At 66.5% G+C, this 56,280-nt stretch carries 60 protein-coding genes (2 of these 60 cut by a window edge); 37 read left to right on the plus strand and 23 right to left on the minus strand.

What is annotated here, in order from left to right; genetic code table 11:
- The 4 genes from G6N26_RS18110 to G6N26_RS18125 form a co-directional block, all read right to left on the minus strand.
- On the minus strand, positions 1-824 hold the 5' portion of the coding sequence (locus G6N26_RS18110; protein ID WP_083015700.1) for an ABC transporter substrate-binding protein/permease. The gene continues 994 nt to the left of window position 1, outside the view; the window shows 824 of its 1,818 coding nt (coding positions 1-824); its start codon is at positions 822-824; its stop codon lies off the left edge, out of view.
- Between the two features lie 50 nt (positions 825-874).
- Entirely contained in the window at positions 875-1,615 is a 741-nt protein-coding gene (locus G6N26_RS18115; RefSeq protein WP_083015696.1) for a GntR family transcriptional regulator, read from the minus strand.
- Between the two features lie 108 nt (positions 1,616-1,723).
- A complete protein-coding gene (locus G6N26_RS18120; RefSeq protein ID WP_083015693.1) occupies positions 1,724-2,506 on the minus strand; it encodes an LLM class F420-dependent oxidoreductase in 783 nt (260 codons plus the stop codon).
- A gap of 21 nt (positions 2,507-2,527) precedes the next feature.
- The gene (locus G6N26_RS18125; protein ID WP_083015690.1) at positions 2,528-3,718 is read right to left on the minus strand and encodes an NADH:flavin oxidoreductase; all 1,191 of its coding nucleotides are present in this window, start codon (positions 3,716-3,718) and stop codon (positions 2,528-2,530) included.
- A 50-nt stretch (positions 3,719-3,768) separates the two neighbouring features.
- On the opposite strand from G6N26_RS18125, the gene G6N26_RS18130 reads away from it, so the two are divergent.
- Positions 3,769-4,782, plus strand: coding sequence for an NAD-dependent epimerase/dehydratase family protein (locus tag G6N26_RS18130; RefSeq protein WP_083015687.1), 1,014 nt, complete (start codon positions 3,769-3,771; stop codon positions 4,780-4,782).
- On the opposite strand, the gene G6N26_RS18135 is transcribed toward G6N26_RS18130, so the two are convergent.
- From G6N26_RS18135 to G6N26_RS18175, 9 genes are all read right to left on the minus strand, one after another.
- Positions 4,723-5,328, minus strand: coding sequence for a helix-turn-helix domain-containing protein (locus G6N26_RS18135; protein WP_083015685.1), 606 nt, complete (start codon positions 5,326-5,328; stop codon positions 4,723-4,725). The two genes, G6N26_RS18130 and G6N26_RS18135, sit on opposite strands and share 60 nt — an antisense overlap.
- A gap of 6 nt (positions 5,329-5,334) precedes the next feature.
- Complete coding sequence (locus tag G6N26_RS18140) at positions 5,335-6,288, minus strand: alpha/beta fold hydrolase (RefSeq protein ID WP_139799094.1); 954 nt, start codon at positions 6,286-6,288, stop codon at positions 5,335-5,337.
- Positions 6,278-7,486: a DUF1214 domain-containing protein gene (locus G6N26_RS18145; RefSeq protein ID WP_083015677.1), complete on the minus strand. Its 1,209-nt coding sequence runs from the start codon at positions 7,484-7,486 to the stop codon at positions 6,278-6,280. Before G6N26_RS18145 ends, G6N26_RS18140 begins: the two co-directional genes overlap by 11 nt.
- A 2-nt stretch (positions 7,487-7,488) precedes the next feature.
- Complete coding sequence (locus tag G6N26_RS18150) at positions 7,489-8,289, minus strand: sugar phosphate isomerase/epimerase family protein (RefSeq protein ID WP_083015673.1); 801 nt, start codon at positions 8,287-8,289, stop codon at positions 7,489-7,491.
- 4 nt (positions 8,290-8,293) lie between these two features.
- Positions 8,294-9,463, minus strand: coding sequence for a sulfotransferase family protein (locus tag G6N26_RS18155; RefSeq protein ID WP_083015669.1), 1,170 nt, complete (start codon positions 9,461-9,463; stop codon positions 8,294-8,296).
- Positions 9,460-10,587: an LLM class flavin-dependent oxidoreductase gene (locus tag G6N26_RS18160; protein WP_083015666.1), complete on the minus strand. Its 1,128-nt coding sequence runs from the start codon at positions 10,585-10,587 to the stop codon at positions 9,460-9,462. The genes G6N26_RS18155 and G6N26_RS18160 overlap by 4 nt, the downstream gene beginning before the upstream one ends.
- Positions 10,588-10,726: 139 nt before the next feature.
- On the minus strand, positions 10,727-11,824 hold the full coding sequence (locus tag G6N26_RS18165; RefSeq protein WP_067170731.1) for an inositol-3-phosphate synthase: 1,098 nt from the start codon (positions 11,822-11,824) through the stop codon (positions 10,727-10,729).
- Between the two features lie 55 nt (positions 11,825-11,879).
- Entirely contained in the window at positions 11,880-12,422 is a 543-nt protein-coding gene (locus G6N26_RS18170) for a PadR family transcriptional regulator (RefSeq protein WP_003874738.1), read from the minus strand.
- A gap of 145 nt (positions 12,423-12,567) precedes the next feature.
- Positions 12,568-13,446, minus strand: a complete 879-nt coding sequence (locus G6N26_RS18175) for a DUF1707 SHOCT-like domain-containing protein (RefSeq protein WP_083015963.1) — start codon at positions 13,444-13,446, stop codon at positions 12,568-12,570.
- A 121-nt stretch (positions 13,447-13,567) separates the two neighbouring features.
- On the opposite strand from G6N26_RS18175, the gene G6N26_RS18180 reads away from it, so the two are divergent.
- From G6N26_RS18180 to dnaB, 9 genes are all read left to right on the plus strand, one after another.
- Complete coding sequence (locus G6N26_RS18180; protein WP_067170985.1) at positions 13,568-14,002, plus strand: DUF5318 family protein; 435 nt, start codon at positions 13,568-13,570, stop codon at positions 14,000-14,002.
- Entirely contained in the window at positions 13,999-16,626 is a 2,628-nt protein-coding gene (locus G6N26_RS18185) for a transglycosylase domain-containing protein (protein ID WP_083015661.1), read from the plus strand. Before G6N26_RS18180 ends, G6N26_RS18185 begins: the two co-directional genes overlap by 4 nt.
- On the plus strand, positions 16,623-18,284 hold the full coding sequence (locus G6N26_RS18190; RefSeq protein ID WP_067170740.1) for a glycosyltransferase family 87 protein: 1,662 nt from the start codon (positions 16,623-16,625) through the stop codon (positions 18,282-18,284). Before G6N26_RS18185 ends, G6N26_RS18190 begins: the two co-directional genes overlap by 4 nt.
- A 4-nt stretch (positions 18,285-18,288) precedes the next feature.
- Positions 18,289-18,930 (plus strand): DJ-1/PfpI family protein, encoded by a 642-nt coding sequence (locus tag G6N26_RS18195; RefSeq protein WP_083015657.1) that lies wholly within the window; start codon positions 18,289-18,291, stop codon positions 18,928-18,930.
- Between the two features lie 134 nt (positions 18,931-19,064).
- Positions 19,065-19,355, plus strand: a complete 291-nt coding sequence (gene rpsF, locus G6N26_RS18200) for a 30S ribosomal protein S6 (RefSeq protein ID WP_007771721.1) — start codon at positions 19,065-19,067, stop codon at positions 19,353-19,355.
- Between the two features lie 117 nt (positions 19,356-19,472).
- A complete protein-coding gene (locus tag G6N26_RS18205; protein ID WP_067170743.1) occupies positions 19,473-19,994 on the plus strand; it encodes a single-stranded DNA-binding protein in 522 nt (173 codons plus the stop codon).
- A 38-nt stretch (positions 19,995-20,032) separates the two neighbouring features.
- On the plus strand, positions 20,033-20,287 hold the full coding sequence (rpsR, locus tag G6N26_RS18210) for a 30S ribosomal protein S18 (protein WP_003874730.1): 255 nt from the start codon (positions 20,033-20,035) through the stop codon (positions 20,285-20,287).
- 31 nt (positions 20,288-20,318) lie between these two features.
- Positions 20,319-20,777 carry a 50S ribosomal protein L9 gene (gene rplI / locus G6N26_RS18215; RefSeq protein WP_067170745.1) on the plus strand — a complete coding sequence of 153 codons (459 nt, stop codon included), beginning with the start codon at positions 20,319-20,321 and terminating at the stop codon, positions 20,775-20,777.
- Positions 20,778-21,307: 530 nt separating this feature from the next.
- A complete protein-coding gene (gene dnaB / locus G6N26_RS18220) occupies positions 21,308-23,935 on the plus strand; it encodes a replicative DNA helicase (protein ID WP_067170748.1) in 2,628 nt (875 codons plus the stop codon).
- Positions 23,936-23,968: 33 nt separating this feature from the next.
- Here dnaB and G6N26_RS18225 read toward each other — a convergent pair whose 3' ends face one another.
- A complete protein-coding gene (locus tag G6N26_RS18225; protein ID WP_067170751.1) occupies positions 23,969-25,000 on the minus strand; it encodes a fused (3R)-hydroxyacyl-ACP dehydratase subunits HadA/HadB in 1,032 nt (343 codons plus the stop codon).
- A gap of 534 nt (positions 25,001-25,534) precedes the next feature.
- Between G6N26_RS18225 and G6N26_RS18230 the strand changes: the two genes are divergently transcribed.
- Positions 25,535-25,957 (plus strand): Hsp20/alpha crystallin family protein, encoded by a 423-nt coding sequence (locus G6N26_RS18230; RefSeq protein ID WP_067170991.1) that lies wholly within the window; start codon positions 25,535-25,537, stop codon positions 25,955-25,957.
- Between the two features lie 596 nt (positions 25,958-26,553).
- Positions 26,554-26,751, plus strand: a complete 198-nt coding sequence (locus G6N26_RS18235; protein ID WP_067170754.1) for a hypothetical protein — start codon at positions 26,554-26,556, stop codon at positions 26,749-26,751.
- Between the two features lie 61 nt (positions 26,752-26,812).
- Here G6N26_RS18235 and G6N26_RS18240 read toward each other — a convergent pair whose 3' ends face one another.
- Positions 26,813-27,184: a hypothetical protein gene (locus G6N26_RS18240; protein WP_131813326.1), complete on the minus strand. Its 372-nt coding sequence runs from the start codon at positions 27,182-27,184 to the stop codon at positions 26,813-26,815.
- A gap of 104 nt (positions 27,185-27,288) precedes the next feature.
- On the opposite strand from G6N26_RS18240, the gene G6N26_RS18245 reads away from it, so the two are divergent.
- From G6N26_RS18245 to G6N26_RS18260, 4 genes are all read left to right on the plus strand, one after another.
- Entirely contained in the window at positions 27,289-27,564 is a 276-nt protein-coding gene (locus G6N26_RS18245; RefSeq protein ID WP_083015653.1) for a hypothetical protein, read from the plus strand.
- Positions 27,565-27,618: 54 nt separating this feature from the next.
- On the plus strand, positions 27,619-28,359 hold the full coding sequence (locus tag G6N26_RS18250) for an SDR family NAD(P)-dependent oxidoreductase (protein ID WP_083015649.1): 741 nt from the start codon (positions 27,619-27,621) through the stop codon (positions 28,357-28,359).
- 99 nt (positions 28,360-28,458) lie between these two features.
- A complete protein-coding gene (locus tag G6N26_RS18255) occupies positions 28,459-29,892 on the plus strand; it encodes an FAD-binding oxidoreductase (RefSeq protein WP_083015646.1) in 1,434 nt (477 codons plus the stop codon).
- A 393-nt stretch (positions 29,893-30,285) separates the two neighbouring features.
- The gene (locus G6N26_RS18260) at positions 30,286-30,963 is read left to right on the plus strand and encodes a Crp/Fnr family transcriptional regulator (protein ID WP_067170766.1); all 678 of its coding nucleotides are present in this window, start codon (positions 30,286-30,288) and stop codon (positions 30,961-30,963) included.
- On the opposite strand, the gene G6N26_RS18265 is transcribed toward G6N26_RS18260, so the two are convergent.
- The gene (locus tag G6N26_RS18265) at positions 30,960-31,835 is read right to left on the minus strand and encodes an alpha/beta fold hydrolase (protein WP_179960229.1); all 876 of its coding nucleotides are present in this window, start codon (positions 31,833-31,835) and stop codon (positions 30,960-30,962) included. The genes G6N26_RS18260 and G6N26_RS18265 overlap by 4 nt on opposite strands.
- A gap of 383 nt (positions 31,836-32,218) precedes the next feature.
- Here G6N26_RS18265 and G6N26_RS18270 point away from each other — a divergent pair, with 383 nt between their 5' ends.
- Genes G6N26_RS18270 through G6N26_RS18285 form a run of 4 tightly spaced genes read left to right on the plus strand, consistent with a single transcriptional unit; the run spans position 32,219 to position 35,637 of the window.
- A complete protein-coding gene (locus G6N26_RS18270; protein WP_083015643.1) occupies positions 32,219-33,610 on the plus strand; it encodes an FAD-dependent oxidoreductase in 1,392 nt (463 codons plus the stop codon).
- Complete coding sequence (locus tag G6N26_RS18275) at positions 33,607-34,038, plus strand: SgcJ/EcaC family oxidoreductase (RefSeq protein ID WP_067170775.1); 432 nt, start codon at positions 33,607-33,609, stop codon at positions 34,036-34,038. Before G6N26_RS18270 ends, G6N26_RS18275 begins: the two co-directional genes overlap by 4 nt.
- 55 nt (positions 34,039-34,093) lie before the next feature.
- Positions 34,094-34,648 (plus strand): arsinothricin resistance N-acetyltransferase ArsN1 family B, encoded by a 555-nt coding sequence (locus G6N26_RS18280; protein WP_067170779.1) that lies wholly within the window; start codon positions 34,094-34,096, stop codon positions 34,646-34,648.
- A 32-nt stretch (positions 34,649-34,680) separates the two neighbouring features.
- Positions 34,681-35,637: a dipeptidase gene (locus G6N26_RS18285; protein ID WP_083015639.1), complete on the plus strand. Its 957-nt coding sequence runs from the start codon at positions 34,681-34,683 to the stop codon at positions 35,635-35,637.
- A gap of 21 nt (positions 35,638-35,658) precedes the next feature.
- On the opposite strand, the gene G6N26_RS18290 is transcribed toward G6N26_RS18285, so the two are convergent.
- Together G6N26_RS18290 and G6N26_RS18295 are read right to left on the minus strand one after the other, a co-directional pair.
- Entirely contained in the window at positions 35,659-36,366 is a 708-nt protein-coding gene (locus tag G6N26_RS18290; protein WP_179960230.1) for an Mce protein, read from the minus strand.
- Positions 36,366-36,977, minus strand: coding sequence for a hypothetical protein (locus G6N26_RS18295; RefSeq protein ID WP_083015636.1), 612 nt, complete (start codon positions 36,975-36,977; stop codon positions 36,366-36,368). The genes G6N26_RS18290 and G6N26_RS18295 overlap by 1 nt, the downstream gene beginning before the upstream one ends.
- 334 nt (positions 36,978-37,311) lie before the next feature.
- On the opposite strand from G6N26_RS18295, the gene G6N26_RS18300 reads away from it, so the two are divergent.
- From G6N26_RS18300 to G6N26_RS18360, 13 genes are all read left to right on the plus strand, one after another.
- Positions 37,312-38,181 carry an MlaE family ABC transporter permease gene (locus G6N26_RS18300; protein ID WP_067170793.1) on the plus strand — a complete coding sequence of 290 codons (870 nt, stop codon included), beginning with the start codon at positions 37,312-37,314 and terminating at the stop codon, positions 38,179-38,181.
- Position 38,182: 1 nt separating this feature from the next.
- Positions 38,183-39,040 carry an ABC transporter permease gene (locus tag G6N26_RS18305; protein WP_083015632.1) on the plus strand — a complete coding sequence of 286 codons (858 nt, stop codon included), beginning with the start codon at positions 38,183-38,185 and terminating at the stop codon, positions 39,038-39,040.
- The gene (locus G6N26_RS18310; RefSeq protein ID WP_067170799.1) at positions 39,041-40,609 is read left to right on the plus strand and encodes an MlaD family protein; all 1,569 of its coding nucleotides are present in this window, start codon (positions 39,041-39,043) and stop codon (positions 40,607-40,609) included.
- Positions 40,606-41,685 (plus strand): MCE family protein, encoded by a 1,080-nt coding sequence (locus G6N26_RS18315; protein WP_067170802.1) that lies wholly within the window; start codon positions 40,606-40,608, stop codon positions 41,683-41,685. Before G6N26_RS18310 ends, G6N26_RS18315 begins: the two co-directional genes overlap by 4 nt.
- Positions 41,678-42,724 carry an MCE family protein gene (locus G6N26_RS18320; RefSeq protein WP_083015629.1) on the plus strand — a complete coding sequence of 349 codons (1,047 nt, stop codon included), beginning with the start codon at positions 41,678-41,680 and terminating at the stop codon, positions 42,722-42,724. The genes G6N26_RS18315 and G6N26_RS18320 overlap by 8 nt, the downstream gene beginning before the upstream one ends.
- Positions 42,721-43,836, plus strand: a complete 1,116-nt coding sequence (locus tag G6N26_RS18325) for an MCE family protein (RefSeq protein WP_067170808.1) — start codon at positions 42,721-42,723, stop codon at positions 43,834-43,836. Before G6N26_RS18320 ends, G6N26_RS18325 begins: the two co-directional genes overlap by 4 nt.
- A 2-nt stretch (positions 43,837-43,838) precedes the next feature.
- Positions 43,839-45,071 carry an MlaD family protein gene (locus G6N26_RS18330; RefSeq protein ID WP_067170810.1) on the plus strand — a complete coding sequence of 411 codons (1,233 nt, stop codon included), beginning with the start codon at positions 43,839-43,841 and terminating at the stop codon, positions 45,069-45,071.
- Entirely contained in the window at positions 45,068-46,318 is a 1,251-nt protein-coding gene (locus tag G6N26_RS18335) for an MlaD family protein (RefSeq protein ID WP_083015960.1), read from the plus strand. The genes G6N26_RS18330 and G6N26_RS18335 overlap by 4 nt, the downstream gene beginning before the upstream one ends.
- A 33-nt stretch (positions 46,319-46,351) precedes the next feature.
- Positions 46,352-46,948 (plus strand): Mce protein, encoded by a 597-nt coding sequence (locus tag G6N26_RS18340; protein WP_083015625.1) that lies wholly within the window; start codon positions 46,352-46,354, stop codon positions 46,946-46,948.
- A 12-nt stretch (positions 46,949-46,960) separates the two neighbouring features.
- Complete coding sequence (locus G6N26_RS18345; RefSeq protein ID WP_083015621.1) at positions 46,961-47,746, plus strand: mannan-binding protein; 786 nt, start codon at positions 46,961-46,963, stop codon at positions 47,744-47,746.
- A 128-nt stretch (positions 47,747-47,874) separates the two neighbouring features.
- Positions 47,875-49,134, plus strand: a complete 1,260-nt coding sequence (locus G6N26_RS18350; RefSeq protein WP_067170818.1) for a TetR/AcrR family transcriptional regulator — start codon at positions 47,875-47,877, stop codon at positions 49,132-49,134.
- Between the two features lie 273 nt (positions 49,135-49,407).
- Positions 49,408-49,632, plus strand: a complete 225-nt coding sequence (locus tag G6N26_RS18355; RefSeq protein ID WP_067170996.1) for a hypothetical protein — start codon at positions 49,408-49,410, stop codon at positions 49,630-49,632.
- A gap of 13 nt (positions 49,633-49,645) precedes the next feature.
- Entirely contained in the window at positions 49,646-49,993 is a 348-nt protein-coding gene (locus G6N26_RS18360; protein ID WP_067170821.1) for a hypothetical protein, read from the plus strand.
- Between the two features lie 43 nt (positions 49,994-50,036).
- Here G6N26_RS18360 and G6N26_RS25840 read toward each other — a convergent pair whose 3' ends face one another.
- The 3 genes from G6N26_RS25840 to G6N26_RS18370 form a co-directional block, all read right to left on the minus strand.
- Positions 50,037-50,204, minus strand: coding sequence for a hypothetical protein (locus G6N26_RS25840; RefSeq protein ID WP_165605069.1), 168 nt, complete (start codon positions 50,202-50,204; stop codon positions 50,037-50,039).
- Between the two features lie 67 nt (positions 50,205-50,271).
- Entirely contained in the window at positions 50,272-51,057 is a 786-nt protein-coding gene (locus G6N26_RS18365; protein WP_067170824.1) for a hypothetical protein, read from the minus strand.
- A complete protein-coding gene (locus tag G6N26_RS18370) occupies positions 51,054-51,479 on the minus strand; it encodes a molybdopterin-binding protein (protein ID WP_067170825.1) in 426 nt (141 codons plus the stop codon). Before G6N26_RS18370 ends, G6N26_RS18365 begins: the two co-directional genes overlap by 4 nt.
- A 71-nt stretch (positions 51,480-51,550) precedes the next feature.
- Here G6N26_RS18370 and G6N26_RS18375 point away from each other — a divergent pair, with 71 nt between their 5' ends.
- The 3 genes from G6N26_RS18375 to G6N26_RS18385 are packed head-to-tail and all read left to right on the plus strand — an operon-like array spanning position 51,551 to position 54,200.
- Positions 51,551-52,132 (plus strand): hypothetical protein, encoded by a 582-nt coding sequence (locus G6N26_RS18375; protein ID WP_083015618.1) that lies wholly within the window; start codon positions 51,551-51,553, stop codon positions 52,130-52,132.
- Complete coding sequence (locus G6N26_RS18380; RefSeq protein WP_067170999.1) at positions 52,129-52,437, plus strand: PE family protein; 309 nt, start codon at positions 52,129-52,131, stop codon at positions 52,435-52,437. The genes G6N26_RS18375 and G6N26_RS18380 overlap by 4 nt, the downstream gene beginning before the upstream one ends.
- Positions 52,438-52,439: 2 nt before the next feature.
- On the plus strand, positions 52,440-54,200 hold the full coding sequence (locus tag G6N26_RS18385; RefSeq protein ID WP_232067486.1) for a PPE family protein: 1,761 nt from the start codon (positions 52,440-52,442) through the stop codon (positions 54,198-54,200).
- Between the two features lie 9 nt (positions 54,201-54,209).
- Here the strand turns inward: G6N26_RS18385 and G6N26_RS18390 are convergent, their stop codons facing one another.
- Both G6N26_RS18390 and G6N26_RS18395 read right to left on the minus strand, forming a co-directional pair.
- Positions 54,210-54,896 carry a class I SAM-dependent methyltransferase gene (locus G6N26_RS18390; protein ID WP_067170831.1) on the minus strand — a complete coding sequence of 229 codons (687 nt, stop codon included), beginning with the start codon at positions 54,894-54,896 and terminating at the stop codon, positions 54,210-54,212.
- An 82-nt stretch (positions 54,897-54,978) separates the two neighbouring features.
- Complete coding sequence (locus tag G6N26_RS18395) at positions 54,979-55,878, minus strand: class I SAM-dependent methyltransferase (protein ID WP_083020304.1); 900 nt, start codon at positions 55,876-55,878, stop codon at positions 54,979-54,981.
- A gap of 105 nt (positions 55,879-55,983) precedes the next feature.
- Between G6N26_RS18395 and G6N26_RS18400 the strand changes: the two genes are divergently transcribed.
- Positions 55,984-56,280 carry the 5' portion of a nitroreductase family deazaflavin-dependent oxidoreductase gene (locus G6N26_RS18400; protein WP_067170838.1) on the plus strand. 126 nt of this gene lie beyond the right edge of the window, so 297 of the gene's 423 nt are visible here — the first part of the coding sequence; its start codon is at positions 55,984-55,986; the stop codon falls past the right edge of the window.

Consider the following 56,280-nt stretch of genomic DNA (forward strand, 5'->3'; position numbering starts at 1 on the left):
GCCACGAATCCCTCGTTGCTGAAGGTGTGCGCCACGATCACCGCCGGATCGCCCCGCTGGATCGTGCTCGCGGCCTCCCCGGCCGGTGCCACCCACGCGTCGATCTGGCGCGTCTTGAGGCTGGCATACACCGTGGCGAAGTCGGGGTACTTCACCGGCTGCAAATGCAGGTTGTCGACGACGTAGGACTCTTCGACGGTGCCCTGCACCACCCCGATGCGCTGCCCCGGGGCCAGATCGCCGAAGTCCTTGATCGCGGAGCCTGGGGGCACCACCAACGAGTAATAGCCGAAGTCATAGCCGTTGGTGAACGCGACGGTTCGGCGGCGTTCGTCGGTGGCTTTGATCGACGAGGACCCCACGTCGAAGCGGTGCGTCGCCACCTGGGCGAGCAGACCGGCGAAATCCGTGCCGACGAAGCGGACTTGGAGTCCGAGCTTGCGGGCGATCGCCCGCAGCAACTGGTTGTCGAAGCCGCTGTACTGGCCGGTGGGTGTGATGCAGATGTGCGGCGGCGCGCCCGAGAGCGTGCCGACGGTCAACACCCCCGGTGTGCCCAATCCCAGCGTGTCGACGTTCACCGAACTCAACGGTTCGACGCTGGGCGTGGTGTGCTCGTCGGGCCGGCCCATGGCACGGCTATGGGCCAGATTCTCGGGCAACACCGCCGCGCTTTTCGGGCCGGCGGGCGCGCATTGGTTGCGGTCGGCGGCCGCGGGACTGGCCAGCGTGATCGCCGTCGACCCCCACACCATCAGCAATGTCGAGGCCAGTGCGAACAGCTTTGCAAGGCGCGTGGCGCGCCGGCGCACGGGCAAGCTCATCACTGCCACCGTATCGACTGGCCGGCGGCACGGCCTTGACAGCGCCCGTTCTACAGCGCCAGCGAGGCCTCGGCGGAGACCGCCTCCCCGCCGGTGATCACCTGAAGGGAACCCGGAACCGCGCGCCCGACCTCGTCGGTCGGGGTGAAGACCCGGCGGCGAACCAACTCGGCAAGCATGGTCTGGGCCATCAGATAGGAGCGGTCGACGCATGCCGTCCGCGCGGCGTCGGGATCGTGGCGGTGTATTGCGCAGTTCTCGTCTTCGTAGAACGGCAGCATTTCCTCGCGTCCGCCCTGATAGGTCGTCCAGAACAGGCGGGGGATGAGGTTTTGCGACGCGCGGATCGTGGCGTGCAGCCGCGGCCCGGCGTACTCGTCGTTGACGGTCCGCCGATATTCGGCGGCGATGTCGCTGAACGCGCGCGCATCCTTGGCCGCGCGCAGCGAGCGCATGAGGGTATCGAGTTGCCCCAGGATCCGCGGGGTGGGATTGGTCGCCGCGCGTGCGGACGCGATCCCGTTGAGCAGCCCGTCCAATTCGTGGTGTTCGACCACGGTGGCTTCGTCGAACCGCTCGACAAAGGCGCCGCGGTGGTAACGGGTGGAGACAATGCCGTCGTGTTCGAGTTGGACCAGTGCCTCCTGAATGGGGACCCGGCTGACTCCCAGGCCCAGCGCAATTTCATTGCGGTCGACGCGGTCCCCGCTGCACAGCTTGCCGGTCAACAACAAGTGGAGGATGTGCGAAACAACCAGGTCCTTTTCCTTGACCCCGTATTTCTTCGGCATCTTTTTGTCGAGTCTCTTTCGCGTCGGTCATCTAGCGCTGAGAGTTTCTCATGAATTGACGCGAGCGTTTACGGGTTTGGCGAATGAAGCCGGAGCAAAGCCGGTCGCTTAACGGTTATTGCGCCACTTGCATAGCGCTTCGGCGTCGCTCAGGTCGTAACCCGGGCCATCGCAGGCCACGGTCAGCAGGGTGACGCCGAGGTCGACGAGCCTTTCGGCGTTGGCCAGCAGGCCGCCGCCGTTCTTCACGGCCGCTGAGCGTTCGATGCCGGCCGGATCGCGTCCGACGTCGGCGCAGTGGCGCGCCAGGACCTCCGACTTGGCCGGGAACTCGTCGGCGGAGGTGAAGCTGTGCCAGACGTGCGCGTGTTCGGCGACCAGCCGCAGCGTCTTGCGTTCGCCCCCGCCGCCGATCAGGATCGGGATCTCCCGGGTGGGCGCCGGGTTCAGCTTGGCCAGCCGGTTTTTGATCCGGGGGAGTGCGGTCGCCAGGTCGTCGAGGCGGCTGCCGGCGGTGCCGAATTCGTAGCCGTACTCGTCGTAGTCCTTCTGCTTCCAGCCCGAGCCGATGCCCAGGATGAGCCGCCCGTCGGAAATGTGGTCAACGGTGCGGGCCATATCGGCGAGCAGCTCGGGGTTGCGGTAGGAGTTGCACGTCACCAGCGCGCCGATCTGAATGCGCGACGTCTGCTCGGCCCAGGCCCCGAGCATCGTCCAGCATTCGAAATGCGCGCCGTCGGGATCGCCGTAGAGCGGGAAGAAGTGGTCCCAGTTGAAGGCGATGTCCACGCCGATGTCCTCGCACCGGCGCACGGCATCGCGGATCTGACTGTATTGCGGAGCGTGTTGGGGTTGTAGCTGCACACCGATACGAATGTCGTCGCGAGTCATAGGACCCACCGTAGGCCTCCGTCAGGCCACCGGCGCCGCCTCGATCCTGTCGCGCACCACGCAATGCGTTCGGCTGTACACCGTGGGCATGCATTTCATGCAGTGGATGCACAACCCCTCGGCGGCGGTATGCTCGCGAAAGCTGTTGACCAGAAACGGATCTCGTAGCAGCGCGCGAGCCATGGCCACGAACTCGAACCCATCGGCCAGTGCGTCTTCCACCGTGTCGAGCCGGTTGACGCCGCCGAGAAGGATCAAGGGCATCGACAGCGCAGCGCGGAACTGGCGCGCGAGCGGCAGGAAGAACACCTCTTCGAACGGGTAGCTCCGGAACAGCCGCCGGCCCAACACGCGCAGACCCAGACCGACCGCGCGGGGTTGGGAGGCGATGAATTCGTCCATGGGGACATCGCCGCGGAAGTAGTACATCGGGTTGAGCAGCGAGCTGCCGCCGGTCAACTGCAACGCGTCGAGGTGCCCGTCGGACTCCAGCAGCTGGGCCGTGGGGATGCTGTCGTCGAGCCAGAAGCCACCGCGCACCCCGTCGTCCATATTGAATTTCGCCGTGACGGCGACGGAGTGGCCGACGGTGGATCGGACCCGTTCGGCGACGCGGCGGGCCAGTTCGGCGCGGCGTACGGTGTCGCCGCCGTAGCGGTCGGTGCGCCTGTTCAGATTCGGGCTGAAGAACGAGCTGAGCAAATAGCCATGGCCCATGTGGATTTCGAGCGCGTCGAATCCGGCGTCGACCGCGTTTCGGGCTGCGGTCCCGAAGCCGTCGATGACCGCGTCGAGTTGTTCGGGGGTGGCCGCCCGAACCAGACCCATGGCCGGCGCGCTCACCCGGGTGGACGGCGCCAAGGTCGGTGTCCGGTTCGACAGCGTGTTGGCGACCAGACCGGCATGGCCGATCTGGGCGCACACGAGCGCACCCGCCGCATGAACGGCCTCGGTCAGCCGGCGCAATTGCGGCACGCGGTCGCGGTCCAGCACGACGGTGTCGCGGTGAACGCGGCCGCCCGGTGAGATCGCGCAGTAGGCGACGGTCGTCATGGCGGCACCGCCGCGCGCGACCTCGGTGTGGAAGTCGATCAGCGCGTCGCTGACGTTGCCACGCGGCATCACGCCCTCGAAGGTCGCCGCCTTGATGAAGCGATTCTTCAGGACGAGGGGACCCAGTCGCAGTGGGCTGAAAGCCAGTTTCGATACCATTGGCACCGAAATATAGCACGACGGGACGATCACAGAGCGGAGCACGGCCGATGCGCATAGCTGTCACGGGCGGAACCGGATACCTCGGCGCGCACACGGTGCGCGCACTGATCGAGGCCGGTCATGAGGTGAAACTGTTGGCCGCGCCTACGGATCCGGGCGCCGTCCTCGACCGGCTACGAGCGCTCGGTCCCGTGACGGTGCTGAGCGGTGACGTGAGGTCCGCCGCGACCATCGAGGAACTCCTCGCCGGGGCCGACGCCCTATTGCATGCCGCCGGAGTCGTGGGCACCGACGAACGCCGTGCCCAGTTGATGTGGGACGTCAATGCCTATGCGACGGAGGCGATTCTGACCCGCGCGGTCGACCTCGCGCTCGACCCGGTCGTGTTGGTCAGCAGCTACAGCGCGCTGTTCCCGCCGCCCGATGGCATCATCTCGCACGATTCGCCTCCGGCGCGTGGCCGCAGCGCGTACGCGAAGACCAAGGGGTACGCCGACCGGGTCGCCCGGCGGTTGCAGGAGGCAGGCGCGCCCGTCGTCGTCACGTATCCCTCGAGCGTGGTGGGACCGGCCTTCGGCACCGCCGCCGGGGTCACCGAACAAGGATGGGCGCCGATCGTGCGGTGGGCGGTGGCACCGAAACTGCGCGGCGGCATGCAGATGGTCGACGTGCGAGACGTCGCCGACGTGCACGCAAGAATCATGCAGGCCGGTCGCGGGCCACACCGCTACGTGTGTGGCGGGCGGCTGCTCACCTTCGACGAGATGATCGACGCGCTCGAAGAGGGGCTGGGCCGGCGGGTGCGGCGCGTGCCCCTGTCGCCGGGCCTGCTGCGTGGGATCGGCCGCCTCGCCGACGCCGCCGGCCGCTACGTCGCGCTCGGCGACGGCCTCAGTTACGAAGCGGCGCTGCTGCTTACCGCCGCCACCCCCACCGACGACAGCAAGACCGTGGGCGAGTTCGGCATCACGTGGCGATCCCCGAAAGCGGCGATCGTCGAGTCATTGCGGGTGGGACGCGGCGACGGCCGTGATCAACAGCTGCGCGATCCGGTTGCGTAGGGCCTCGGAGTCGTCTTCGACGGCCACCGTCGTGACGAACAGCGCCGCGCCCGCGGCCATCGCCAGCGTAGCCCGGGCGTCGACGTCGGCTCGGCGTCGCCTGGCGGGCGTCGTCGCCCGCACGTCGTCGGCGAATAGCTGCACGGCGGGGACGCTGAATTTGGCCCACAAGTCCCTGCGTAGGTCGTCGTTCTCGCCGAGGGCCAACAGCAGACCCGGTACGGCGGCCCGCACGTCGGGCCTGCCGAAAAGTTCGTGACTGCCGCGCACCACCCACTCGATCCAGCCGGTCAGATCGGTACCGGAAAACGGTGCCAGGTCGGGGGTTTCACCGAGGATGGCGTGCAGCACCAGTTCCGCCTTGGACGACCAGCGACGGTTCAGGCTGGATCGCCCCACGCCGGTGCGCGCCGCGACGAGCCGCATACTCAGCTCGTCCCACCCGACCTCCACCAGCAAGTCCCGCGTGACCGACAGCACGCGCTCGTCGATCGAGGTGTCACGCGGCCGCCCGGAAGCTCTGGCGCTGCGGTCATCGTCGGTCATGCTGGCTCAGCGCGCGTCGAGCACCCCGCGCAGCAGGTCGATCAGCGCGAGGGGTTGGTCGCTCTGCACGGAGTGGCCCGAGTTCTCGACCACGTGCGCGCCGCGGAAACGCTTTGCGCGACGGGCGAGTTCGGCCGCGTCGTCGTCGCTGACGAAGCCGGATGTGCCACCGCGCACGAGGGTCACGGGTGCGGCCAACGCGTCGACGTCGTCCCATAGGCCGGAGAAGTCGGGGAAGGTGCGGATGGCGTCGTAACGCCACGTCCAGCTGCCGTTGTCGAGCTTGCGGGAGTTGTGGAACACCCCGCGGCGCAGCGCCTTCACCTCGCGGTGTGGCGCGGCCGCGACCGTCAGGTCCAGCATGGCCTGGAAGCTGGGGAACTCCCGTTCCCCGTGCATCAGCGCCACCGTGCCCTGCTGCTCCTTGGTCATCTCGGAATGGCGTTGCAGCGCCGAGGGAGTGACGTCGATCAGCACGAGCTCCTTGACCAGTTCGGGCGCGATCGCGCCCAGCCGGATCGCGGTCAGTCCGCCGAGCGACATGCCGACCACGAGGTCGGCCGTCGGTGCGTGCTCGCGCAGGATCGGCAGCAGGGTGTCGACGTTGAGCCGCGGCGAATAGTCGCCGTCCTCGCGCCAGGCGGAGTGGCCGTGGCCGGGAAGGTCGACCGCCAGTGCGGGCTCACCAAGGCCGACGATGACCGTGTCCCAGGTGTGCGCGTTCTGCCCGCCGCCGTGGATGAACACGATCCGCGGCGCGGCGCCGCCCCAGCGTAGCGCGCTGATCTTGCCTTCGCCGGCGCCCGATTCGACGCGCTCGACGTCGGGCAGTGGGCCGGACACGCCGGCCTGCTCCGCGTTTTCGTGCAACAGCGCGAATTCAGTTAGCTCCGCCAGCCCGTCCTCAGATACTTCGGTCACGATCTTTGACCCTAGCCCTGGTGTCGCTTCAGTGGACATAGCGGCGGCGAATGCCGCGGAAGCGTTCCCACATCGCGGCGGCGCGTTCGTCGGCGCTCACCATCGCGGTTCCCTCGGGGAGCGCCCCGGGCAGCTCGTCGTGCTTGACCACCCGGGTCTGAAGCGCGGCGGGTTCACCCTCGAGCATGTGCCGGTAGGTGAGGTTGCCGCATTCGAAGCCCTGGGTGTCCAGCCAGTTGTGCACTCCGGGATCACGGTGAGCCATAACCAGGCGGATGCGTCCGTCGCGATCGATCTTGGTGCGGCTCGGTGTGTAGCTCACCGGGCGGTACAGGTAATCCATGCTGTTGAAGAAGACCCCCATGTTGGTGAACATCCACAACCCGTCGTGGGCCTCGAATTCGACGATCAGCGCCTCGTCGCCGGCCAGCTTCCAATACATGTTGGCGGCGCCGCGGCCGCGCTTGGTGTCGGCGTCGGTCGCCCCGACACTGGGGAAGCTATTCGGGTGGTCGGCGTCGACGCCGCCGTATTGGAAGGGGAACTCGGGCCAATCCGCCATCAGTCCGGTGACGAAATCGCCGGCCCAGCGCATCGCCTCGGTCATGTCGGAGGGGGTGGGCAGTGGCTTGGGGTCGGCCATGTCGACGCGCTCGATGCGCAGCTGCGCGGGCAGCTCGTCCCAGCGGTCGAATCCCTGCCGGATGAACAGCTTTCGTGACTCGGGTGTGGTGGGCAGCCAGTTCCGGCCGCGCTCGGGCCCGCCGATATACAGCTCGAATTCACCATGTTCGCCGGTGCGGAGCTGATGGCCGAGCAGGTTGGCTTCCGGCGTGTCACCGAAGGGTTCGTGCAGCACGCCGGGCCCGGGGTTGCGGCGCCCCTGCACGGTGACGTTGAAGAACCGCGACGTGCCCCGGGTGCCGGTGAGCCGGTAGGCCGCTCGCCCGTCGATCCAGGCTTGCTGATAGGTGAAGTCGGCGCAGTCGCCGCCGAGCTTGCGGGTGGGGCCGCTGAAGGTGTGCAGCGCGGGGTAGCGGGCGTCGCGGGTTTCGAGGGCCAGATCGAAGGCCTGGCCGAGGTTTTGGGCGAGGAATCGGTAGGCGTCGACGCGATGGATCCCCGACGTGGGGTTGGGATCCTTGAAGGCGCGCTCGCCGGCGCGCCGCAGCCGGTCACAGAAGTCGGCCCACGCCGCCTGCAGGGCCGCGTCGTCCGGACCGTCACCGAAGGCCATGCTCACGCACCCAGCCTGTCCAGCATCGCGCCGACGACATCGCATGCGCGCCGGGCGGATTCGAGTCGGCCCTCTTCGTCGATGCGAGGGCCGATGAGTTCCAGGTCGAACCCGTGCGAGTAGCCGCCCGCGAGCGCCCGCGCCACGAACGTCTCGATGGGGATGGCGCCGTCGCCGGGCACCGCGCGGCCCGGAAGCGCGCGGTCACCCAGCACGTAGTCGCTGAGCTGGATGAGTTCCGTTCGCGGCAACGCACGCTGCACCATGGCGTCGAGATCGCCTTCCGCCCAACAGTGGAACAGCTCGATGCAGACGCCGAGCCCACTCATCTCCGCCAGCGTGACGGTATCGCGCAGGGTATGGGCGAGATGAATGTCGGCGTACAGGCTGGAAGCGTTCTCGATCGCGAGCGCCACACCGGCCTGCTTCGCGTGATCGACGCAGGGGGCGACCATGGCGGTGAACCGGTCAGCGGCCTGCGCCCAGCCGAGCGCCTCCCGACCGCCGGTGAGCATGTAGACCACCCGCGCATCCACGCCGGCGGCGGCGTCGATCACCTGCATCAGCGCATCGCGCGCCGATTGGCAATCGGCGGACAGCCGGCCGCCCGCGAAGATATGACACACCGCCTCCACGGCGAAATCGTTGCGCTGCATCATCTCTCGAAACTCGGGGTCGAGCACCTGGCCGTCGAGGACGCTCAACCGGGAGACCCCTAGATCCACCCAGTGCCGTTCCAGCTCAGCCAACGACGAGCCGTAGAACGTGACGTTGTGCACCGACAGACGCTCGTGGGCCGGCATGGCATCAGCCTCGGTTCTCGATCTCGACGCCGAATCGCTCACGAAACGGCCGGAATTCGGCATGCAACGCATCGAGGTCTTCACCGATATCGACCAAGAGTTGAGTGGAGTAGCGGAACTTGCCGTAGCGGTCGCCGCGATTGTCGGCCAGGTACGTGAGCATCGCCGTCTCGGCATCAGCGGTCAGTTCGCGACCGCAGAACGTGTAGTAACGCCGCACGGCGCCAACGTGATCGGCAACGAAATCGGTGTAGCGAACGTGCAGGATGCGGGGATCGTCGACCAGGGGATTGCTCATGGTGTTGGCGACGCCGGCCCGCGTCAGCTCCAAGTGCATCTTCGCCAGGGCGTGCAGGTCGACCGAGCCGACCATGCCTTCGGCGATGTCGGCCATCATCATGGTGCGAGATGCAGCGACCTGCACGGGGTCGCGGTGCAGCCACACCATCCGCGCGTCGGGGTAGGTGCCGAACAGTTCCTCGAGCCGGAAGCCGTGAAAGCCCTTCAGCACCCAGTACTTTCGCGGCCGGTGGTATTGCAGCTGTTGCAGCATCGCCTTGTGGAGCCGGTATTGCGCGGCCGGGTCGGTCGCCAGGCCACCGACCAGGGACTGCATGGGGACCCGCCACCACGCGGTGGGTGTCATGACCCGGAAATCGAACGCCCAGGTGCGTTCGTCTTCGGGCAGGCCGTCGCCCAGCATGTCGTTGTAGGGATGGCTGTGCAGCCAGTTGGGCATCTTCGCGTTGATCTCGCGCCAGTCGGCGTCGGCGCGCGCCCGGCGCTCGTCGTCGGGTCCGGCGAGTCCCGGTGGCGGGGACGGATACATCACCTCCCAGAACCGCAACGCCCGCGCGTGCGGGTCGACGGACATCAGGGCGTGCATCAGCGTTGTCCCCGAGCGTGGTTCGCCCGTGACGAACATCGGGGCGTCGATCAGTTCCTCGCCGATCGGGTACCGGTTGCGGTCTTCGATGAGTTCGAGCCGCGAGGTCAGCAGCCATCGACACACCTGCGCGGCCTCGAATCTGCCGTCGGCGTCCAGGCCGAGGCCGTTGAGATGGTCGACGGCGACGGCGAAGCGCTCCGGCAAGGTCGGATCGCCGTAGTCGCGTAGCCCGGTTTCGGCCTCCGCGGCGGCGAGTAGCTCCGAGGCGTCCAAAAGCGTCGTCACGACGGGTCTCCGCAGAGCCGCACGAGTTCGTCCTCGGCGGCGCGGACGTTCGCCGCCGAGGTCTGCGCGTACGTCAGACCGGCCATGGCGCCGTAGTCGAGAATCTTGGGTACGCGCAGTCCCGCGTCCACATAGGTCTTGACGATCTTGGCGACCTCTTTCGGTGTCCCGTGGGGCACGACGGAGAGCACCATCTCGGGGCGCACCTTGCCCAGGAAGCCGACGATGCGGTCCCGGGTAAGGACCGCGGGGTCGATGTCCTGGAAGCCACGCCAACCGTCCCCCATGGGGTGCTCGAAACCGAAGTCGCGCAACGTCTTCGCGGAGACCTGTAGCAGAAACGCCTTGACCAGGGGGGCCTGCAGGATCTCGGCGAGGGCCGCGTCGTCCTCGCCGATCATGCACACCTGGATGAAGCACGGGGTGATCGCCATCGGGTCGCGGCCGGCGCGCTCCGCGGAAGCCCTTACGGTGGAGAGCATCTCGGCGTAGTGTTCGGGAGTCCAGGCGCCCGCCGGCCACCATCCGTCGGCGTGCCGGCCGGCGATGTCAAGCATCCGGGGGCCGCTGGCGCCGATCCAGATCGGCGGTGTCCGGCCCTCGTAGGGTTCGGTGTCCAGGCGCGCGTGGTGCAGCGAGTAGAACCGGCCCTCGAAGTCGACCGGGCCGTCGCTCTGCCAGAGCAGGCGGATCACCGTCAGGGCTTCCTCGAAACGGCCGACCGGACGAGAGAAGTCAAAACCGTAGGGCAGCGTGTTTTCGCTCTCGCCGCTGCCCAGGCCGAGGATGAAGCGCCCCTTGGCGAGGTGATCGATGGTCAGCGCGGTCTGCGCGAGCATGACGGGATGGCGGCGCACCGTGTCGACCACGGCGCTGACGATCGGCACCCGCTCGGTCAGCACGGCCGCCGCGGCCGCGACCGCGAGCCCGTCGAGGTGGCGGTGCGGCGACGGGGAAGCGGTGGCCAGGTCGGTGAACTCGGGAGTCCAGATCGAGTCGGGCCAGAAACTGACCATGTGGTCGGGCAGCCAGATCGAGTGGTAGCGGCCGCTGTCGAGTTCGCCCAGCCGGGACAGGTCGAGGGGGAGCGTGGTGCGCAGGAACGCCGCGGGGTGAACGGTCATCGAGAGATGATGCTAAGCACCCGCACAGCATTCTGTCGACGAATAGGTGGCTAATGCGGGCCCGCGAGCGTAACGCTGTGGCGAATTCCAGCCGTGAAAATCGCCGTGGCGTTACGCTCGCGGATCGCGAAAGGGTTGTTTAGCCCGAGATGATGAACTCTTCGAGCTGAGTGCGCGCGATGTCGTCGGGCAGCTGCTGCGGCGGGCTCTTCATCAGGTAGGCCGACGCCGGGATCACCGGGCCGCCGATGCCGCGGTCCTTGGCGATCTTGGCGGCGCGCACCGCGTCGATGATGACGCCGGCGGAGTTCGGCGAGTCCCAGACCTCGAGCTTGTACTCCAGGTTCAGCGGCACGTCACCGAAGGCGCGGCCCTCGAGTCGGACGTAGGCCCACTTGCGGTCGTCGAGCCAGCCGACGTGGTCGGACGGGCCGATGTGCACGTCCTTGGTCTTGAACTCGCGCTGCAGGTTGGAGGTCACGGCCTGCGTCTTGGAGATCTTCTTGGACTCGAGGCGCTCGCGCTCGAGCATGTTGAGGAAGTCCATGTTGCCGCCGACGTTGAGCTGCATGGTGCGGTCCAGCTGCACGCCACGGTCCTCGAAGAGCTTGGCCATCACGCGGTGGGTGATGGTCGCGCCGACCTGGCTCTTGATGTCGTCGCCCACGATCGGCACGCCGGCATCGGCGAACTTCTTGGCCCACACCGGGTCCGAGGCGATGAACACCGGCAGCGCGTTGACGAACGCCACGCCGGCGTCGATGGCGCACTGCGCATAGAACTTATCGGCCTCTTCGGAGCCCACCGGCAGGTAGGAGACCAGGACGTCGACCTGGGCGTCCTTGAGCGCCTGGACCACGTCGACGGCGTCGGCGTCGGATACCTCGATGGTGTCGGCGTAGTACTTGCCGATGCCGTCCAGCGTGGGGCCGCGCTGCACCGTCACGTTGGTGGGCGGCACGTCGGCGATCTTGATGGTGTTGTTCTCCGAGGCGAAGATGGCCTCGGACAGGTCGAACCCGACCTTTTTGGCGTCCACGTCGAACGCGGCCACGAACTTCACGTCGCGCACGTGGTACTGACCGAACTTCACGTGCATCAAGCCGGGCACGGTGCTGTTCTCGTCGGCGTCGTAGTAGTACTGCACGCCCTGAACCAGCGAAGACGCGCAGTTACCGACGCCGACAATGGCGACTCGTACCTCCGTCGACGCAAGCGGCGCGTTCTGCTCACTCATATGGGCGTTCTCCTAACCTCTGACCTCTGACTGGGATGCTGGGTTCGTGCAGGGATTATGTTTGCTCGGAGAGGCCGGGCATAGCCCGCTCCGCAGCGATGAGCTCGTTGAGCCACTTGACTTCGCGCTCACTGGACTCGAGCCCCAATTGATGAAGCTGGCGGGTGTAGCGGTCGAACGAGCTACTGGCCCGCGCCACGGCTTCACGCAGACCCTCCCGCCGTTCCTCGACCTGACGGCGGCGGCCTTCCAGAATGCGCATCCGCGCCTCCGCCGGAGTCCGGTTGAAGAACGCCAGGTGTACCCCGAAGCCGTCGTCGGTGTAGTTGTGGGGACCGGTGTCGGCCACCAGCTCACCGAAACGCCGACGGCCCTCGTCGGTCAACTGGTAAACGCGCCGGGCCCGCCGGACAGGCGTCCCGGCCGGCGCGGCGTCCTCGGCGATCAACCCTTCCGCCTGCATGCGGCGCAGGGCCGGGTAGAGCGAACCGTACGAAAACGCCCGGAACGCGCCGAGTAAACCGGTCAGCCGTTTGCGCAACTCGTAGCCGTGCATGGGCGACTCGATCAGGAGGCCCAGGATGGCGAGCTCCAGCATCGATTCACCCCCTCAAAGACGGTTTGCTTGACTAGTTACGACGATTCGACGCCTCGCGCAATCGTATCGTCCCGATATATTAGCCACAACACCACTCGGTGTTGGTTTGCAATTCGTCACAGCCCGTGGGGGGCGGGGCCGGACGTTACGTGGGCAAACTCATCTGCTTGACGGTGCCGTCACCGCCGAAGGCGATGTAGCCGCTGCCGTAGTCGCTGGAGACATACAGCGACAGCGTGAGCGCGCCGGGCGTGGTCGGGTCTTTGGCCGGCTCGACGATCAAGTACGTCGACTTCACGTCGGCCGGCTTGATGCGCAACGTCTCCGGCGCCCCGCGCATGATCCCCACCGTCGCGTTGACGTCGAACTTGCTCAGGTCGACCGGCGCGGGACCGTCCGAGGAACTCTTGGCCGAGCTGGTCGGATCGCCCCACCCGCCGCGGTAGGTGTAGGCCAGCACCCGCCGGTCGTCGGAGGGGTCCGGACGGTCCAGCGCCGCGTAGGTCGGGTAGATGACCAGCCGATAGCCCATGGTGTCGCCGAACCGTTTGCGCATCTGCTCGAGCAATCCCGTCAGGCCGCCGACCGAGTGCAGCTGCGTGGGCGGCGTCAGCACGACGGCGTTGACGCCGTCGGGCTTGGCTCCCGGGTCCGTGGTGAAGTCCAGCGGCGAGCGGGTGTTGCCGTAAAGGCCCCAACCGATCCCCATGCCCAGCAGGACCGCGACGACGAAGGCGGCGGCCAGCGGGCCCCGCCCGCCCGGCCGCGGACGTTTGGGCCGCGAGTCGAGCGCGGGCAATGGCCGGCTGGTGTTGGATTGCAGATCGCCCACCAGAGCCTGTAGGTCGCCGAGCGTCACCGCCTTGGTGGCCGCGCTGACCCGTTCGCGATGTTCCTCGGCGGAGACCTCGCCGTCGCTTAGCGCGTTGTCGAGGATCGCGCAAGTGTCTTGACGGTCGGTGTCCTTGGCGCGGGTGCTCGCCGTCACCCCGCCAGCGAGCGGTGTCCCGAGCCATTTCGCCACGGGATGATCGTAGAAGTCCGACTCCGGTTGGGCGCGGAAACCGCCATCGATCGCCGTGGGGCGGGCCGCCACAGTTTTGGTTGCGTATCACTGGTCGGGATGGCGTCGTACTCTGGTGGGCGTGCGACTGCAGCGACAAGTGGTGGACTACGCGCTTCGGCGGCGCTCACTGCTGGCCCAGGTGTACTCGGGCCGAACGGGCGTGTCCGAGGTGTGTGACGCGAACCCGTATCTGCTGCGCGCCGCCAAGTTTCACGGGAAACCAAGCCAGGTCATGTGCCCGATCTGCCGCAAGGAGCAGCTGACGCTGGTGTCGTGGGTGTTCGGCGAACACCTGGGCGCGGTCTCGGGCTCGGCGCGCACGGCCGAGGAGCTGGTGATGCTGGCCACCCGATTCGACGAGTTCGCGGTCCACGTGGTGGAGGTGTGCCGCACGTGCAGCTGGAACCACCTCGTCAAGTCCTATGTGCTCGGTGCGGCGCGCCCGGCATCTCCTCCCAAGGGCGGCGGGCGCTCGCGGACGGCGCGCAACGGCGCCCGCACGGCCACTGAATGAGCTCGAACGACGAAGGACGGCACAGCCAGTCGTCCGGTGACCAACGTGGGCCAGGCACTGAGCGGGCGGGCAACCACGACAAGGACGACCATTCCGACCGCGAGCGCCGGAGTGGCGAGCCTCAGAATTCCGGCCAACGGAATGCGCCGCCACCGTCCAATCGCCGCCGGCAGGGCCCGCCCGACGATCGCCTGACCACGATCCTGCCTGCGGTCAAAGATGACCGCGCGCCCCGGCGTTCCGATCCCATCGACGAAGTCAAAGCCGCCCTGGCCGGGCCCCCGTCGGCGCCCGTGCGGCGTGACGCGCTCGACGAGGTCAAGGCCGCCTTGGACCGCCGAGGGCCCGCGTCCGGCCGGCAGGAGCGTGCCAGCTTCGGAGGCCGCCCACCCGGCGGACCCCCGCCGCCGCCGCCGCGGCGTGGGGGGTCGGGGGGTTCCGACGGACCCGGCAGGCGGGCGGCCGGGCCGTGGCGTGACTGGCCCTGGACGCAGCAGGTCAACTGGCTGTGGGTGCGACGGGCGGCCTACCTATGTGCGGCCGTGTTGGTGCTGTTGCCCATCGTCACCTTCGGCATGGCGTACTTCATCGTCGACATTCCCAAGCCGGGTGACCTTCGTACCAACCAGGTTTCGACCATCCTGGCCAGCGACGGCTCGGAGATCGCCAAAATCATTCCCCCGGAGGGCAATCGGGTCGACGTCAACCTCAACCAAGTGCCCGTGCATGTCCGCCGGGCGGTGATCGCCGCCGAGGACCGCAACTTCTATTCCAACCCCGGCTTCGACTTCAGCGGCTTCGCGCGGGCGGTGAGCAACAACCTGTTCGGCAGCGGGGACCTGCAGGGTGGATCGACGATCACCCAGCAATACGTCAAGAACGCCCTCGTCGGCTCGGCGCAACACGGCATCAGCGGCCTGATGCGCAAGGCCAAGGAATTGGTCATCGCCACCAAGATGTCGGGGGAGTGGTCCAAAGACGAAGTGCTGCAGGCCTATCTGAACATCATCTACTTCGGCCGCGGCGCCTACGGCATTTCCGCGGCGTCGAAGGCCTACTTCGACAAGCCCGTCGAGCAGCTCACCGTGTCGGAGGGAGCGCTGCTGGCGGCCCTCATTCGGCGCCCATCCACCCTGGACCCGGCCGTCGACCCCAAGGGCGCCCTGGCGCGCTGGAACTGGGTGCTCGACGGCATGGTCGAAACCAAGGCGCTGTCGTCCAACGACCGTGCCGCGCAGGTGTTCCCGCAGACCGTGCCACCCGATCAGGCACGCGCGGAGAACCAGACGACCGGGCCCAATGGCCTCATCGAGCGCCAGGTGACCCGAGAGTTGATGGATCTGTTCAACATCGACGAACGGACCCTGAACACCCAGGGGCTGCAGGTCACCACGACCATCGACCCCAAGGCCCAGCAGGCCGCCGAGAAGGCCGTGTCGAAATACCTTGACGGACAAGACCCCGACATGCGTACGGCGGTGGTGTCGGCCGATCCGCACGACGGCTCCATCCGGGCCTACTACGGCGGCAGCGACGCCAACGGTTTCGACTTCGCTCAGGCCGGATTGCAGACCGGGTCGTCGTTCAAGGTGTTCTGCCTGATCGCCGCGCTCGAGCAGGGGATCGGCCTGGGCTATCAAGTGGACAGTTCGCCGCTGACCGTCGACGGCATCAAGATCACGAACGTCGAGGGCGAAAGTTGCGGGACGTGCAACATCGCCCAGGCGCTCAAGCAATCGTTGAACACCTCGTATTACCGGCTGATGCTCAAGCTCAAGGGCGGGCCGCAGGCCGTGGCCGACGCGGCGCACCAGGCCGGCGTCGCGACCAGCTTCCCCGGCGTGCCCCACACGCTGTCCGAGGACGGCAAGGGTGGACCGCCGAACAACGGAATTGTGTTGGGCCAGTATCAGACCCGAGTGATCGACATGGCTTCCGCGTATGCCACGCTGGCCGCGTCCGGTGTCTACCACCGGCCGCATTTCGTCCAGAAGGTCGTCAACTCCGACGGCCAGGTGCTCTTCGATGCGAGCAAGTCCGAGAACAACGGCGAGCAGCGCATCCCCAAGGCCGTCGCCGACAACGCCACCGCGGCCATGGCGCCGATCGCCAGCTACTCGCGCGGCCACGCCCTGGCCGGTGGCAGGCCGTCGGCGGCCAAGACCGGCACCACGCAGCTAGGTGACACCAACTCGGACAAGGACGCCTGGATGGTCGGTTACACGCCGTCGCTGTCGACGGCAGTGTGGCTGGGTACGGCCAAAGGTGACGAGCCACTCGTAACGGCTTCGGGCGCACCGGTTTACGGATCGGGGCTGCCCTCGGATATCTGGAAGGCCACCATGGACGGCGCCCTCAAGGGCACCTCCAACGAATCCTTCCCCAAGCCCACCGAGATCGGCGGCTATGCGGGTGTGCCGGCGCCGCCGCCCCCGCCGAAGCCGCCGGCGGAAACCGTCATTCAGCCCACCATCGAAGTGGCGCCGGGCATCACCATCCCGGTCGGTCCGCCCACGACGATCACGCTGGCGCCACCGCCGCCCGGGGGCGGCCCGCCGGGCTCTCCGGAGCCGGGTGGTGGTGCGCCGCCGGGTGGGCCCCAAGCGCCGCCTCCGCCGCCGTGACCGGGGACGCGGAACAGGGCGCCACGATTTCACCGCGGCCGCTGGCCGCGGACCTGCGGAGCGCCGATAACCGAGACTGCCCGAGCCGCACCGACTTTCTGGGCGCCGCGCTCGCCGACGTCGTCGGGGGCCCGGTCGGCCGGCACGCACTGATCGGCCGCGCTCGGTTGATGACCCCGCTGCGGGTGATGTTCCTGATCGGATTGGTGTTTTTGGCGCTCGGCTGGTCGACCAAGGCGGCCTGCCTGCAAAGCACCGGCACCGGCACCGGCGATCAGCGCGTGGCCAATTGGGACAACCAGCGCGCCTACTACGAGTTGTGCTACTCCGACACAGTGCCGCTCTACGGCGCGGAGTTGTTGAGCCAGGGCAAATTTCCCTACAAGTCGAGCTGGATCGAGACGGACTCCACCGGCGCCCAGCAGATCCGCTACGACGGCCAGCCCGCGGTGCGGTACATGGAGTATCCCGTGCTGACGGGGATGTACCAGTACGTGTCGATGGCGTTGGCCAAGACCTACACGGCGCTGAGCAAGGTGGCCCCGCTTCCGGTGGTCGCCGAGGTCGTGATGTTCTTCAACGTCTCGGCGTTCGGCTTGGCGCTGGCCTGGCTGGCCACCGTCTGGGCGTCTGCGGGCCTGGCCGGCCGGCGGGTCTGGGATGGGGCCCTGGTGGCGGCCGCACCGGTGCTGATCTTTCAGATTTTCACCAATTTCGACGCGCTGGCAACGGGATTCGCGATGGCCGGTCTGCTGGCGTGGGCGCGGCGCAAGCCGGTGCTCGCCGGTGTGCTGATCGGGTTGGGGGCCGCGGCAAAGCTGTACCCGCTGCTGTTCCTGGGTCCAATGCTGCTGCTGGGAATCCGTACCGGGCGGCTGCGGGCGTGGGGGCGCACCACGGTGGCGGCCGTGGCGACCTGGCTGTTGGTGAATCTGCCCGTGCTGGTGTTCTTTCCGCGGGGATGGTCGGAGTTCTTCCGGCTCAATACGCGACGCGGCGACGACATGGACTCGTTGTACAACGTCGTGAAATCGTTCACCGGCTGGCGGGGTTTCGATCCCAAGCTGGGGTTCTGGCAGCCGCCGACGGTGCTGAACACGGTGGTCGCGGTGCTGTTCGTGACGTGTTGTGCGGCAATCGCATTCATCATCTTGACCGCTCCGCGACGGCCGCGGGTGGTGCAGGTGGTGTTCCTGGTGGTGGCCGCCTTTCTGCTGACCAACAAGGTGTGGAGTCCGCAGTTCTCGCTGTGGCTGGTGCCGCTGGCGGTGCTCGCGCTGCCGCATCGCCGGGTGCTCCTGGCCTGGATGACCATCGACGCGCTGGTGTGGGTGCCGCGGATGTATTACCTGTACGGCAACCCGAACCGTTCGCTGCCCGAGCAGTTCTTCACCACCACGGTGCTGTTGCGCGACGTCGCGGTCATGGTGTTGTGCGCGCTCGTGATCCGCCAGATCTACCGGCCCGACGAGGATTTGGTGCGCTGGGGAGGACGGGTGGACGATCCGGCGGGCGGGCCGTTCGACCGCGCACCCGACGCCCCGCCGCAGTGGCTGCCGGACTGGCTGCGGCCGGTGGGGTCACGCCGCGCGAGCGCCCCCGCCTCCGACGACGCCGGCAAACAACCCGCGATGGCAAGCGACGTCGGCGCGACGTGACGTCATGATTCAAGTCGTCATCCCGATCTTTCCGCGCTTCACCGCGCTCGACGCGGTGGGCCCCTACGAAGTGCTGCAACGCATCCCGTCGATCGAGGTCGTGTTCGTCGGGCAGCGCCGCGGCGAGGTGCGGACCGAAAACGGAATGCTCGGCGTGACCTGCGACGCCACGTTCGACGAGGTGAGCGCACCGGACGTGGTGGTGTTTCCCGGCGGCATCGGCACCCGCCAACTGATCCACGACGAGGCCATCGGTGACTGGCTGCGGGCGGTGCATCCGCACACCAGGTTCACCACCTCGGTCTGCACGGGCGCGCTGCTGCTCGCCGCGGCCGGGCTGCTGGACGGGTTGACCGCCACCACCCACTGGGGGGCCGCCGACCTGCTCAACAGTTTGGGTGCGCGCTACGTGCCCGAACGAGTGGTCGAGCACCTACCGCAGCGGATCATCACCGCGGCCGGGGTGTCCAGCGGCATCGACATGGCGTTGCGGCTGGTCGAGTTGCTCGTCGATCGTCAGGCGGCGCAGGCCGCCCAGCTGCTCATCGAATACGACCCGCAGCCGCCCTTCGACTCCGGCGCGCTCGGCAAGGCCGATCCGGCGACGCTGGCCAGGGCCAAGGAATATATGGCCGCCCGGCGCTAGTGAGGTTGCCCCGCGGCCCGGATTTTTCTGGTCAGGCCGGTATCCGGTAGCCTTGGGCGGTTGCCGACGCAGGCGACCCTCCTGCCGCGGATCGACCGTGGCCGTTTGAGACCAGAGGAGGTGGTGAGGTTTCCATGCGTCCATACGAAATCATGGTCATTCTTGACCCCACGCTCGACGAGCGCACCGTTGCTCCGTCCTTGGAGACGTTCCTGAACGTCGTCCGCAAGGATGGCGGATCCGTCGACAAGGTCGACATCTGGGGCCGGCGCCGGCTGGCGTACGAGATCGCCAAGCACGCCGAAGGCATTTACGTCGTCGTCGACCTGAAAGCCGAGCCGGCGACGGTGTCCGAGCTCGACCGCCAGCTCAGCCTCAACGAGTCGGTACTGCGCACCAAGGTGATGCGCACCGACAAGCACTAACAATCGTGGCCGCGCCGTGGACCCACGGCGGGGTGCACCTGCGTAGGCTCAGCGAGGACACGCTCATGACATCCACTTCCGGAGCGGCGAGCAACAGCGTGGAACGAGGAGGAAACTGTGGCTGGTGACACCACTATCACCGTCGTCGGAAATCTGACCGCAGACCCTGAACTGCGGTTCACTCCGTCGGGTGCCGCCGTCGCGAATTTCACGGTGGCGTCGACGCCTCGGATCTATGACCGCCAGAGCGGGGAGTGGAAGGACGGCGAGGCGCTGTTCCTGCGGTGCAACATTTGGCGGGAGGCGGCCGAGAACGTCGCCGAAAGCCTCACCCGCGGCTCCCGCGTGATCGTCACGGGCCGGCTCAAGCAGCGCTCGTTCGAGACGCGCGAAGGTGAGAAGCGCACCGTCGTCGAGGTCGAGGTCGACGAGATCGGCCCCTCGCTGCGGTACGCCACGGCCAAGGTCAACAAGGCCTCGCGCAGCGGCGGCGGTGGCGGTGGCTTCGGCGGTGGGGGAGGCGGCGGATCCCGCCAGCAGCAGGCGGCGCCCGCGAGCAGCGCACCGGCCGACGACCCGTGGGGCAGTGCCCCGGCATCGGGCTCGTTCGGCGGCGGCGACGACGAACCGCCGTTCTAACAGAACTTCAGCAGTAGAAAAGGAAAAGAAAGACAGACATGGCCAAGTCCAACAAGCGGCGCCCGGCACCGGAAAAGCCGGTCAAGGCACGGAAATGTGTCTTCTGCGCCAAGAAGGATCAAGCGATCGACTACAAGGACACCGCGCTGCTGCGCACGTACATCAGTGAGCGCGGCAAGATTCGTGCGCGTCGCGTCACCGGCAACTGTGTCCAGCACCAACGCGACATCGCCATCGCGGTGAAGAATGCCCGCGAAGTGGCGCTGCTGCCCTTCACCTCCTCGGCGCGATAGGCGCTGAAGGCCAACTGAAAGTACGAAAACGATGAAGCTGATTCTGACGGCTGACGTCGACCACCTCGGTACCGTCGGCGACACTGTCGAGGTCAAGGACGGTTACGGCCGCAACTACCTGCTCCCGCGCGGTCTGGCGATCGTGGCCTCGCGCGGCGCGCAGAAGCAGGCCGACGATATCCGCCGGGCCCGCGAAACCAAGGCGGTGCGCGACCTCGGCCACGCCAACGAACTCAAGACGGCGATCGAGGCGCTGGGGCCGGTCTCGCTGCCCGTGAAGACCGCGGCGGATTCCGGGAAGCTGTTCGGCTCGGTGACCGCCGGCGATATCGTCGCCGCGATCAAGAAGGCGGGCGGCCCTAACCTGGACAAACGGATCGTCCGGCTGCCCAAGTCGCACATCAAAGCCCTCGGTACTCACCCGGTGGCGGTGCACCTGCACCCCGAGGTTGACGTCGAGGTCGCGCTCGAGGTCGTCGCGCAGAGCTAAGCGCCCGACATTTGCTCATTCCCGGCGGTGGCCCCTCTCGGCCGCCGCCGGGCTTCGTTGCGCTGCGGGCTTGCGGCGGACCTTCGTCCCGGACGGTCGCGGACGTGCTCCCTAGCGAACTATTTCCCGGGTACATTTCGGCGGCCCGCGTTACCGGCCCGTAACGCTGGGAAAATGTCGCGGAAAGCCAACACGCCCGGGACGGTAACCTGGCCCGACACGCCGTAGAGATTCTTGTCCACACTAATTTGATGGCGTTGTATGGCCGGTATCTGCGCCGATGTCCTCGCCCTTTGCATTAATCCACAGGTTCTCCACACCCCGCTCAACACAGGTGTCGACAGATATGCACACACGATGCACAGCTTCATGAACAGCTCCCCTTTTACCTAGTGGCCAGCAACGTCTAACGTCGTCCCGGCGCCGGACGTGCGGGCGCTCTGCGGCGAAGGTGTCAGGACCTTGACCTACCCTCAATGCCAGCTATCGAATGTATGTTCGGATGAATGGATCACGGGAGAAGGGAATCCATGGCGGTCGTCGATGATCTGACGTCGGGCATGGATGCATCGTCGCCGAGCGAGGATTTCGGGCGTCAGCCGCCGCAGGACCTGGCGGCCGAGCAGGCCGTGCTGGGCGGCATGCTGCTGAGCAAGGACGCCATCGCCGACGTGCTCGAACGGCTGCGTCCCGGGGACTTCTACCGCCCCGCGCACCAGAACGTCTACGACGCGATCCTGGATCTGTACGGGCGTGGGGAGCCGGCCGACGCCGTGACGGTCGCCGCGGAATTGGACCGCCGCAACCTGCTGCGTCGAATCGGCGGTGCGCCCTATCTGCACACCCTGATCTCGACGGTGCCCACCGCGGCCAACGCCGGCTACTACGCGACCATCGTGGCCGAGAAGGCGCTGCTGCGGCGCCTCGTCGAGGCCGGCACCCGGGTGGTGCAATACGGCTACGCGGGCGCCGAGGGTGCCGACGTGGCCGAGGTCGTCGACCGCGCGCAGGCGGAAATCTACGAGGTGGCCGAGCGGCGCACGACGGAGGATTTCGTACCGCTCGAGGATCTGCTGCAGCCGACGATGGACGAGATCGACGCCATCGCCTCCAACGGCGGTGTGGCGCGCGGCGTACCGACCGGCTTCACCGAACTCGACGAGGTGACCAACGGCCTGCACGCCGGGCAGATGATCATCGTGGCGGCTAGACCTGGAGTCGGGAAAGCTCTCGCGTTGGACACGCTGCTTCCCACACCGACGGGCTGGACGACGATGGGTGATGTCGCGGTCGGTGACGAGTTGCTCGGCGCCGACGGACAGCCCACGCGAGTCGTGGCGGCGACCGACGTGATGCTGGGACGGCCGTGCTACGAGGTGGAATTCTCTGACGGGACAGTGATCGTCGCTGACGCGGCGCATCAGTGGCTTACCGAGACGCGCGCGTCACGGAAGTCAGCGCAGGCGGCGGCGGTGGGTTACAACCGGTACAAGAATCAACGCACCTTTGCCGCGGTGCGAACGACGGCCGAGATCGCCGGAAGCTTGCGCTGCCCCACTCAAGACCGGCGACTGAACCACAGCGTCGTCAACTCGCGTGCCCTGGTCTTACCGGATCGCGAATACCTGGTGCCCCCTTACACACTCGGCGCCTGGCTCGGAGACGGCACCAGCGCCGCAGCCCAGATCACCGCGGTCGATCCTGAAATCGTCATGCGCATCGAAGCGGACGGCGTCGTCGCGGTTCCCTCGGAATCCGCGCGGTACCGCTACCAGCTCCGTCTGCCGGCTCATCCTGATCAAGCCCCGCGCCAGTGCGTGGTCTGCGGCACGTCGTTCATCCCCCACACCAGTCAGGTGCGGACCTGTGGACGCTCGTGTGGCGGCCGGGCACGATTTATTTCCGACGCGGTACCCAGCCCCACCTGCGACCGTTGCGGGGGACCATCCGTGGGGCTGCGACTGTGCCAGACATGCCACTCCACGGTCGGCACCTTGCAGGCGCGCCTGCGCACAATCGGAGTGCTTGGAAACAAGCACATCCCCATGGAATACCTGCGGGGATCCGAGGCGCAACGGCGCGAGTTACTCGCTGGCTTGCTCGATACCGATGGAACCGTGACAGCCGGTGGTGCCGTGCAGTTTTCAGTCACAAACCAGCGGCTCGCGTGCGATGTCGCCGAGCTGATCGTCAGCCTTGGCTATCGCTGCCAAACTTCGACCAAGCGCGTCCGCGGGCGCCACGAATCGACTAGCACCGCCTACACCCTGACCTTCTCCACCGAAGACAAAGTGTTCGCCTTGGAGCGAAAGGCCATCGTGCACAAGGAGCGTCGGGCTGCTACCGGCACCGCGCGCTCGGGATCACGCTTCATCGTGGATGTCCGCCCTGTCGAGACAGTTGCTGTGCGTTGTGTCGAAGTGGACAACAACAGCCACATGTATCTGGCGAGCAACGCAATGATCCCCACTCACAACTCCACCCTTGGCCTGGACTTCCTGCGCTCGTGTTCAATTAAGCACCGCATGGCCAGCGTCATCTTCTCGCTGGAGATGAGCAAGTCCGAGATCGTCATGCGGTTGCTGTCGGCGGAAGCGAAGATCAAACTCGCCGACATGCGATCGGGCCGGATGAGCGATGAAGACTGGACGCGGTTGGCGCGGCGCATGAGCGAAATCAGCGAGGCCCCACTGTATATCGATGACTCGCCCAACCTGACCATGATGGAGATCCGCGCCAAAGCGCGCCGCCTGCGGCAGAAATCCGACCTGAGGCTGGTCGTGGTCGACTATCTGCAGCTGATGTCGTCGGGAAAGAAGGTTGAGTCGCGACAGCTAGAGGTGTCCGAATTCTCGCGCCAGCTCAAGCTTTTGGCCAAGGAGCTCGAGGTTCCGGTCGTCGCGATCAGCCAGCTCAACCGTGGTCCCGAGCAGCGCACCGACAAGAAGCCGATGCTGTCCGACCTTCGTGAGTCGGGATCGCTGGAGCAGGATGCGGACATGGTGATCCTGCTAAACCGACCGGATGCGTTCGAACGGGACGACCCGCGCGGGGGAGAGGCGGATTTCATCCTCGCCAAACACCGCAACGGCCCAACCAAGACGGTCACCGTGGCCCACCAGTTGCACCTGTCGCGCTTCGCCAACATGGCGCGATGACAATGGTGCCGGCGCCTGCCATCCCAGTAGACGTCAGCGGAAACGGATGTTCAACGTCGCCAGACCAAAGATCTTGCGGCCGGCCGACTTTGCGCCGACGATCACGACTCCGGTGCGCGTTTCCGGGTCCAGTGACTTGATCCTGCCGCTGTATTCGATGTCGGCACCCTCGCTGGCCGACACGACCACGGGCTGGGACAGCCGCACCGCGTAGCGGGTAACGGCACCGGGATCGCCTGACCATGCTGAGCCGAAACCGGCACCCAACGCCATGGTGAGCATTCCGTGGGCGATCACGTCGGGCTGCCCCGCCAATTTGGCGAGGTTCTCGTCCCAATGAAGCGGGTTGGCGTCGCAGGCCACCCCGGAATAGTTCACCAGGTCGCCGCGCGACAGTCGGGCGTGGTGGACCGGTAATTCGTCGCCGACCTTCACGTCATCGAAGGATGGTGTCCCCGGGGTGCGGGTCATGCCCCCGGGTGCGATCCGAACCTCGTCTGTGGGACGGACTGTCTTCTCGTAGTCCGTTTCGGAGTAGTCGATTCCGGCGAGGTTCACGTCGTGCATCATCACTTGCTGCGCGACGGTCCTGATCCCCGGATCGACATCCTCGGCAGTGACGCCGACGACGGTGGTGTGTAGGGTGTGCACCCGCTCGCCGGCGGTATCGGTGAAGGTATTGGTCACCGTGATCAAGTCTCTGCCGGCGATCCGGCGCACCGATGACAGTTCGACATCAATGTGCAGTTCGTCGCCGGCCACGATCGGTCGGTGTTGCTCGAAGACTTCTTCGGTCTGCAGATACATCTCGTAACCGATGACGATGGACTCGAACAAGTGCCGATTGGCTGCCATCGCCGGAGCCGACGTGAAGGTCAGCGGAGCCACCAGGTCCGAATATCCCAGCTCAGCAGCGGCGTCGAGTTTCCAGTGCGCAGGATGATAGTCCTGCACGGCACGGGCGAACTCGCGCACTTTCTCACGGCCGACCTGGTACGTGTCGTCGATCTGGTAGAAGTGACCGACCCGCGCTTCGAGTGCTGACGCTTCTGCTGCTGCTGTCATATTTTTGCCCAACTTTTCTGTAGGCCTGTTCATGGAAGCCGACCTACGCACACTAACGCGGCCGCACCAGGCCACCGGAGGCCGCAACGCGGATGACACCGACGATGGCGGCGGTTGCGGGTCAGCTTGGTCGACGCGACAGTTCACGATCTGTCCCCTGATCGCCCAGCTTGTGCCGGTCGGTTCTGGCGGCGCAGTGACAAGCTCGCCTGCGTTGCACCAGTCATCGGCGGGATTCCACTGGACGGCGTCACCCCGTAGGAAGACCAGCCGTGCCACAGCGCCCAGCACGGACCATCGGCGTTCGAGCAGCAGGCGGCCTGAGTATTGAGGAAGCGCCGAGCGTAATGCCATTTCACACGTCGCGGGCAACCCCTTCCTCGAGCTTTCCAAGGCTGGCCACGCTGACCGGCAGAGGAAAATTTCAGCAGACCCCTTGCCAAGACCGGCGTCCCGCGTTATATAAAAACTATGCCGCAAGGCACAGATAATCGAGCAGTTAGACAGCAGATAGGAGTGTTGGAGGTGACGACCATGTTGGTTCGTAGCGATCCGTTTCGTGACCTCGATCGCTTCACTCAGCAGGTATTCGGCACCGCGGCGCGTCCGGCCGTGATGCCGATGGACGCCTGGCGCGATGGCGAGCAATTCGTGGTCGAATTTGATCTGCCCGGAATCGATGAACAGTCGCTGGACCTCGACATCGAGCGCAATGTGGTGACGGTGCGCGCCGAACGCCCCGATGTGGACCCAAGCCGGGAAATGCTGGCCACCGAACGGGCGCGTGGGGTGTTCACCCGCCAGCTGGTGCTCGGCGACAATCTCGACACCGACCGTATCGACGCGCGCTATGACGCCGGGGTGCTGAGGTTGTGTATTCCGGTGGCCGAGAAGGCCAAGCCGCGCAAGATCGCCGTCGAGCGCGGAGATAGGCGGCAGACCGCAATCAGCGCGTGATGGGCCGGTGTGATGCTGACGGAACGTGGGTTGATGACAACGCACTGCAGCACCGGGACAGCTTCGGAACACGCCACGGGCACTGGGGCTTCACCAGAGCAGCAGCTGGCGCTTTTACCCGACGTTGACCCAGAAACCTTGGTGCTGATTGCCGAGGTCGACGCGATCTTGTGCGCGGCGGAAGCGACCCTGCTTCGTCGGCCACCGGCGCCACCAGTGACTGGGTGTGCTCGACTCGGGCCCCGGTCACCTGGTCGGTCGTGGGAGGTAGACGCGCAGCCTTGGAGCGCGCCACCGCACACTGTGCGCGCCGTTCAGCGCGGCCCTCCGCGCCGAAGCACCCGGCCAACCCGTGACACAACACTCTAGAAAGGCAGGTGATGGCATCACAGCGAGGATGACTGGGCAGTCCGCCGATCCGGGCAATACCAAAGGGCAACACCTCAGTCCTTGCGCGGACGAGGACAGGCCACTGCCAAGCCAGGCACCTCGGCCCGGGGCGGACCGCCCACCCTCCCATCAGCCACAGAAGTTTCGTCAGAGTGAAAGGCCTTGCTAGTCAGCAGTATTCGTCACCGACGAGGGAAAGGATAGCTGTGATCGACAAAGCCATGCTCAACAGCGCTGCACGCCGGCACTCGGTGAGGCTGCACAACTTAATGCCGGTGGAGGCCGACCCCGCCGACTGGGCAGAACAGCAACAGCTAGTGCCCCTGCCCGATGACGAATATCCCCATGTCGGTGGGGACCGCCGCGTCCTGATCGCGGCATCAAGCGGACTCGAGGTCGACTGAAAGCCGAATGCCGTCAGCCGTCCCGTCAACGCCGATAATCACTCACGCGAGACGGCGGTCTTCAAAAGGCCAAGTCGTAACAGACCCACAGCAACGGCCCGACCACGATCAGCGCCAGCAACGTGACCCCGCCGATCAGCCGCCATGCGACGGTTGAGCGAAAGACAACCGCCGTAACCGCTGACACCGTGGCCAGGACGATCAGCACGGTCGCGATGACGACCTCGGTCCGGGCCGACTGCACCGCAGACTCGGAGAGTGGCGGGAAAAATCCCGCTTCGAGTCTGAACGCCAACGCGGGAGTGCTCTCGGCCATCAGCAACAGGAGGGTCGCGATCATCATCGAGCCCAAACCGACCAGTGACAGGCATGCCCCAAAGATGTTGCGGTTGGCCGGATCTATCGGGCCGGTGTAGTGGGGCATTTCATCCACCCCCAAATCGTAGGACTTCGTCGCCTGCGGTGGGGCCAGACTTGTTCTCCGAGGTGTAGCCGTCATGTGACCTTCTCGCGACGGCAACCGAGGACGCTCGTCACGTGACGGTAATCGCGGCGATCTGCGCGCTCACGACGGCAACATGCATCGGCTACTACTTCGGGCGCCGCGCCAGCACCCCGCGGCCCACCTGGACGAGGCGCACCAGCCGAATCGCACTGGGCAAGCTGGCATTCAACCTGCTCGCGCTGATCACAGCCCGCCGGCTCCAGCAGAGCTTGCGCCTCGAGCGGATCTTCTTCAATAAACGAGGGTCGAGACCGGTTGTCCCCCTTGAGCTTCTGCGGGGTAGCGTCGTGCGCATGCGGTCCTCCTAGAGTGCTGTAAGCATTCCGCCGCATCGACCGTCGTTGAGAAGGAAGAGAGCTGGCATGGCTGCGCTGCAGGGCAAGGTGGCATTGGTGACGGGGGCGTCGTCGGGCCTGGGCGCGGAAACCGCCAAGTTGTTCTCCCGTCAGGGCGCAACGGTTTTCGGCATCGGTCGGGACACCGGCCGCCTGTCCGACGTCTTTGTCGACGTGGAACGCGGTGGCTACGCATCGGTGGACATTGCCTCGGCGCAGGCCTGCAGAGACGCGGTAGAGCACTGCGTGCGCGAATTCGGCGGCCTGGACATTCTCGTCAATGTCGCGGGCAAGCACCAGATGCGCCGGACGGAGTCGATGACCGACGACGACTGGGAGCAGGACGTGGCGGTCAACATGAACGGTCCCTTCTATCTCTGCCGGGCCGCGCTGCCCCACCTGCTGGAGCGGGGCGGAAACATCGTCAACGTGAGCTCGATCGCCGGCGTCGAGGGCCAGGCGTACTCGGCCGGTTACTGCGCCGCCAAGCATGGGCTGCTCGGCCTCACCCGCGCGCTGGCCGTCGAGTACACGGCGGACCGCCTGCGCGTCAATGCGGTGTGTCCGGGCGGCATGCTCACCCCGCAAATCGAACAGTTCAGCGCCCCGGACAATCCGAACTACGACCTGATCCTGCGCACGGCCTCGCCGCGCGGCATGATGCAACCACTCGATGTCGCCAACGTGATCGCCTTCCTCGCCAGTGACGCCGCAGCCGCGGTCCACGGCGCCGTCTATCGGGTCGACAACGGCAAGGGCGCCGGATAACGGTTGGGGCACGTTTCGGTCAACCGTCGACATGTCATGGGCCACCGCGGATCTCGTGGTTAACAATTCGGGGCATGAGGCAGTCGCGGGAGCCCGACGTTGGCGCGTGAGATCTCACGGCAGACGTTTCTGCGCGGCGCCGTCGGGGCGCTAGCCGCCGGAGCGGTGCTCGGCGCGCCCCGCGCGATCGCAGATCCACGGCCGTCCGGCTGGGAAGGCCTGTCCACGGCGCTCGGCGGCAAGGTGTTGCTTCCGGACAACCCCCAATTCGCAAGCGCCAAACAGGTTTTCAACACCAACTACAACGGCTCCACGCCGGCGGCGGTCGTCACCCCCACGTCGGCGGCCGACGTGCAAAAGGCGATGGCCTTCGCCGCCGCGCACAATCTCAAGGTCGCTCCGCGCAGTGGTGGGCACTCCTACATCGGAGCGTCGACCGCCAACGGGACCATGGTGCTCGATCTGCGCCAACTGCCCGGCGATGCCAACTACGACGCCGCCACGGGGCAGGTCACCGTGACCCCGGCCACCAGTCTCTACACGATGCACCGGACGCTGGCCGCCGCAGGCCGGGGCGTCCCGACGGGTACCTGCCCGTCGGTCGGTGCCGCGGGCCACGCGCTGGGCGGCGGCCTGGGCGCCCAATCCCGGCATGCGGGCCTGCTCTGCGACCGGCTGACGTCGGCCTCGGTGGTCCTGCCCAACGGCCAGGCGGTCACCGCATCCGCCAACAGCAACCCCGACCTGTTCTGGGCGCTGCGCGGCGGCGGTGGCGGCAACTTCGGCGTGACGACCGCGCTGACTTTCGCCACGTTCCCCACCAAGGACGTCGACGTCGTCAACCTCAACTTCCCACCCGAATCGTTCGCCCAGGTCCTGGTCGGATGGCAGAACTGGCTGCGCACGGCCGACCGCAACAGCTGGGCACTGGCCGACGCCACCGTCGACGCGATGGGCATGCATTGCCGCATCATGGCGACCTCCCCGGCCGGATCCGGCAACAGCACGGCGGCGGCCATCACCCAAGCGGTCGGAATGCAACCGTCCGGCACCGAGAACCACACTTTCAACTACATGGACCTGGTGAACTACCTGGCTGTCGGGAACCTCAACCCTTCGCCACTCGGCTACGTCGGCGGATCCGATGTCTTCCCCACCGTCAACGCGGGCGTCGCACAGGGGATCGCCGCGGCGGTCAACGCCTTTCCCCGCAATGCCGGTCGCATGTTGGCGATCATGCACGCGCTCGACGGGGCCCTCGCGACCGTGGCGCCGGGGGCGACGGCCTTCCCCTGGCGCCGTCAGTCGGCGCTGGTGCAGTGGTACGTCGAAACCGGTGACTCTGCGGCCGCGACTAACTGGCTCGGCACGGCACACCAAGCGGTGCAACAATATTCGGTCGGCGGCTACGTGAACTACATCGAGGCCAATCAGTCACCGGCGCGCTACTTCGGCCCGAACCTGTCCAAGCTGAGCGCGGTCCGGCAGAAATATGACCCCGGCCGGGTGATGTTCTCCGGGCTGAATTTCTAGCCATCGGACCGTCGCGGCGCACGGCCGCCAAGCCGGTGATTAGACCACCTTTGCACGGGGTACTACCACTGCATCTGTGCGAGTAAGGGGTTTGGTGAATGGCAGTGGAACACGGTCACGCCCGGTGCCCGCGGTGCATGGCATGGGCGCAGTACAGCTTCCTTGAGCGTGACGACAAACTCGAGTATCAGGTTCATTGCGACGCGTGTGGCAACGTCTACTGCGAAGTCACCCCCGCGTCGACCGCCTCAACGCCGGCCGCCTAGCCGCCGACCTGCTGCGTTACGGAATTTTACCCTGGTGTAAAGTCTAGGCCGCGAGCCAAGACGCCCCCAACCTGGAGCAGCGCCTAGTGCGCGCAAACGCCGTGCGGAAGGCGTTGAAAGGGGCGGCGTGGACGACATTTTGGCGCAAGCCGGCATCTTCCAGGGAATCTCACCCGATGCGGTCGCCGCGTTGGCTCGGCACCTGCAGCACGTTTCGTTCCCGCGCCGGCGCACCGTCTTCGTCGAAGGCGAGGCGGGCGACGATCTCTATGTGATCTTGGCTGGCTCGGTGAAAATCCGCCACCAGACGGCAGACGGCCGGGAAACCGTCTTCGCGGTGCTGGGCCCCGGTGACGTGTTCGGCGAGCTCGCACTCTTCGATCCGGGCCCGCGAACCTCGACGGTGATCACGCTGACCGAGGTGGAAGCCGTCAGGATGGACCGTCCCGCCCTGCGAACGTGGATGGTCGAACGACCCGAAATCGCCGAGCAGCTGCTAAGGGTGCTGGCGCGTCGGCTCCGGCACACCAATAACACGCTGTGCGACTTGATTTTCACCGATGTGCCCGCCCGAGTGGCCAAGCAAATCCTCGATCTGGCAATGCGATTCGGCACCAACAACGGGGGCCCGGTGCGCGTCGAGCATCACCTCACGCAAAAGGAGCTCGCTCAACTCGTCGGTTCGTCCCGCGAAACGGTCAACAAGGCGCTATCGGACTTCACCCAACGCGGCTGGATTCGGCAGCAGGGTAAGGCCCTGATCATCGACCAACCCTCGAAGTTGGCTCGCCGCGCCCGAGCCTAGGTGATCGACCAGAATTCCAGCAGGGTGCGCAACGTCGCGACCAGCGGGAGCGGTTGGTCGAGCATCGGATGATGACCGGCTTCGGCCAACTCGACAAAGGGGCCCCTCAACTGCAGCAGGGAGCGGATCCTTTCGGCCATGGCGGGCGGCACCAATCCGGCTTCGCAACGTAAATACCCGACACGGCAACGCATTGCGGCGAGCATGCTTTCCAGCGATTCCTCGTCGGCGGGTGTCGGCTCGAGAAACTCGCCGCCAAAGATCGCCGGATCGAATTTCCACACCCAGCCCGCGTCGGATTTGCGCACCGACTCGGCCGCGATGTGCTGGCGGACGTAGGGGAGGATCAGCTCCTGCGACGGCACGGCCGTGAAGCGGGCCAGGATCTCGTCTTTCGTCCGGTATTCGGTGTGTTTGTGTCGGCGCAGGCGCCCTTCCTCCGGCGCACGCTCCCACAACGGCGAGTCGATCACCAGCATGCTGTTGATCTGCTGGCTGTAGTGCATCGCTGCCGTGGATGCGACCCAACCGCCCATGCTGTGCCCGACGATGGTCGGCCGCCCGGCGGGCCCGGCGGCGGAAGCGGCCGCCATCACCTCGCTTGCCCAGATCCGCAGGTCGTAGGCCGCGCGTGACCCACTGTCGCCATGCCCGGACAGATCCAGCGCGATCACCCGGTGAGTACGAGAAAAGAACGGCGCGACGTGATCCCACCAACCGGAGTGCGCTCCGCCGCCGTGGATCAATACGACTGGAGGTTGGTCCTCGGCACCCCAAATGCGGAGGTGGATGCGGCAGCCGTCGACGTCGACCTCACCGTGCTCGGGGTGTTGATCGAGCGCGGCAGTGAACCACGCCGGCGTAACCGGCATCTGGCGCGAACGGGAAAACAGTTTGACCCTCCCTATTCGCGATGCAGGTCAGCCACGCCGACGCCCCACTTTAACTGCAGCGGAACAATTCCGGAAGGACGCGCGACCGTCGCCGGCAGTCCCGGGGGCGGCATCGAATCATCGGCATGGCCGGCAGAAATGCTGGCGCCGACCCAAATGCTGTGCATAAATCCAACTTTCATCGAGGTGATGCGATCGGCTGGTCGGGCGCCTGGACCCGTTCAGTAGCGACTCCTCTCGGGACAACGACCCCTATTACTGTAGCCTTAAGATTCTTACCATAACCTTAGATTTGCGGTATGCTGCTGCGGCATGGGTCACGACACCAACTGGGTGGGCTCGACTGACCAACGGCATGTGCCGTGAACGCCTCGCGTGAGCACGCCGTTGTGCTGGGCGCCGGGATCGCGGGTCTGCTTGCCGCGCGCGTCCTTTCGGAGTTCTACGCCTCGGTGTGCGTCATCGAGCGGGACAAGGCTCCCGGCCTTCCCATTCCCCGGAAGGGTGTGCCACAAGGCCGCCACGTCCACAATTTCCTGAGCCGGGGGACGCAGGTTCTCGCCGAACTGTTTCCGGGACTGATCGACGAGATGGGCGCCGCCGGCGCGGTTGTCATCGATGACGGGGACTTGTCGCGGTTTTACGTGCGCACGGGTCGCTATGAACTCAGGCGTTCGGGCACATTGAGGGATCCCGCGGCCGTGACGTTGTGTCTGGCGACCCGACCGTTCGTCGAGTCCCACGTGCATCGGCGCGTCGCGGCGCTGTCCAACGTGAAATTTCTCGACGGCCACGAGGTGATCGAGCCGCTAGCCGACGCAGGTGCCGTGACCGGTGCGCGAATCACGCACCGCGACAACGGCGCACCGAGAGACCTGCCCGCCGATCTGGTCGTCGATGCCACGGGCCGGTCCGCCCGCACACCGGCATTCTTGGAGGCCATGGCCTACGGTCGCCCGCCCGAGACGCGGTCCACCGCCATGCTGGGTTATTCCAGCCAGCTGCTGAGCATCCCGGACGGGTGCATCGACCAGCAGATGGTCGTGTTCAACCTCGGGGGCGGCGGTAAGCCTGGCGGGCTGCTGCTGGCTTGCGAGAACGACACCTGGATGTTCGCGGTCGGCCGCACCATCGACACCGGGGGAGCGCCAACCGATTTCGCCACCATGCTCGGGTTGGTCGACGACGCATTGCCCCCAAAAATTCTGCACGGGTTGCGCCAGGCGCACGCGCTCGCGGACATCGCCACGTTCCGCAACCCGGCGGCGGTATGGCGGCGCTACGACCAGATGACGAGATTCCCGCGCGGGCTACTCGTGATCGGTGATGCGCTGTGCAGCCCCAACCCCGTGTACGGGCAGGGCATGACAATGGCGGCACAGCAAGCACTCGCGCTGCAGGTCTGTCTGCGCGGCGGCGACGCCGACTTGGCTCGGCGTTTCTTTGGCAGGACAGCACGCGACATCGGGCCGACGTGGGCGGTCAACGAGGCCAACGACCGAGTCCCGTCCACCTCCCGCAAACCTTCGCTGCAACGCCGGCTGCGCGGCCAGTTGGTCAGGGCCATACTCGAGGCCGCCGGTGACGACACCGCGGTAACCGAACGCCTGCTTCGGATCACCCACCTCGTCAACCCACCGACGGGGCTCCAGGACCCCGCGCTGCTGCTTCGTGTCCTTCGAGTCAACCTGCGGCGACGGTTCCAACGCGCGCAGAAGCAGCGTCGACACCAACGATTGCGGGAGGCATTGTGACGAGCGGCGACCAGCGAGCCGACGAAGACGCCATCCGCGGCCTGATCGACCAGCAGGTAAGGGGTTGGGCCGCGGGCGATCCCGACGCTTACGCCAGCGTCTTCACCCCGGACGCGGACTACGTCACTTTTCTGGGCCGCCACCACACGGGCCGAGAAGCGATTGCGGCATCGTACGTCCCGCTGTTCCGCAAGCTGCTCAAGGGAACACGCCTACAGATAGACGTCAGCCAGGTCCGGTTCCTCACACCCGACGTGGCCCTGATCCACGCGAAGGCGACGGTGGTGCGACGACGACGCAATCGGCGCAATGCTCGGGTGAACACCAGCGTCGCCGTGCGGACCGCGGGCGGCTGGCGGATCGCGGTTTCGCAGAACACTACGCATCGCCGGCTCACCGAAGCCCTTATGGCCAGGTTGTTTTCCTGAAGGCCGCGACCATCCGTTGCTGTAGGACTAGCGTTCTGTGGTCGTGAGGCTAAGAATGGCCACGCCCGAGGACGCGGGGGCGGTCGCGGGCATCTATCTCCCCTATGTGCGGGACACGGCGGTGTCTTTCGAGACGTCCGCCCCCACCGTCCAGGAGATGCGGTCGCGAATGACCAGCACGCTCGCCACGTTGCCCTGGCTGGTCGTCACGGATGGCCAAGTCGTCAAGGGGTACGCGTATGCCAGCCCGCACCGGGCGCGGGATGCCTATCGTTGGTGCGTCGACGTGTCGCTATACCTCGACGCATCCATTCAGGGCCGGGGGCATGGCCGCCGAATCTACACGGCGCTGCTGAATCTGCTTGCCGCGCAGGGCTACGTCAATGCCTATGCGGGCATTACGCTTCCCAATGCCGCCAGCGTCAGCCTGCACGAAGCTCTGGGCTTCGCCCCCGTCGGCGTCTTTCGCAACGTGGGCTTCAAGCAGGAAAGATGGTGGGATGTCGGCTGGTGGCATCGTCGGCTGGCCGACCCGCCCGGCTACCCGCGCGCACCGAAGTCCTGGGCCGAGCTCGCCGACCAGACCGTCGGCTCCGCGCTCGAGGGGTGAACCGCATCGAGGTCTAAGGAGGGGCGCCGCCCATGACCACACTGCTCTGGGACCAGCACACGTGTCTGCCGCTCACCACCGCCACAGACATCGGCCCGTTGACTCGTTACCAATACGCCGGTGGCACACTGCTTTCGGTCAACGCGGGATATTCACCACACAGCTTCAACGACGCCGTGGCGCTGCTGCACCACTATCGTGCCGCGATCGACGCCCACCCCGACCTGGAATTGTCGGCCACCCTCGACGAGGTAGACGCGGCGACCCGGGCCGGGCGCATCGCGGTGGTCTTCGACCTGGAAGACTCACGCCCGCTTGACGACGACCTGGAGAATGTGCGCAAGCTGGCCAACCTGGGCGTGCGCACCCTGCTGCCGACCTACAACCACGCCAACCGTGCCGGCAGCGGCTGCCTCGACCGCACCGACGGCGGCCTCACCGCCTGGGGCCGCGCGGTCGTCGCCGAGCTGAACACGGTCGGCGTCGTCCCCGACGGATCCCACTGCAGCGCGCGCACCGGACTGGACATGTGCGAGGTATCCACTGGCCCTGTCATTTACAGCCATTCGTGCATGCGTGCGCTGTGGGAACATCCCCGCAACATCACCGACGATCAGGCGCGAGCCTGCGCGCAGACGGGCGGCGTCGTCGGCATCACCGGCGTCGGCATCTTCCTCGGCCCCAACACTCCCACCCTGGAAGCGATGACCCGCCATCTGGAATACGCCGTCGACCTCATCGGTGTCCAGCACGTCGGCATCAGCACCGACTTCTGTTTCGACGCCGCCGATTTCAACACGGAACTGCAGCGCAATCCCCACCTGTTCGACGACAGCTACACCCGCTGGGGTCCGATCCAATGGATGGCGCCGGAGACCTTTGTGACGCTCGGTGAGCACCTGCGGGGAAGGGGATGGAACAGCCGCGACATCCACGCCGTGCTCGGGGGCAACTTCTACCGGGTGGCCCGACGAGCCTGGCGTACCTGAATACGCCGCCGGCGCATCGGTTTACGGGAGCTCGACCTTGCTGGCCAGCCATCGGCCGTCCACTTTTTCCATGGTCATCTTCACCCTGCTGCGGTCCAGCTGAGGTGTCGGCGCCGTCCCGTTGCTCACCGACTGATCGACGAACAGCACGACGTCCACCTTGTCCTCGGTCGCCGACTGGACGGCCGCGTCGACGACGCTGCCGTGCGCCGCGGCCTTGTTGTCGATGAGCGTTTGACGCAGCTGGGCGCTGGATTTGGTGTACATGTCTTTGAACTCGCCGGTCGAGCCGTCGAGGACCTCGGCGAAGTTCTTATCGATCGCGTTGGTGTCCACGCTGGTCAGCGCGAGGATGTATTTCTTCGCGGCAGTCAGTGCCTGGGCCGCCGCCACGTCTTTCTGGTGCTGCTGGAACAGGAGCCAGCCCTCGTATCCGGCGCCGGCCACTACGATGGCCAGAACAGCGGCGGCTGCGCGTCGGACGACCTTGCCCCGCCTGCCATTTCGTGACCGTGGCTGTTCATCGTCGGTCGCGTCGGGGATGGCGTCGGCGTCGATGTCCCCGACCTCGTCGGGTACGATGACGCACTCAGCGTCCTGCGCCGCTTCGGTCGATGGCCGGCTCACGTCGTCCCCCGCGGCCTCTGTGCCTTCGGCGGCGCTGCGGAAGCGATTCACCAACCACGTCCGGGGGTTGCCGACAGTTCGTAGCGATGCGCGGTAGTTCATCAGTCACATGCGCCGGAGTCACGCAGCGCGTTCGCCCAGCCGGTGGCCGAGACGATGTTCGCGTGCGTGACGCCCGACGGATCCTTCCTCTTGATGCTGTCGCTGATCCGTGATAACTGAAATGCCAAGTGAGTCATGGATTCCCCGCCGTATATCGGCGAATAGGGGCCGAAGTTATCGGGTTCGTTGGTGATGATCAAGGGCTTCACCCGCGGGGCCAGAAAGACGGTCGACCGATCGATGTTGGCGACGACGGCATTGGCGTTCCGTTGCGCCCCTCCGGCCGTGTAGTCGTCATGTTGGTCGCCGAGGTAGCGGTTGAAGTCGTTGATCTGGCCCAGCAATGGGTCGAATTGGGACTTGAACCATTGGCAGGAGTCGGCCATTCCGCCGATCATCTCGGGGGTCACCCGAGAGGTGAACGTGTTGTACGGCCAGATGTCGAAGTTCGGTGACCAATCGCTGGGCGCCGGGGTGAACGCCGGCAGCGGAGGGGGAGGCTGAGAAGGATCGGCGTGGGCGGTGCCGGAGAGCATGAGCGCGGTAGCGAGCAGCGCCGGCCCGGCACACACCGCGCCGCCGCCCACCCGTCGCAACCTCGCCAGCATCATCCGCGCCTTCCCAGGAACACGATAACTCGCGACCACCCGAAGCTCTAACCAACTATTTAGTCGACAAATGTCCATTAACATCTGGCGGCCGAAACGCGATCTTCTCGCGAAGTCGATGGCGCGTCAAGTGGTCGCCATCAGGCATATAGGCGAAATGACCACGGGTCATACGCGGGGCGGGCGAGGGAACACGGCGCCGAATCTGCACAAAGTGCAAAGTGAGATCTTCCGCATATCTTGAGCAGCGGTTAACATAGCCGCCCGTGGGGGCACAGCAAAGGTTCACCGATGAACGCACATACCTGCGAGTGGTCGCGCTGAGGCGCATCCGGCGATGACCGCCCAGGACGACCGCGCGCTCACCGAGGACCGGGCGCACGACAATGTGGCCACCATCCAGGACTGGTCCGCGGGCTACGTCGTGCGGCACCCCCTTGCCTCGCTCAACACCCTCGGCGAGCAGTACATCCTCGCTGTCCGCACGATCGAGTACTGCATGGTCGACCTGTTCACCGGCCGCTTCCAATGGGCGGAGTTCGTGCGACAGGGCGCGTTCATGGCGGCGACCGCCGTGCTGCCCACGGTCCTGGTGGCGCTGCCGATCGGGGTGACGCTGTCCATCCAGTTCGCGCTGTTGGCCAACCAGGTCGGTGCGACCTCCCTCGCGGGCGCCGCCAGTGGGCTTGCCGTGATCCGTCAGGCCGCCTCGCTGGTGGCCGCGGTGCTGATGGCTTCGGCGGTCGGGTCCGCCATCACCGCGGATCTCGGGTCTCGGACCATGCGCGAGGAAACCGACGCGATGGAGGTCATGGGGGTTTCGGTGATCCGCCGTCTGGTCGTCCCTCGCTTCGCCGCGGCCATCATGGTCGGCGTCGCGCTGACCGGAATCACCTGTTTCGTCGGCTTTTTGGCCAGCTATCTGTTCAATGTCTACTTCCAGCGCGGCGCACCGGGCAGTTTCGTGGCGACGTTTTCGTCGTTCGCCACCACGGAGGACATGATCGTCGCGCTGCTCAAGGCCGTGATCTACGGGGCCATCGTCGCGGTCATCGCCTGCCAGAAAGGGCTTTTCACCAAGGGCGGCCCGGCGGGCGTGGCCAACTCGGTGAATGCGGCGGTGGTGGAATCGATCTTGGTGTTGATGATCGTCAACGTCGGAATCAGCCAGTTGTACAACACGCTGTTCCCCCGGACGGGGCTGTGAAATGACGGCCTCCGCCTACGTTCCCGCGCTCGCACGACCGTTCATCGGTGCATACCGGGTCGCGGCCACGCCCACCATGCGGCTGGGGCACATGCTGGTCTTCTTCGTACGTGCCGTCCTCTCGGTGCCGACCGTGCTGCGGCAATACCGCACGGAGTTCCTGCGGTTGCTGTCCAACATCGCCTGGGGCAACGGCTCGATCGTGGTCGGCGGCGGCACCGCCGGCGTCGCGGTGGTCCTCGGGTTTACCGCGGGCGCGCTGGTGGCCGTAGAGGGATACAACTTCCTGAACCTGCTCGGTTTGGGCCCCGCGACCGGCATCATCTCGTCACTGGTCAACACCCGCGAACTGGCACCCATCATGGCCTCCCTGGCGTTTGCGATGCAGGCCGGCTGCCGATTCACCGCGCAACTGGGCGCCATGCGCATCGCCGAAGAGATCGATGCCCTGGAATCCCTGGCGATACGCCCGATCCCGTTCCTGGTCACGACGCGGCTGATGGCCTCCGTCATCGCCGTCATCCCGCTCTACATCGCCTGCCTGGCGGTCACTTACCTCACCTGCCAGGTGGTCGCCAACATCATCAGCGGCGGATCCATCGGCCCCTACCTGCACTACTTCACCATGATGCTCAGCGCCAAGGACATCGCTTACTCAGTCCTCAAATGCGTTGTCTTCGTGTGGCTTTCCTCCACCGTGCAGTGCTACTACGGGTTCTACGCAGCGGGCGGCCCCGAGGGGGTGGGCGTCGCGGCAGGGCATGCCATGCGGGCCAGCATCACCGTCGTGATCATGGTCAACATGCTGCTCACGATGGCGTTGTGGAGCATCGACGCCGGCGCGAGATTCGGTGGCTGAATGGCCAATTCGCTAGATTTCGACGGGCGCGGCCCGACCGACCAGCAGCTGGTGGCCCTGGGGGCGGCGGTGCTGCTGATCGCGGGGCTGATCACGGGAAGCCTGTTGCTGAAGTCCACCGGGCGGCTCAACGATTACATCCGCGTGGTCGCCGAGCTGACCAACGTCGGCGACGGGCTGCCGGCACGCTCCGATGTGAAATATCACGGGCTGCTCGTCGGGGCCGTCGACAATGTCGTCCCGGCGGCCTACGGCAAGCCGAACTACGTGCACATCAACCTCAAACCCGAATACGCCAAGGACATCCCGAACGCGGTGACCGCGCGCGTGGTACCCAGCAACGTGTTCGCGGTTTCGTCGGTGCAACTCGTCGACGCCGGACCGAGCCCGAGCATCCGCAACGGGACGCGCATCCCCGAAGACCTCCAGCTTTCCACGGTGATCTTCCAGACCACCATCAGCAAGCTGCGCGACATCCTGGCCGCGACCGGCCGCGGCCGCGAAGACCATAGCGTCGGCATCCTGGCCGCCGTTGCGGCCGCCACCAATAACCGACGCGGCACCTTGCTCACGGCCGGCGCGCAGATGACCCGGGTGCTCGACGAGCTCAACGCCATCGTGACCACCGACCCCGGCCCGTCCACGGTCTCCGCGCTGCTGGATGCCACTCGCGGTCTGCAGGCCACCGCGCCCGACCTCGTCGACGTCTTGCACGACGCGGTCAAACCGATGCAGACGCTGGTCGAAAAGCGCGAGCAATTCCGGTCGCTGGTCACCGGCTCGCACCACACCTTCGGTGTGAACCGCCAAGCGTTCGACAACCACACCGATCAGCTGATCGAGATGAGCCAGAACCTCACGCCCGCCCTCGGCGTATTCGCCCTGAACAGCGACAAATTCGTCCCCATCTTCACCAGGCTGAACCGGTTGTCCGACAAGTTCTTTGAAGAAGTGTGGGATCCGGAGATGGACACCGGAAACATGCGGGTCAATCTGGCGCTGACCCCGACCTACACCTACACCCGCGCCGATTGCCCGCGCTACGGCCAGTTGCTGGGACCGAGTTGCTTCACCGCCCCGACCATCGCCGTGCGCCCGGACCTGCCCGAGGTGTTGCTGCCGCAGAACTACCACGCGCCCGCGGATTTGGCGCCGCCCCCGGGCACGCAGTTCGGCCCCGACGGCAACCTCACCGCGGTGGGCCCGCCGCTGTTCAACCCCAACCCCAGCCTGGAAGACCCCAACCCGCCGTTGCCGTGGTGGCCGTGGCAGATCGGTCCGACACCCCGCGTCCCGGGGACCGCCGATCCCGACGACGCGCCGCCGCCACCGGCGCCGGGGCCCCCGCCCGCGAGTCCGGCCCCGCCCGGTGCGGCCGCGCCGGCGGCCTACGGCGGCAACGTCGGACCCGTGGGTAGCCAACACGAACGCGATCAGCTCGGCGTGATCACCGGGCAAGGCCGTCCGGCGTCGGTGGCCACGCAACTGCTCCTGGGCCCGGTCGCGCGCGGCGCCGCGGTCTCCCTGAAACCACAGCAACCGCAGCCCGGGGCGGGTGAGCCGAAATGAAGGTACGCGGACCGCTGATCGGGCTGTCGCTGTTCATGGCGATCGCCATCGCGGTGACGTGGATGGTGTACGCCACCCTGCGGCGCGACGTGGCCGGCCCGACGACGCCGTACTCGGCGATGTTCACCGACGTGTACGGGTTACGCATCGGCGACGACGTCCGCATGGCCGGCGTGCGGGTGGGCCGCGTCGAAAACATCGAACTGGCCGGGAAACTGGCGAAGGTCTCGTTCATCGTCGAGAACGATCAGCGCCTGTACGGCAACACCGTCGCATCGGTGACCTACCAGAACATCATCGGACAGCGCTATCTGGGACTGTCGCTCGGTGAAACCGGCGACAGGGGAATGCTTTCGGCAGGCAGCGTCATCCCGGTGCAGCAGACCGACCCCTCGTTTGACGTCGGCAAGTTGCTCAACGGTTTCGAGCCACTGTTCACCCTGCTCAACCCCAAAGACGCCGACGACCTGACCAAGGGGGTTCTGCAGTCGTTGCAAGGCGATCAGGCTTCCATCCCGCTGCTGGTGCAGCAGACGTCGACGATCACCCGCACGCTGTCGGCGCGCGACCAGTCGTTGGGCGACCTCATCAGCAATCTCACCAAAGTCACCGACACCGTCGCGCGGCAAAACGACGACCTCGACCACGCGCTCGATCAAACCCGTTCCGCGGTCGCCAATTTCGACGCCCGCCGCCCGGCGTTGCAGGATTCGGTCGGTTCGATCGCCCGGGTGACCCGCCGACTCGCGGCGATCGCCGACGACGTCGACCCTGCATTGAACCAATTGATCACCCGGGAGCCGGGATTCAGCAAGCACCTGGCCGGCATCGAACCCCAGCTGGCGTTCACCGGCGACAACCTGCCCCTGTTGCTCAAGGGTTTCGCGCGGGCGGTCGGTGAGGGCACCTACGGCAACGCCTACGCCTGCGATCTGAACGCGACGGGCTTCTTCCCCGGACTCAACGACATCACCACGTTCATCGTGAACGCGGCCACGCCCGGCAACGCGTATCCGATCACCACGAAGAACATGGGGTGGCACACCCCGCGATGCAGGAACATGGCCAATGGCTGACGCATTGAGAACCCGATGGCTGCGGCGGCGACCGCTCGAGTCGTACAACAGGACCTGGCTCGGGCTGGCCGGCCTCGCGGTGGTCGTGGTTCTGGTCGCGGTGTCGCTCGGAATCAAGCTTCTCGGCGTCGGCTACACCCATTACACCGCCGAATTCCTGCAGGCGGCCACGCTGCGGCCCGGAAACCCCATCACCATCGCGGGCATCGAGGTCGGGCACGTCACCAGCATGAAACTCGACGGCGATCACGTCGAAGCCGGCTTGAGCGTGCGGGACAATGTCCCGCTCGGCAAGGACACCCGAGCGGTCATCAAGGTCATGACCATCCTCGGGTCGCGCTATCTCGAGCTGGTGCCCGACGGCCCGGGTTCGATTCCGGCCAAGACGATCACCCTGTCCCACACCTCGGTGCCCTACGACCTGCAGTCGCTGCTCGAAGACGCCACCACCACATTCGAGCAAGTCGATTCCGATCAGTTCGCGCAATCACTCGCCGTGCTGGGCAAGCAACTCGGCGGGGTGCCGCCGCTCGTTCCGCAGGCCGTCGCGAACCTGCAGACGCTGTCGACGATCACCGCCGACCGCCGAGGACAGCTCGGCACGCTCCTGAAAAGCACCCAGCGCGTGGTCAATACGCTGCGACGCCAGCAGACCAACATCGGACATCTGATGGACCAGGGGCAGGACCTGCTCGGCCACCTGGTGGCCCGCCAGGCCACCTTCCACGCCATGTTCGCGGCGCTCACCGAGCTCGTCGATCAGCTCGACAAGGTCATCGTCACCAACCGGCCCATGCTGGACGAACTGTTCACCAACCTGCACGACCTGACCAACATGATCGGCCAGCACGACGACTTGGTGCGAAACATTCTGCAGGTGGCCCCAGTGACACTGCGGGGCTTGACCAACGCCACCGGCTATGGGCCGGTCGTCGAATTCAACCTGCCCAACGGGCTCGCCATCGACTCGTGGATGTGCGCCATCAGCGGCCGCGCAAAGGAATTCAAGATGATCCAGTACTTCAAGGACTGCAAATGATTTCTGGTAGGCGCAAGCTCATCGCCGTGGCGGCAGTGGCCGCTTCGGCGGCCGCCGTGGCCATCGGCGTGGTCGGCCACTATGTCAAGTCGCGCCTGGACACGATGACCGTGATCGCTCAATTCGACAGCGCCGCCGGTCTTTACGAAGGCAACGTGGTCGCGGTGCTCGGCATGCCCGTGGGGAAGGTCAGCAAGGTCACGTCCAAAGGCAGCTACGTCGAGGCCGAGCTGACGGTGGACAAGAAGGTCAAGATCCCCGCCGCGGCCCGGGCGGTCACCATCACCACCTCGATCCTCACCGACCGGCAGGTCGAACTGACGCCGCCGTACCGGAACGGCCCGGTGCTCAAGAACCACGACACCATCGGACTGACCAGGACGAAGACTCCCGTCGCGTTCGACCGCGTGCTCGACATGCTCGACAAGGTCTCCAAATCGCTCAAGGGCGACGGGAAAGGCGGCGGCCCGGTCGCCGACCTGAGCGACGCGGCGGTCGCCATCACCGACGGGAACGGCAAGAAGATCCTGGCCGCTCTCGACGAGCTGTCCAAAGCGCTGCGCCTCAGCTCCGAGCGAGGAGTCACCACCCGCGAGCAACTGACCACCATCGTCACCGACCTCAGCTCGATCACCGAGGCGGCGGCGCGCAACGACGCCAAGGTGCGCGAATTCGGTTCCACCACACGCCAGCTCAGCCAGACCTTGGCCGACGAGAGGTTCGGCACCGGCGCCACCGGGCGCACCATCAACCGCATCCTCGAGGAAGTCACCACGCTGATCGAGAACAATCGCGACAACCTCAAGCAGGCGGTCCGCAACGGCGACACGGTAGCCAAGACGCTCGTCGAGGATCAGCGCGTCGTGGCCGAGTTGCTCGACGTCCTGCCGCTGACGCTGGAAAACCTCTACAACACCGTCGATCAGAACAACGGCGCGATCCGCGTGCACGGCCTGCTCGACAAGGCGCTCACCGACAGTCAGTCCGCGAAGGAACTCTGCAACCTGATGCATCTGCGTCAATTGGGTTGCAGCACTGGGACACTGCAGGACTACGGTCCCGACTTCGGTCTGACCTACATTCTCGACGGCCTCTCGGCGATGGGACAGTAGCGATGAACTGGGGCAAGCACAAGGCACTGGCGGTGGCGCTGAGCACCGTCATGGTCAGTTCGGGCTGCGCCACCAACGGGCTGGCCAGCCTGCCGTTGCCGGCGCCGGGCATGGGCGGCGGCGGATATCTACTTACCGCCGTGTTCTCCAACGCCCTGAATCTGCCCGCCCACGCGAAGGTTAAACTCGCCGGCGCCGACGTCGGCCAACTCGAAAAGATGGTCGCGCGAAACTACACCGCGGTGACCACGCTGCGCATCATGGACGGCGTGCGCATCCCCGTCGGCAGCACCGCGGAGCTACGGTCCGCGACACCGCTGGGCGACGTGTTCGTCGCGATCAAGCCACCGACCCCGACGGATCCTCATGCCCCGCTGCTCAAGGGCGGCGAGACCATCGGGTTGCCGGCCACCCGCGCCGCCGCCACCGTCGAGAGCGTGCTCAGCTCGGCCGCGCTGCTCGTCAACGGGGGAGCGGTCCGCAACTTCACCAATATCGTCAACGGCGCCGGCAAGGCAACCGGCGACCAGGGACGCGCGTTCGGCGACCTGATCAACCGGACCAATCTGCTGCTGGGCAAGCTCAATGCCCGCTCCGAGCAGATCGACGCGGCGGTGACCGAGACCGCGGGCCTGGCCGACCGGCTGGATGAAAAGAACCAAGCAATCAGCGAGGTCTTACAGGCCGTCGGGCCGGCGACGAACGTGTTGTCCAGCAACGCCGACGAAATAGCCGACGTCGTCGACGAACTCGGCGCCACGACCCGCCAGCTTTCCAAGTTCCCGTCCATCGCCGGTACCGACAAGACGGGCCGCAGCGTCATCAAGGACGCGAACACCATCGCCGGCGCATGGAACGACGTGGTGCTGAGCCCGGACACCAGCCTCGCCGGCCTGAACCGGCTGATCCCGCCCTTCGTGAAAACCACCTCCAGCGACGCTATTTCGGTACGCGGCAGCTTCGATCGCCTGGTCATGGGATCGCGACCCGGCACCGGTGCGGAGACCGGGGGATTCAAGGGCGATCCGGCGTTCCACGGACCCATGCGCCGCGACTGGAACTACATGATCGGCTCGATCAAGTACGTGCTGTGGCGACTGCAGGAACGCGTCGTGGGCCGCGGCCCGCAAACGCCGATGGGCCAAACCCCTTGGACGCCGAGCGGTCCGCCGCTCCCACCGGCGCCCGCGGGAGAAGCGCCCCCGGATCCCATGAGTCCGGAGCCGCCGCGGTGATCGAGACGCTCGCACGCTTCATCGTCACCGCGGTCAAAACCGGTCACCGGCAGCGCGCCTGGCTGTCCGGCATCGCGCTGGTGCTCACACTCGTGGTCGGCCTGGCCTACCTGGCGATCGGTGCGCTGCGCATCAACCCGTTCGACTCCACCTACCAGGTCACGATCCGGCTTCCCGAATCCGGTGGCCTGCTGGCCAACCAGGATGTGTCGGTTCGCGGGATCCGGGTCGGGCGCATCCAGTCGCTGCGACCCACGCCTACCGGCATCGAGGTGATCGCGAACATCAACGCGAATACCAAGATTCCCGCCGCCAGCCCGGTGCGCGTATCCGGGCTCTCGCCCGCGGGCGAGCAGTACATCGACTTCGAGCCCGCCTCCAACAGCGGTCCTTTTCTGTCGAACGGCAGCGTGATCGGCCCCCAGCGCACCACGACGCCGATCCCGCTGTCCCAGGTCCTGGCCGACGCCGACGGGATGCTCGCCCAAACCGACCCGAAGAAGCTCGAAATCGTCAAGCGGGAACTGAGTTTGAGCAAGGAGGGCCCGCAAAAGCTCACCGACATCATCGACGGTTCGACGTTCCTGCTGTCGACGATGGACCCGGTGCTGCCGCAGACGGTCAGCATGCTCAAGACCAGCCGCGTCGTATTGACCACCCTGTCGGACAAGAATGCCGGGCTCGCGGTGGCTGCGCGCAATGTCGGAGACCTCATGACCGGCGTGAACAAGATGGACCGCGGCTATCGCAAATTCGTCGATCAGACGCCGAACGCGATGTCCTCGGTGGACAACCTGTTCGACGACAACTCCGACACCATGGTCGGACTGCTGGCCAACCTGGTGACCACCGCACGGATCATCTATGTCCGGGTTCCGGCGTTGAACGCGGTCTTCCCGAACTATCGCGGGTCCACGCTCGAGGCCCTGATGACCACCATGCACGAGCACGGGCTGTGGGCGACCGCCGACATCTACCCGCGCTACACCTGTGACTACGGCACCCCGCGCCGGCCGTCGTCGTCCGCGGACTATCCCGAACCGTTCCTGTACACCTACTGCCGCGACGACGACCCGCAGGTGTTGATCCGCGGCGCGAAGAACGCGCCCCGACCGGGCGGCGACGACACGGCCGGGCCGCCCGCCGGCGCCGATCTGGGCCAAACCGCCGATCCAACACCCAAGGGGAGGTTCACCATTCCGACGCCCTACGGCGGACCGGTACTGCCGATCGAGCCACCTCACTGACCCACCGACACCCGCCGACCTCAAGGAGACACCGTGACCGTGACCGCCGACCAAGAGCGCGACGCCACCGAGGACGTCGAGAAGCCACCCGACGACGACCGTGACGACGCGTCGGACGTCGACGAGGAAACCCCGAAGGCTCCGGCGCGGCAGTGGAAACGGTACGCCCGCATCGGCTTGGTGGCCGCCGTCTACCTGGGTGCCTTCGGCCTCGCGGGCGGGCTCGGCTGGAAGCTATGGGATGAGCACGCGGTGACCCGCGCCGGGCAGGCGGCCCAACGGACCGCGATCGACTACGCCCAGGTGCTCACGAGCATCGATTCCAACCAGGTCGACCAGAATTTCTCCGCCGTACTCGACGGTGCCACAGGGGAATTCAAGGACACGTACACCAAGGCCAGCGTGCAGCTTCGGCAATTGCTGGTCGACAACAAGGCCACCGCGCACGGGACCGTGATCGACTCTGCGGTCGAATCCCAGAGCAAAACCAGGGTGGTCGTGCTGTTGATGGTCGACCAGGCGGTCAGCAACGCGGTGCGTCCCGATGGTCGCGTCGACCGGAGTCGCATGAAGATCACCATGGATAATGTCGGTGGCCGTTGGCTGGCCAGCAAAGTCGAACTCCCCTAGGACGTTTCGATGATGCGGATGATCTGGCTTTCGGCCAGTGTCGCGGCGGTGGCCGTGGCGGTGTTGACGGCGCCGTCGGCGTCGGCGTCGGCGCAGTCGTTTTGCGGCGACCTTGGCGGCGATTGGGACGGACAGTACTGCCACACCTCGGTAACATCCGACCGAAAAGCCGTGCGCGACATCAAGATGGCACTGCCCGGCGATCTGGTTGAAAACCCGACCAGCGGCCCCGCGATCCGCGAATACCTGCATAACCTGATGAACAACTGGCGCACGAAGGGCGCCTCGATGGTCCAGGACAGCTGGGGCGAGGAGAACTTCCAGGTTTTCCCCCACGGGCGGGCGCTGAGCGTGGCCTTCCACGAGGACTACCACGCCGACGGGCCGTCGTTCAACAACGCCTATCGCACCTTCACCTTCGACATGGCCGGTGGCCGACGGTTGCAGCTGGCCGACATCACCAAACCCGGTGTCGACCCGCTGACCGCCATCCCGCCGTTGGCCGAACCCTTCATTCAGGAGGCGCTCGATCGCGCCGCGTGGCAGCACGCCCCGGGGACGTATCCGTTCACCGTCGACCGCTGGACACCGGACAAGGTGTTCTCCGGGGGCTACAAGGCGTGGGCTCTCACGCCCGACGAACTGATCCTTTACATGCCGGATTACCCGGTCGGGCACGACTCGCCTATCCAGTACGGGCAGTCCCAGCAATGGTTTATGGACGGAGGCACGGCCCAGCCACACATCCCGCTCAGCGCGCTCGGCTCGGTGCTGCGGCCGGAATTCGGCGGGGCGTAACGGGGTTGGACGTCGAATGATCGTGGGTATAAGCCTGCGCCTCGCGGCGCCTCCTCAGCTGGCCGCGCCGCAAAACCGGTCGTCCACCGATGGCCCGGTCAGCCCTCCCTGCGGCTACGGTGATCTGTATGCCATCGGCTAGCCGCTCGTCTGCGGATCATGTCAAGCGGCGCCCGAAGGACCGCAAGATCCAGATCGCCCGCGCCGCCACCGATGCCTTCAGCGAGCTGGGCTACCACGCGGTCAGCATGGAGAACATCGCGGCGCGGGTCGGCATCTCCGCGGCCGCCCTGTATCGGCATTCGCAGGGCAAATACGACTTGTTCCGTGATGTCGTCCTGGCGCTGGGCCAGCAACTGGTGGACGCCACGGCGTTCGCCGATGATTTGCCCGCCGACGCCGATCCCGACAAAGTCCTCAGCGCGCTCACCCGTGCGCTGATCGACACCACGATCGTCAACCGCACCACCGGCGGACTGTATCGGTGGGAAGGCCGCTATCTGCGCGGGGACGACCAACGCGCGTCCGCGGACCAAATCAAACTGATCAACCGGCGTCTGCAGCGGCCGTTGGTCCGGCTGCGGCCGAAACTCACCTCGCGGCAGCGCTGGTTGCTGTCGGCGGCCACGCTGAGCGTCATCGGCAGCATCACCGATCATCGGTCCCGCCTCGGTAACGCGGAGATCCGGGCGGCACTCACCGATGTCGCGACCGCGGTCCTGCAGGCCGAGTTGCCCGCGCCGCGCGAACGTGACTCCGAACCGTTGCGCACGTCGACGCTGACGAGCGCCGCCGGCAGCTACGAGCTGCTGCTCCACGAGTCGATGCGCCTGTTCAACGAACGTGGTTACCGCGAGACCGGTATGGAAGACATCGCCGCGGCGGTCGGCATACCGGTTGCCAGCATCTACCAATACTTCCCGGGGAAAGCCGCCATCTTGGCGGTCTATTACCGGCGAGCCGCCGACCAACTCTCGGGCGACCTGTCCAGCATTCTGGCCACCAGCGACGATCCCGAGCAGGCGCTCGCGCGGCTCATCGACGCCTATGTGACCCGGTCGTTCGCCAACCCCGAGCTCGCGTGTGTGTATTACACCGAGCGACACAACCTGCCCGAGACAGATGCGGTGCTGCTGTACAACATTCAGCGCTCCACCGTCGAGTCCTGGGCCCGATTGGCCGTAGCGGCAAGTCCGCAACTCACCCTTGGTCGCGCGCGTTACGCCGTGCATGCTGCGTTCGCGCTCGCGGTCGACATCGGGCGCTTGGTGCACCCCGACACCAGTCAGTCCGCCACTCTCACGGTGCGTCGCCTGATGGAAGTGACGGTGCTGGGACGGCCGGCCGCATCCCCCGACGCGGTTGGCGAGCGCCGGCAACGGCGCTGAAAGACAATTCAATCCGGATAACAGCGCTGCACTTGCTGCGATGCGTCCACCGCGATCGGAGAATCAGCGGAGACTGAACGTGCCTTTCCGGCACCGTATCTGCACGTAAAGGGTTGGGCGCCAATCGCTGCCGATCGGTCCCGTGCACTACCAAATCATCCGAATCGGTATTAACATATTCAGCGTCTAGTCCGCGCGCCGGAATGTGGTGGTCCTCATCGCTTGGTGTGGGTCGGCGGTAACTCCGGCAGCGCCCGCGCGAAAGGGATGTTCATGCTCACCAGGCTTCGCAAGTTCCTCGAGTATCAGTTGAGCATCGCCGAACTGCTGGGACTGGGCATCCTGCTGGGCACGCCGTACCTGATTGTCGGCGTGATCTGGTCGAGCACGCACACCGCGCATCTGCACGACATGCACGGCGTCGATTTGGTGGTGTCGTTCCTCGGCTCGATCGTGTCCTGGCCGGTGCTGCTTTTCTCCAATGTTTGTATGACCTAGGGGGCTCAGGCGCATGGTCACGCGCGGACCGCTCATTGTCTTCGCGGCGGTGGTGTTCTTGGCCGGGGGGCTGTTCGCGTTGCGGTTCCCGGTTTTCATCGAGGCCTATGACCAGTTCGGTTGGCAGGTCAAATGCGGCAGCGGCTTTACCACCGATCTGACCCAGGCGTCCAACGCCCACGCTCCGCATACGGCGGGCGACAACTACGTGGGTCAATGCAATGACGCGCTGCTTGCCCGACGCGTGTGGGCCATCCCCGCGGCGGCCCTCGGGGGCCTGACCCTGACCTGGGTCGCGACCGCGGCGCTTGCCCACGACCGCCGAGCCCGCATCGAGCACAGCGAAGCTGATCGGCGGTAGCGGGTCGACGAAAAACCTTGGGAATCAACAGCCATCGCTGAGGCTATCGCGTGCTCTCGTCGGGGGTGTCGTGCCGTGACTGGTGCAAACCCGGCGCGTCCAAGTCTTCGTTCTGGTGCTCGAGCTGGTCCTGCAGCTTGCGTTGTTCCTCGGTTGTCTTCCGGGCGTCCTCGGGCGCAGCGGGCGAGTCGGTGTTGACTTCCTGATCCACCAGGATCTCCTCTGAACGTCTGCAATGGCTCCTGTCAGGGTCTCCCGAATCGCGTGCGCCGAAACACTCAATACTGTTTGACCACGGCACGCGGGGCCGTTCGCCAGGTTCTGCCGCCGCCGTCCTGCGGGCGCGGCTGCTCGAGAAGCAGGACGGCCAGTCCGTCGAGCAGCACTGGGCGCACCCAGTCGCCCAGTTCGATCACCTCACCGGACGCCGGCTGGCGATGCAGGTCGTCGCGGGCGAGATCGATCGGCGTCAGGGTGCGGACGGTGTCGAGGGTGGCGTGCTGAGGCAGCTTGCGGATGCCGGGCAGGGTGATGAACAGCCCGTCGTTACCGGACAGGTGCAGGCCGAGGGCCGCCAGCGCGCCGGTCATGCCCTCTCGGGTGCCCCCGTGCCCCGACAAATGCACACCGAGAGCCGGGGCGAGTTCGCGAGCTTCGCTGGGATGCAACACTTCTCGTTTGGCGCGGCGACCGAACTCAATGAGCCGCGCGGCGTCTTCGAGGTCTCCCGGAACGACGACGGCCAGCCCGGGGTCGGCATCGGGTGGGCAGACCCGTTCCAAGAACTGCCCGGCGAGTTCGATGACTGCGCCTCGCACCGCGTGTGGGTCGCCGCCGGCGCTGCGCCAGGCCAGGCACGCGCTCGAATTGTGGGACGTATAGGGGATCCGGTCGTCGACAAGCAACTGGTGGCGGGTGGCGCCGGCGGGCGAGCCGAGGCCGGCCGCCGCCAGCTCGTGAAGCAGCGCGCGGGCGCGTCGGCCGGTGCCGGGCGTATAGGCGTTGTCGGTGTCGTCGATGCCGATCAGCAGGTCCACCCCGGCGAGCGCGGAGGCTGGGGTCACGGGTTGACCACCAGCGCGGTGACATCGCGGACCCATTGATCGCGGCGAAGTTTGGCGCCCGTCAGCTTCAGCGTGTTGCGCTTGGTGAAGCTGAGGATCGTCTGATCGTCGAGCGCGGCAGCGACCAGCGTCTGGGCCGGGTCACGGCCTTCCACCCGCACCCGGGTGGCGTCGGCCGCGCCGGCGGCATTGAGAATCGAGCGCACGCTGGGACCCTTCTGGACCGGTGCGCCGTGCGATTGCGGCGTGGCGACCTCCATCTGCGGTAGCTGCTGTAGCTGCGCGAGGGTGAACCGATCGAGCACGTGGTGATCGTCCTGGACGACAAGCTGATTGTCGGTCCCGGAGGGGCTGCACGCAACGACCCCAGCGCTGATGGCCAGGACCGCGACTGCTCGGAGCGGCCGCGTATAGCTGCGCATTTTCGGATCCTATCCTGTGAATGCGCCGCAAATAAGGGCCAGGGCGGGCGCTGGCAACTTATGCTTTCGGGGTGACCGTGATGCAACGCCCGGTGGCGAGTTACCGCGCCGCTCGCGAGGCGGTGTTCCCCCTGCTCGCGGTTGCCGCGATCGTCGCCTCCACCGACGTCCGGATCCCGCTGGGCCTCCCCGGCCACCGCGGACTCATCTGGCTGACCCTGTTGGTGGCGGTGGCGCTGGTGACCGTCCGACGCGAGACGGTGCTCGCGGTCGGGGCGGCCTCCACGGTGGCGGCGTTGCCGATGCACGGGTGGAGCGATCCGTTGTGGAGCAGTCGCTATGTGGCCGCCGCGGCATTGCTCTACGCCGTCGCCTCCCTGCCGACGGTGCGGGCGCGGCGGTGGTTGTTGGCGATAGCTGCCGCGCCGATTCATCTTGTCGCACTGGCCAGTTCGGTGTTCAGCCTGCACACCGGCGGCCATATGTCCACCTGGGTGTCCAGTGGTCTGCTCGAAAAGGCCGGCTGGCATGTGGTTTTCGGGTTTGCCGCCGGCATGCTCGCCTGGGTGGTGGCGCTTTGTGTGGGATACCTGCCCCCGCCGCACGCAACCGGGACGTGGTGCAAGAAACGAGTTGAGGAGTGGCCGCGATGACGCTACGAGTTCTTCCCGAGGGCCTGGCCGCGACGAGCGCGGCGGTGGAGGCGATCACCGCCCAGCTCGCGGCCGCACACGCGGCCGCCGGCCCGGTGGTCTCGGCGGTGGTTCCACCGGCGGCCGATCCGGTATCCCTTGAAGCGGCAGCCATTTTCAGCGGCAGGGGCAGCCAGCATACGGCCGCGGCGGCCAAAGGCGTCGAGGTGTTGGGCCGGGCCGGGATGGGGGTCAGCCTGGCCGGCGTCGGTTACGCCGCCGAGGACGCGGCGGACGCGGCGACTTATCTGGTATCAGGCGGCTGACGGTGACCGCTCCGGTGTGGATGGCACTACCGCCCGAAGTGCATTCGACGTTGCTGAGCAGCGGACCCGGGCCGGGCCCACTGCTCGCGGCCGCGGGAACCTGGGCGTCGCTGAGCGCCCAATACCAATCGGCGGCAACGGAATTGACGACCGTGCTGACCGGATCGGCCGGGGTTTGGGACGGCCCGACCGCGGAAACCTATGTCGCCGCGCACATGCCGTATTTGGCCTGGCTGGAGCTGGCCGGCACGCTGAGCGCCGAGGCGGCGGCCCAGCATCAGGGGGTGGCCACCGCTTACACGGCCGCGCTGGCCGCGATGCCGACGCTGCCGGAGCTGGCCGCCAACCACGCCATGCACGCGGCCTTGGTGGCGACGAATTTCTTTGGGATCAATACGATTCCGATCGCGCTCAACGAGGCCGACTACGCGCGGATGTGGACCCAGGCGGCCACCACGATGAGCACCTACCAGGTCACGACCGAAGCCGTGCAATTGACCAGCGGCGCCGGGTCGGGCAGCGGGAAGGGAACCGGAACCGGCACCGGAACTGGCACTGGCACCGGAACTGGCACTGGCACCGGAACTGGCACTGGCACCGGAACTGGGGCTGGGACCGGCACCGGAGCTGGCACGGGGACCGGGACCGGCGCCGGCAGCGGGACTGGCGGTGGCGTACCTGGAAGCGGGACCGGCGGCGGTGGCAGCGGCGGACCCGGCAGCGGCACCGGGGGTGGTGGCGGCGGAGGCGGCGGCAACGGTACCGGGTCGTTCCAGTTGCCCACCCCCGAAGAGATCTGGGAGATGCTTTTCGGGCCCGACGGCGAAAAAATCCCTGGCCAGGGCCAGCCCAACTGGAGCCCGTCGGAGTATCTGCAGAACCTGGGCAACTTCTTCAACGGCAACGCGCAGGCCGTGGCGTGGCTTCAGCAGAACGCGTCAGGCCTGCTCAACCCGTCCACCTTTCCGGCGCTGATGAATTATTTCATCGCGTGGCAGACGTTCCGGATCATCAACTGGACGATCAGGACGCTGCGTTTCATCCTCCAGGAGCTGCCGCTGCTGTTGCAGGTCGGCTTGAGTCTGTCCATCGCCGCCCTGGGGGGCGTCGCCGGTCTGGCGGGCCTGGCGGGGTTGGCCGGGCTGGCCGCCTCTGCGCCGGCCCCGGCCCCCGTCGCCGCCCCGCAGCCCGCCGTGGTGGGGGTGCAGCCACCGCTGGTGTCGGTTGCGCCGGCGATGGCCCCCGTCGCACCGACCAGCCCGGTGGCACCGGCCACATCGGTGGTGTCGGCCCCCACGACCGCAGTCTCCACCGTTGCGCCCCCCGCGGCGCCTCCCCCGCCCCCCGCTCCGGTGACCGGCGCCGAGGGCTTCGGCTACATGGTGGGCGGCCTCGGTCTCGGGATGGGTTCGAACCTGCAGACCCGCACCAGAACCGAACTGGGGGCCGCGCAGGGCGCCGCAGCGGCCGCGCGTTCGACGACACAGGAACGGGAACAGGCACGGTCACGACGCCGCCCGCGTTCGGTCATCGACCCTGGCTACCGGTACGAATTCATCGAGGCCGCCGACGATGCCGATGCGGTCAGCCCGTCCCTACCGGACCGAGCCCTGGCGTCGGACTCCCGTGGCTCGGTCGAGGGTTTCACCGGGACGCTGCCCAAGCCCGACGTGCGGGCGGCGGGCCTGGTCACGTTGGGCGGCAACGAGTCCGGCGACGGCGCCCGCCTGCCGATGTTGCCGGAGAGCTGGGACGGCCAGTAGGTCGCGCCGCTAACCGAGATGGGCTGACAGTAACCAGGCCCCAACGGACTTGCGGCCGTTGCCCTCATCGCGAACGTCACCGGCGAAGGCCTGGAAACCTTCGAGGAAGCCCTCGGGCACGTTGGCATGGATACGCGCCGGGCGGATCTCGTCGACCACCCAGTACTTCGAAACCACCTCGCGCAGCTCGTCTTCGGTCACCGCGTTGACCGGGCCCTCGGCCGGCATCGCGGCGCGGTCAAAGACCAGCACGTAGTACGACGCCCCGGGCGCGGCTGCCCGCACGATCGATTGCTGATAGCCGTCGCGCAGCTCAACGGGCATCGAGTGGAACAGCGTGCTGTCGACGATGGTCCCGAAGCGGCCGTCGTAGCCGGTGAAGGCACTGATGTCCGCGACGTCGAAGGTGGCGTTGGTCAGGCCACGGCGGGCGGCCTTCTCGCGCGCCAGCTCGATGGCGGTGGGCGACTGGTCCAGACCCACGGTGCTGAAACCGCGTTCGGCCAGGTACAGCGACACCGCCGCCTCGCCGCAGCCGGCGTCGAGCACGTCACCGTGGAACTTGCCGGCCTCGACGAGGGCCGCGATCTCCGGCTGCGGCTCACCGATGCTCCACGGCGGCCGGTTGCCCTCGCCCATCTCGGGAGCCTCGCCCCGGTAAGCGGCTTCGAACATCTCTTGCGTTGGCTGAGTCATGCCCTCATTGATATCAACGGTCCTGATATATGTCAAGGAAATTGATATTGACTTCGATGGGCTCGCCGCCTGGCAATAACCGCTACCGCAATGTCGCGGTCAGGTAGCCCGAGGCGTCGCCGAACGAGGCCAGCTCGTCGTTGGGCAACCCGAACCCCTGGGCGGCGAAGGCCTGCTCGGTGGTCCGGATGTCGACCTGCCAGCCGCGTGCGGTGAGGTACTCGGCCGCGGTGTTGCGCTCGCCCGTGTAGAAAAGCTCCGCCAGATTGATGCTGGAGCCGATGCGCCGAGACCGCTCAGTCAGCTTCTGCGCCCAATCCGACGGAATCTTGCTCAGGTCCAGGTGCTCCGTCGCGATCCGGCTGCCGCGCGCCGACGCGGCGGCGATGTTGTCGAACAGGCGGTCCTGGGCCTCCGGCGGCAAGTAGACGAGCAGCCCCTCGGCGCTCCAGGCGGTCGGCTGCGCGGCGTCGAATCCGGCATCGACGAGTGCCGCCGGCCAATCGTCGCGCAGGTCGATCGGAACCGTGCGCCGCTGCGCGCCGGGTGTGGCGCCCAGGCCGGCCAGCGTCCGCGTCTTGAACTCGATGACTTCGGGCTGGTCGATTTCGTAGACGATCGTGCCCGCCGGCCAGGCGAGCCGGTAAGCCCTGGTGTCCAATCCGGACGCCAGGATGACCGCCTGCCGGATGCCCGAGCCGGTCACTTGCAGAAAGAAATCGTCGAAGAACCGGGTGCGCACCGTGATCTGCTCCTTCACGGCCTGGCGGTTCAGGAGCGGATCGTCAATGCGGTCGAGCTGGTTGCCGAGGAGCTTGATGAAGGTCTCGGTGCCGACTGCGCGGACGAGCGGGTCGGCCCAGGGGTCGTTCAGCAGGGCGTCCGGGCCTTGGGAGGCGATCGCGCGCTGCGCGGCGACCGCTGTCGCGGTGGCTCCGACGCTGGACGCCAGATCCCATGTGTCGTTCTCGGTGCGGGCCACGCCACTCTCCTCTCGGCGACAATGCGCGCGGTTAGTTAGCTTATTTAAGTTACGAGTCAACTGTACCCGTCCCCGCTGCGGCCGCCAGTGGTGTTCACTGTCGTTATGGGCGACCACATCGAGTTGAGTCCCAGGGGCTGGGTCCGCGACCAGACCGAACAAATCTTGAGTCGCGGCACCACCGACGGAGTCGAGGTCTTCGACCGGCCCATCGTGTTGGTGACCATCACCGGGGCGAAGTCCGGCAAACAGCGCTACGTACCGCTGATGCGAGTCGAGAAGGACGGCCGCTACGCCATCGTCGCGTCCCACGGCGGCGCCCCCGAGCACCCCGCCTGGTACGCCAATGTCAAGGCGAACCCGACGGTGACGCTGCAAGACGGCGACAAGGTCGCCACGCTC

Origin of the sequence: Mycobacterium marseillense (assembly GCF_010731675.1) — a bacterium.
Taxonomy (GTDB): Bacteria; Actinomycetota; Actinomycetes; order Mycobacteriales; family Mycobacteriaceae; genus Mycobacterium; species Mycobacterium marseillense.

What these genes read in the sequence shown, in the direction of transcription:
- G6N26_RS18125 (WP_083015690.1), bottom strand. Translation starts at nt 3,718, where the DNA reads ATGGTATCGAAACTGGCTTTCAGCCCACTGCGACTGGGTCCCCTCGTC.
- G6N26_RS18150 (WP_083015673.1), bottom strand. Translation starts at nt 8,289, where the DNA reads ATGCCGGCCCACGAGCGTCTGTCGGTGCACAACGTCACGTTCTACGGC.
- G6N26_RS18345 (WP_083015621.1), top strand. Translation starts at nt 46,961, where the DNA reads ATGCGGATGATCTGGCTTTCGGCCAGTGTCGCGGCGGTGGCCGTGGCG.
- G6N26_RS18330 (WP_067170810.1), top strand. Translation starts at nt 43,839, where the DNA reads ATGAACTGGGGCAAGCACAAGGCACTGGCGGTGGCGCTGAGCACCGTC.
- G6N26_RS18320 (WP_083015629.1), top strand. Translation starts at nt 41,678, where the DNA reads ATGGCTGACGCATTGAGAACCCGATGGCTGCGGCGGCGACCGCTCGAG.
- G6N26_RS18295 (WP_083015636.1), bottom strand. Translation starts at nt 36,977, where the DNA reads ATGATGCTGGCGAGGTTGCGACGGGTGGGCGGCGGCGCGGTGTGTGCC.
- G6N26_RS18360 (WP_067170821.1), top strand. Translation starts at nt 49,646, where the DNA reads ATGGTCACGCGCGGACCGCTCATTGTCTTCGCGGCGGTGGTGTTCTTG.
- dnaB (WP_067170748.1), top strand. Translation starts at nt 21,308, where the DNA reads ATGGCGGTCGTCGATGATCTGACGTCGGGCATGGATGCATCGTCGCCG.
- G6N26_RS18130 (WP_083015687.1), top strand. Translation starts at nt 3,769, where the DNA reads ATGCGCATAGCTGTCACGGGCGGAACCGGATACCTCGGCGCGCACACG.
- G6N26_RS18290 (WP_179960230.1), bottom strand. Translation starts at nt 36,366, where the DNA reads ATGAACTACCGCGCATCGCTACGAACTGTCGGCAACCCCCGGACGTGG.
- G6N26_RS18285 (WP_083015639.1), top strand. Translation starts at nt 34,681, where the DNA reads ATGACCACACTGCTCTGGGACCAGCACACGTGTCTGCCGCTCACCACC.
- G6N26_RS18370 (WP_067170825.1), bottom strand. Translation starts at nt 51,479, where the DNA reads ATGCGCAGCTATACGCGGCCGCTCCGAGCAGTCGCGGTCCTGGCCATC.
- G6N26_RS18165 (WP_067170731.1), bottom strand. Translation starts at nt 11,824, where the DNA reads ATGAGTGAGCAGAACGCGCCGCTTGCGTCGACGGAGGTACGAGTCGCC.
- G6N26_RS18140 (WP_139799094.1), bottom strand. Translation starts at nt 6,288, where the DNA reads ATGTCCACTGAAGCGACACCAGGGCTAGGGTCAAAGATCGTGACCGAA.
- G6N26_RS18230 (WP_067170991.1), top strand. Translation starts at nt 25,535, where the DNA reads ATGTTGGTTCGTAGCGATCCGTTTCGTGACCTCGATCGCTTCACTCAG.
- G6N26_RS18115 (WP_083015696.1), bottom strand. Translation starts at nt 1,615, where the DNA reads ATGCCGAAGAAATACGGGGTCAAGGAAAAGGACCTGGTTGTTTCGCAC.
- G6N26_RS18160 (WP_083015666.1), bottom strand. Translation starts at nt 10,587, where the DNA reads ATGACCGTTCACCCCGCGGCGTTCCTGCGCACCACGCTCCCCCTCGAC.
- G6N26_RS18300 (WP_067170793.1), top strand. Translation starts at nt 37,312, where the DNA reads ATGACCGCCCAGGACGACCGCGCGCTCACCGAGGACCGGGCGCACGAC.
- G6N26_RS18390 (WP_067170831.1), bottom strand. Translation starts at nt 54,896, where the DNA reads ATGACTCAGCCAACGCAAGAGATGTTCGAAGCCGCTTACCGGGGCGAG.
- G6N26_RS18135 (WP_083015685.1), bottom strand. Translation starts at nt 5,328, where the DNA reads ATGACCGACGATGACCGCAGCGCCAGAGCTTCCGGGCGGCCGCGTGAC.
- G6N26_RS18195 (WP_083015657.1), top strand. Translation starts at nt 18,289, where the DNA reads ATGATTCAAGTCGTCATCCCGATCTTTCCGCGCTTCACCGCGCTCGAC.
- G6N26_RS18170 (WP_003874738.1), bottom strand. Translation starts at nt 12,422, where the DNA reads ATGCTGGAGCTCGCCATCCTGGGCCTCCTGATCGAGTCGCCCATGCAC.
- rplI (WP_067170745.1), top strand. Translation starts at nt 20,319, where the DNA reads ATGAAGCTGATTCTGACGGCTGACGTCGACCACCTCGGTACCGTCGGC.
- G6N26_RS18305 (WP_083015632.1), top strand. Translation starts at nt 38,183, where the DNA reads ATGACGGCCTCCGCCTACGTTCCCGCGCTCGCACGACCGTTCATCGGT.
- G6N26_RS18315 (WP_067170802.1), top strand. Translation starts at nt 40,606, where the DNA reads ATGAAGGTACGCGGACCGCTGATCGGGCTGTCGCTGTTCATGGCGATC.
- rpsR (WP_003874730.1), top strand. Translation starts at nt 20,033, where the DNA reads ATGGCCAAGTCCAACAAGCGGCGCCCGGCACCGGAAAAGCCGGTCAAG.
- G6N26_RS18310 (WP_067170799.1), top strand. Translation starts at nt 39,041, where the DNA reads ATGGCCAATTCGCTAGATTTCGACGGGCGCGGCCCGACCGACCAGCAG.
- G6N26_RS18145 (WP_083015677.1), bottom strand. Translation starts at nt 7,486, where the DNA reads ATGGCCTTCGGTGACGGTCCGGACGACGCGGCCCTGCAGGCGGCGTGG.
- G6N26_RS18350 (WP_067170818.1), top strand. Translation starts at nt 47,875, where the DNA reads ATGCCATCGGCTAGCCGCTCGTCTGCGGATCATGTCAAGCGGCGCCCG.
- G6N26_RS18185 (WP_083015661.1), top strand. Translation starts at nt 13,999, where the DNA reads ATGAGCTCGAACGACGAAGGACGGCACAGCCAGTCGTCCGGTGACCAA.
- G6N26_RS18265 (WP_179960229.1), bottom strand. Translation starts at nt 31,835, where the DNA reads ATGCCGGTTACGCCGGCGTGGTTCACTGCCGCGCTCGATCAACACCCC.
- G6N26_RS18355 (WP_067170996.1), top strand. Translation starts at nt 49,408, where the DNA reads ATGCTCACCAGGCTTCGCAAGTTCCTCGAGTATCAGTTGAGCATCGCC.
- G6N26_RS18120 (WP_083015693.1), bottom strand. Translation starts at nt 2,506, where the DNA reads ATGACTCGCGACGACATTCGTATCGGTGTGCAGCTACAACCCCAACAC.
- G6N26_RS18225 (WP_067170751.1), bottom strand. Translation starts at nt 25,000, where the DNA reads ATGACAGCAGCAGCAGAAGCGTCAGCACTCGAAGCGCGGGTCGGTCAC.
- G6N26_RS18250 (WP_083015649.1), top strand. Translation starts at nt 27,619, where the DNA reads ATGGCTGCGCTGCAGGGCAAGGTGGCATTGGTGACGGGGGCGTCGTCG.
- rpsF (WP_007771721.1), top strand. Translation starts at nt 19,065, where the DNA reads ATGCGTCCATACGAAATCATGGTCATTCTTGACCCCACGCTCGACGAG.
- G6N26_RS18380 (WP_067170999.1), top strand. Translation starts at nt 52,129, where the DNA reads ATGACGCTACGAGTTCTTCCCGAGGGCCTGGCCGCGACGAGCGCGGCG.
- G6N26_RS18325 (WP_067170808.1), top strand. Translation starts at nt 42,721, where the DNA reads ATGATTTCTGGTAGGCGCAAGCTCATCGCCGTGGCGGCAGTGGCCGCT.
- G6N26_RS18280 (WP_067170779.1), top strand. Translation starts at nt 34,094, where the DNA reads ATGGCCACGCCCGAGGACGCGGGGGCGGTCGCGGGCATCTATCTCCCC.